This window comes from Rhizobium sp. SG_E_25_P2 (assembly GCF_029892285.1).
Classification (GTDB): domain Bacteria; phylum Pseudomonadota; class Alphaproteobacteria; order Rhizobiales; family Rhizobiaceae; genus Rhizobium_E.
Window position 1 is genome coordinate 627,293 of sequence record NZ_JARXVM010000001.1, and the last position, 56,532, is coordinate 683,824.

A 56,532-nucleotide genomic window follows, 5' to 3' on the forward strand; every position below is an offset into this window, starting at 1 on the left:
GCGGCATCGTTCGTTTCCTGCTCAGGAGCAGAAACCTGCCTGTTTCAGCAATTGATAGGCCTGAATGACCGACCGGAAGCGCTCTTCCGAGCCGCGGTCGCCTCCATTTGCGTCAGGATGATGTTTCTTCACCAATTCCTTATAGCGCGACTTGATGTCGCTCGACGTGGCGTTGGCCGCCAGCCCGAGGGTTTCGAAAGCCTTGCCTTCGAGCGGCTTCAGCTTGCGCTCGCGCGGCTCCGGCTTGCTCTGGCGCCAGGCCGAGAACCCGAAGGGATCGCGCATCCGCGTCGCGCCGGCCCGCGCTTCGTTCATGGCCGGCGCCCATTTGGCGTTCTTGTTGACGCCGATGGTCCAGGTCGGACGATTTCCGGTCACCGCTTCCTTCTGGTAGCGCGCGACCTCGGTGTCGGACAGGCCCGAGAAATAGTTATAGCCCTTGTTGTATTCCTTGACGTGCTCGAAGCAGAACATGAAATATTTTCCCTCGGCATGCCGACCCACGGGCGCGCGATGCGCGCCTGGCGCGTCGCAACCATCCCACTGACAGGTCGGTTTGTCGGGATTTTCCTCGACCCGCGCCCCCTTGGTGCGCTTGGACCGGATCGAGTCGAAATATTTTGAGTCGAGTTTCATCTGCACATTATGGGTCTTCCGGGCGCTTGCTTTCAAGAATTGACAAATCGGAAAGTTCTTGGCTTTGTGGAGCTATTTTTCGCGAGTTGACCATGACCCTCCACGACAAGATCGAAACGGCCCTGAAAGCCGAGTTTTCTCCCTCGCATCTGGAGGTGGTCAACGAGAGCCGGATGCATGCCGGCCACAATCAGGAAGCCGCCGCAACCGGCCAGACCCATTTCCGCATCCGCATTACCGCCGATGCGCTCACTGCGATGAGCCGCGTCAACCAGCACCGGGCGATTAATACGGCGCTGGCCTTCGGTTTCGACGAGGGCCTGCATGCGCTGGCGATCGAAGTGGGCAAGGGGTAGTCGAACCGATTGGATCATGTCCATCGCCTGTGCTATTCTCCTGATTGCACCGGAGGCGGATTATGATGCTTGTGCTCGAAGATGAAGACGTCGTTCAACTCGCAACGCGATTGGCGGAGCGGCGTAATGTCACCCCCACGCAAGTTCTTCGTGACGCACTCACGCGGGAATGGAGCCGGGAGGTCGGAGACGCATCGATGATCGACGCCGTGAGGAAGATCCAGTCTAAGCTACGCGCGCTATCCGATCCGCGAAAGGCTCAGCCTGTCGACAAGGATTTCATCGACAGCCTTTACGAGTAGGCCATGTTTATCGACGTGTCCGCCATTTGCGCGATCATGATCAAGGAAGATGACGCCGAGATATTGATGGACAAAATCATGGCTGCCGCGACCAAACTCACCTCTCCGATGGCGGTCTGGGAAGCGACTCTTGCGGTTAGCCGCGCAACAGGGATCGCGACCGACGAGACGGCACATCTGGTCGATGAATTTTTGGCCGCCATCGTCGCTGAAATCATCCCGATCACCACCGAGATGACCCCGCTCGCCATCGCCGCGCATCGCGATTACGGCAAGGAGCGGCATCCGGCGGCGCTGAATTTCGGGGATTGCTTCGCTTATGCCGCCGCGCGTCATCACCGACTGCCGCTCATGTTCAAGGGCGAGGATTTCATCAGGACGGACATCGAGCCCGCCTGACTAGCTGATCTTGCGGGGACGGCCGCCCTTGGCGCCATTGGCCCGGCTGGCCTCGACCTTGGCCGCCGATCGCGATTGACCGCCGCGGCGTTGTGCCTCCATGAATTTGGCCGTCCCGAAGACGCCGTTCATCGGGCCCGCAATCGTGAAATCCGCATCCAGGCTTTCCCAGTGCAGGCCCGTCTCGCCCAAAAGCTCGACCTCAGCCAATTGCGCGTCCGTTGCCATCTCCAGGCCTTGAAGGGCGCGCGCCGGAGCCATGAAACAGGCGCCATTGGAGAAATCGACGACGATGCGGCCAGACGCCGCATCGAACCGCACCGAGGACGGAATGGGGGCGTTGGCGCGCTGCGCCTCGCCCGCGCGCGTCGCCTGATAATAGTGTTGATCATCCAAAACGGCGTCAGCCATGAATGCGTCTCCATTGCGCGATCAGGTCGGCTTGATGATCCGCCACGAGAGCCAGCGCTCGACTTAGATCCCTCTTCGTCATCCCACGGTTCGTCAGGACGCGAAGGGTCAGAATGTCGATGCGCGCCTCTCCATCTCCATAGACATGCACATGGGCGGGCTCATGGTCATCCGTGTAGATGACAAAGCGCATGCCAGCTTCACGGAGGACAGTGACAATGTCGGAGAATAACCCAACTTGTTAGGTTGTTCAAGGAGGGGGGTTATGGGCGCCTCAAACACCCCTGATCAGGGCGTCACTTCCCAGAAGATCTCGAACATCGGATCGAACACCGTCACCGGTCCCGCCGCGGTCTCGATCTTGGAGGGGAACTCCACCTTCTCCGCGCGCTTGACCAGCGTGATGCGCGTCTCGTTCGGCGCCAATCCGTACCAGGCGGGACCGTTGAGCGAGGCGAAGGCTTCCAGCCTGTCCAGAGCCCCTTCGTCCTCGAACACATGGGCCAGGCAGCTCATCGTGTTGATCGATGTGAAGCAGCCGGCGCAGCCGCAGGCGCATTCCTTGAGCGGATCGACATGCGGAGCGGAATCGGTGCCGAGGAAGAATTTGGCGTTGCCTGAGGTCGCCGCCTTGCGCAACGCCTGGCGATGGCTTTCGCGCTTGGCGACCGGCAGGCAGTAGTAATGCGGCCGGATACCGCCGGCGAGGATGGCGTTGCGGTTGATGATCAGGTGATGGGTGGTGATCGAGCCGGCCAGATTGGCCTTGGAGGCGGCGATATAGTCGACGCCATCCTTGGTGGTGACATGCTCCATCGTGACCTTCAGCTCCGGCAGTCGAGTGCGCAGCGGATCGAGCACGGTTTCGATGAACACGGCTTCGCGGTCGAAAATATCGACATCAGAGGAGGTCACCTCGCCATGCACGCAGAGCGGCAGGCCGATCTTGGCCATGCGTTCGAACACCGGCATGGCCTTGTCCATGTCGCGCACGCCGGAATGGGAATTGGTGGTGGCGCCAGCCGGATAGAGCTTGGCGGCCGTGACGAGGCCGGAGCGATGCGCTTCTTCGAGATCGTCGGGATCAGTTCCCTCGGTGAGATAGAGCGTCATCAGCGGTTCGAAATGGTGATGTTCGGGCTTGGCCGCCAGGATGCGGTCGCGATAGGCGCGGGCGTCAGCCGTGGTGACCACGGGCGGAACCAGATTGGGCATGATGATCGCGCGGGCGAAATGCCTCGATGTATAGGGCAGCACGGCGTTGAGCATCTCGCCGTCGCGCAGGTGCAGATGCCAGTCGTCGGGGCGGCGCAGGGTGATCTCGGTCATCGATCCAGGTTCCGGAGTAAAGAAGGGACGGACACGGCCATAACGCGACACCGCATGGCGCGCAACGTCTGAGACGGAGAGAAGTTCACGCCAAAAAGAAACGCCCGCTGTGGAGGCGGGCGTTCAAAAATTCCTTGGAAGGAAATCAGGCGGCCATCGCGGCTTCAGGCGGCGCTTTCGCGCCGGTCATGAAGGCCACGGCGTCCGACATGGTGTAGTCTTTTGGATTGATCACGCAAAGGCGCTTGCCGAGCCGGTGAACATGGATGCGGTCCGCCACTTCGAAAACATGCGGCATGTTGTGCGAGATCAGCACGATCGGCATGCCACGCGCCTTCACATCCTGTATCAGTTCGAGCACGCGGCGCGATTCCTTGACGCCGAGGGCTGCGGTGGGTTCGTCGAGAATGATCACCTTGGAGCCGAAGGCCGCGGCGCGCGCCACCGCCACGCCTTGGCGCTGGCCGCCCGAGAGCGTTTCGACCGCCTGGTTGATGTTCTGGATGGTCAGCAGGCCAAGCTCGGAGAGCTTGTCGCGGGCCACTTTTTCCATTGCCTTGCGGTCGAGCATACGAAACACCGAGCCCAGCGGCCCCGGTTTGCGCAACTCTCGACCGAGGAACATATTGTCGGCGATCGACAATGCCGGCGAAAGCGCCAGGTTCTGATAGACCGTCTCGATGCCGGCCTTGCGAGCCTCGATCGGCGAGCGGAAGCGAACCGGCTGGCCATCAAGGCGGATCTCGCCTTCGTCCGCCGTCACGGCGCCCGAAAGCGCCTTGATCAGCGACGACTTGCCGGCGCCGTTGTCGCCGATCACGGCGAGGATTTCGCCCGGATAGAGGTCAAAATCGGCGCTATCGAGAGCGGTCACCTTGCCATAGCGTTTGACGAGGCCGCGTGCGGTGAGAATGGGTTCGCGAGACATCAGCCGGCCACCTTTCTGATCCACTGGTCGATCGCAACGGCGGTGATGATCAACACGCCGATGAGGAGATAGGTCCATTGCGGGTCGGTGCCGATCAGCCGCAGTCCCAGCGAGAAGACGCCGACGATCAGGCCGCCGAACAGCATGCCCATGATCGAGCCGCGTCCGCCGAACAACGAAATGCCGCCGATCACAACGGCCGTGATGGATTCGATATTGGCGAACTGCCCTGCGGTCGGAGAAACCGAACCGATGCGGCCGATCAGCGCCCAGCCGGCAAAGGCGCAGATCAGGCCCGACAAGGTATAGACGGTGGTCAGCATGCGCTTGACATTGACGCCGGCGAGTTCAGCCGCGTCGGGATCGTCGCCCACGGCATAAAGATGGCGTCCCCAGGCGGTGCGGTTCAGCACATACCAGAGCACGGCCGTCAGCAGCACCATGGCGATGACGCCATAAGTGAAGACTGCGCCGCCAAGGCGAATGCGTTCGCCGAAGAACTGCAGGATCGGCGCGTTCTGCTCGATATCCTGCCCACGGATGGTTTCATTGGCGGAGTAGAGAAAGTTCGAGGCGAGCACGATCTGCCACATGCCCAGCGTCACGATGAACGGCGGCAGCTTCATACGCGACACAAGCAGGCCATTGATGAAGCCGCAAGCCGCGCCGACCGCGAGCCCGCACAGCACGGCGAAGGTCGGCGGCAGGCCATAGCGGAAGGTGAACTGGCCCATGACCACGGAGGAGAGAACCATGATCGCTCCGACCGATAGGTCGATGCCGGCGGTCAGGATCACCAACGTCTGCGCCGCGCCAACGATGCCGACGATGGCCACCTGCTGAAGAATGAGACTAAGCGAGAAGGCCGAGAAGAATTTACCGCCGAGGATCGCGCCGAAAATGGCGAGCGACAGCACCAGCACGATCATCGGCACCGCAGCCGGACTGGAATGCAGGTAGTGCTGCAATCTCTGCAGCGGCGTCTTGTCATGCGTGTCGAAGCTCGCAAGCTGCGTGGAGCTTTGCGACAGGACTTTCTCGAATTCCTGAGACGGCTGTGAGGCAGCGCGCGGCTCACTCATCTTCCTTCCTCCCATTGTTCTGGTTGCGCAACCTTTCCGACAGCGGCCGGAGTTCGTCGCGATTGACATGCGCCCGAGGGCATTCCGTCCGGCGTCGCTCGCATCCGGTCCGGGAGAGCGGCGCCGCAAAGCGCTGCTCAGATGATGGTCCGCCTCGCATGCGGGCGTCAATGCCCGCAAGGTCCGCCTGATCGAGAGCGAAACAGTCTTGTTCGTACGCCGCCCCGGGCAAGGAGCCCGAGGCGGCAGAGTTCATATCAGCCCCAGCACTTTTCCATGCCGGTCTTGACGTCGATCGACTCGACGCCAGCAGCAGGCTTGTCGGTCACCAGAGCCACGCCGGTGTCGAAGAAGTTCTTGCCTTCGGTCGGCTTCGGCTTTTCACCGGTTTCGGCGAACTTCTTGATGGCCTCGACGCCGAGCGCCGCCATCATCAGCGGGTACTGCTGCGAGGTCGCGCCAATGACGCCGTCCTGCACGTTCTTCACGCCCGGGCAACCGCCGTCGACAGAAACGATCAGCACGTCCTTCTCGCGGCCGACAGCCTTCAGCGCTTCATAAGCGCCGGCGGCAGCCGGTTCGTTGATGGTGTGCACGACGTTGATTTCCGGATCCTTCTGGAGAAGGTTTTCCATGGCGGTGCGACCGCCCTCTTCATTGCCGTTGGTCACGTCATGGCCGACGATGCGCGCATCGTCTTCGTCGCCGATCTTGTTGGCGTCCTTCGGGTCGATGCCGAAGCCGATCATGAAGCCCTGGTCGCGCATGACGTCGACGGAGGGCTGCGACGGCGTAAGATCGAGGAAGGCGACCTTGGCGTCCTTGGCGGCGTCGCCGAGGGTGGCGGCGGCCCACTGGCCGATCAGCTTACCGGCAAGGAGGTTGTCGGTGGCGAAGGTCGAGTCAGCGGCGTCGATCGGCTCAAGCGGCGTGTCGAGCGCGATGACCAGGAGACCAGCGTCGCGCGCCTTCTGGACAGCCGGAACGATGCCCTTGGTGTCAGAGGCGGCGATCAGGATACCCTTCGCGCCATCGGCGATGCAGGTTTCAATGGCGGCGACCTGGCTTTCGGAATCGCCGTCGACCTTGCCGGCGTAAGCCTTGAGCGTCACGCCCAGTTCCTTAGCTTTGGCTTCAGCGCCTTCCTTCATCTTGACGAAGAAAGGATTTGTGTCAGTCTTGGTGATGAGGCACGCAGACACGTCGGCAGCCTGCGCGGAGCCGGAGAAAGCGACGCCAAGCGCGAGCGCGCCAAATGCTGCGGCAAGAATGGATGACTTCATGATTTCCTCCCAAGGAAATTGACCTCCGGCGCCGGACTATCCGACGCCCGTTTCGAGCGCCGCACTTATCGGGTACGACCCAAAGCTCCTCCCGCTTCGTGCGACCGCCGATCCTGAGATAATCACCAATCAAAACGCCTGTCAATAAATAAATCGAGTTGATTTATTAATTAGATGTGGCATGGTCCGGGTCACTTGTTATAGTCACGCCCGGGAGGAGAATGGGCATGGCGGAGATGAATCCGACCGAACAACGCACGGCGGAAACCCTCGTTGTCGACCCGATGGGCGGCGCGAACCAGACGCGCGTGCGCGCTTACAACGAACGCCTCGTATTGTCGCTGGTGCGCCGACACGGCAGCCTGTCGAAAGCTGAAATCGCCCGACGCACCGGCCTGTCCGCGCAGACCGTGTCGGTGATCATGCGCGCGCTCGAAAAAGACGGCTTGTTGAGCCGGGGCCTGCCGCAACGCGGCCGGGTCGGCCAGCCGTCGATCCCGATGAGCCTAAATCCGGACGGGGTGTTCTCGCTCGGGCTCAAAGTGGGCCGCCGCAGTTGCGAGTTGATCCTGATGGATTTCGTCGGCGCCGTGCGCATGCGCCGCACCGAGGCCTATCGTTATCCCACGCCGGAGCTGATTGTCGATTTTGTCGTCATGTCCGTCGCCAGCATGCGCCGCGGTCTGTCTGACAGTCTTTGGCTCAAGGTCTCCGGTCTGGGTGTGGCGCTTCCGTTCGAGTTGTGGAACTGGGTCGAGGCGCTTGGGGCCCCGAAAACGGATATGGACGCCTGGCGCAACACCGATGTTGCGGATTTGTTATCGGAGGCGCTCGCTCTGCCGGTCGTGGTGCAAAATGACGCGACCGCCGCCTGCGCCGCCGAACTCGCCTTCGGCCATGGTCCGCGTTACGCCGACTTCGCTTATTTCTTCATCGGCACCTTCATCGGCGGCGGTGTGGCGATCAATCACGCGCTCTATCCCGGCCGGACCGGCAATGCCGGCGCCTTCGGCTCCATGCCGTTTCGAGCCGACGGGGCACAGGCAGACCAGCTGATCGACCACGCCTCCATCATCCAGCTTGAACGGAAGCTCGACAAAGCCGGGCGAGATCCGTCCTCCATCTGGCTGGAGCCGGACCGCTGGGAAGATTTCGGCGAGATCGAAAGCGAGTGGATCGAGGAAACGGCGGAAGCGCTGGCCTTCGCCACGGCCTCGGTCTGCTCCGTCATCGATTTCGAGGCGGTAATCATCGACGGCGGTTTCAGCCCTTCGGTGAAAGGCAGGATCGTGGCGGCGACCCGCAAGGCGATCGCCCGCGTCAATCTGCAGGGCATCGCCGCCCCGGTGATTGAGGCGGGGCTGGTGGGGGCGTCCGCGCGCGCCATCGGCGCCGCCAGCCTGCCGCTGTTTTCCCGCTATCACATCGATCAAAGCGTATTGTTCAAGGAGTTGGCCTGATGCTCAAAGGCGTCGATCCCGTATTAAGTCCCGATCTTCTCGCGACCCTGCGCGCCATGGGGCATGGCGACGAAATCGCGCTCGTGGACGGCAATTATCCCGGGCTCGAACATGCGCGGCGGCTGGTCAGGGCCGATGGCCACGGCGTCATCCGCATTCTGGACGCCATTCTTTCGCTGATGCCCGTGGATGATTTCGTCGATTGCGGCATTTTCCGCGCCACAGTGCGCGGCGATCTCGACGCCATTGATCCTGTCCATGCCGACATGATCGAGATCTGCGCCCAAAGGGAGCCTGAACGAACGGTTTTACCGCTGGCCCCGCAGGAGTTTTATGAGCGCGTTCGTCGCGCCCATACGATCGTGCAGACATCCGAACCCCGGCTGTATGGCAATATCATCCTGCGCAAGGGCGTGATCTACCCCTGATCGCGCGCGCCGGTGGAACAGCGTTCCTGTCAACGAGGTTACCAATTTGTAATCGTCGTTTTCCTTGAAAAGCCGCATTTCAAACCACAAATCAGTCTCGTGGCGATCATGAAGAACGCCCGTAACCTGGTCAAATGGCTCGTCCCCCGCCTTGCCAGGTTTGACGGACAAAGGCTCCTTCCCCCCTCTCCGAGCCTTTGTCCGCCCCCTTTTTCCGTTAGACTGTCTATCCCGCATTTCGGCCCGTCATAGGATTGCTGAGAGCGGAACCGAAAGCAGGCGGCCCGTTTGGATCAGGCAATACTTGCGCATGCTCAATGCGCCTGCGCTGCGTGGCTCTCATGCGCAAAGCCGTGTTCGCCACCGCAACTCCCGGTAGGCGCCGTCAATCCCGCCACCCACTTCGTCTCGATGTTTCAGGCCGCCGCGTTATCCTCCGGTACTTTCCGGCGGATCTTCGATTCTCCTTCTGCAACCGGGAGACGTCGCATATTAGATATCCATGGCTTTTGGTGGTGGCGGGCGGACCTCTCGTCCTGGCGCTTGTGATCGCCGATGCTCTCATTCGCCAGCGTCGGTTGAACACTTCAGAAGAGCGCAGCGCACCGAAAGCGTGGACCGACTATATGAACGGCGATGAATGAAGGATACCGAAACAAAACCCCCAATTGTCGGGCGCAAGCTCCAGGCAAGCCACGAAGGTTAATAACGGTTAACGATTTATGGTGGGCCGGGACAATGGAAATCAACACGAATGCTGGCGGATATGGCCGAACGCCACGCGCTTACGATTTGGCTCCGAAACAGGACGCATCGGCAGAGACGCTGACGAAAAAAATCGACCGTCGCGACAACGCCCTGACCGGAAGCAACGCCGTGCTGAGCGCCAGCCTGGCCAACGCGCTGTGGGCGGCGCAGGAAAACCGTCAATCCGATGACGCCTCGCAGAACGCTGCTTCGCGGAACGCCATCGAAAGCAGCTATTTTGAATTCATGAACTAAAGCGTGTCGCGATCTTTCAGATTCGCACTTTGCGCTTTCTCTCTGTTTTATCGCATTTCGTCGACCCAAAACTGGCCCCAGTTTCGGGCGACATGCTTTGGTGCTTTAGGCCCGACTGCGGCGTTAAACCGCAAAGCGGATCGTCGGTCCCGACCGACGTTTTCCGAGCGCAATACGCCAGCGGCGCGAATGCTGACTCGTTAGGTTCTAGAGCGTGTCTCAGCAGTACGCCAAACGTCGGGAAAATCCGTTACTTTTCATGAAATGCCTGTGAAAAACTCTTGGCGATCGGCTGTATAAGATACGCCAGCGCGGTTCTCTCGCCATTGACGATGTTCACACTGGCGGTCATGCCGGGGTAGAGGAACAGTTGTGGACGCTTCTTTAACTCCGAAGCGTCTATACGGGCGCGGAACGTATAGGTCGCTTCGCCGGTGGCTTCATTGACGATCGAATCCGGCGCGACATAGATCACCTTGCCTTCCAGCGGCAAATCGTCGGCGGCGCTGAAGGCAGCCAGGCGAATTTCCACCTTTTCGCCCACCCGCAGCGTGTCGATGTCGATAGCGCGCGCCTGTCCTTCCAGGATGAGCGCCTGATTGGCCGGCACGATGTCGAGCAAAGCTTGACCCGCCAAGAGCGCAGAACCCGGGGCGCGCACGCGAATATTGGCAATCACCCCATCCTGGGGCGACAGAATGGTGGATTGCTTCACCGCGTGTTCCGCCGCGACGAGATCCTGCTCGGCACGGGCCCGCTCGGCCTGCACTGTCTGCAATTGCTCCGAAATCGCTCGGAAATATTCATTCCGGGTGTTGATGACGGCCAGTTCGGCCTGGACGACCTTCTGTTTGTTGGACACGATACCGGCATCGGATTCGGTGATGCGGGTCATCATATCGATATATTGCAGCTTGACCTCATTCAGCCGCGCCTTTGTGGTCAAGCCTTTGGTGCGCAATTTCAATTGCGTGTCATAGTCAGACTTCAACACCGCAGCCTGCTCGATCCATGACTGCCTGCGCGCGTCCAGCGCCGTTCTTTCGCTCTTGAGCTGATCGATCATCAACTGGCTGGAGGCGATCGCTGTAGAAAACTGCCTCTTTCGTTCAGTGAACAGCTTTTGCTCCGTCGCCATCCATTCAGCGGCGACCGTTTCATCGACGCCCGGCGGGGGCTTCAGATCGAACGCGAAGCTCTGCTTTTCGTCCCGCTCTGCGGTCAGCCGCGCCAAGCGGATCTCGGAAGCGTATAGCTGTTGCTTCAGCTGCAGCATCTCCGAGCGCACTCTCGTTGCGTCAAGCGTTGCAAGCGTATCGCCGGCGCGGACCGCCTGGCCCTCCTGCACCATCAACGTATTCAACGTGCCGCCTTCGGCATGCGTGACCGTTTTGGTATTGCTCTCCACGATCACCTTGGCGGCGGCGGTGGACGCCTGCACCAGATTGGTGAACATCGCCCATACAATGAATCCGCCGATGCCAAAAACGAGCACTGAACAGGCAAGCAGCGTGGGTCGCAGCAGGCTCGCATGGAAGCTCGCCTCTTCCCGCACCACCGCGTTCCAATCACTGAGAAGCGCGCCGCGTTGACCGACGACCCGGTAATCAGCCAATTCGATATCAATAGACTTAGCCATCACTTGCCTTCGCACTGCGCAGTAATTTCACCACGCCATTCTGAGGAATGGGAACTGCCTTTATTTCCGGCGGACCGCCGATAACCTCACTGCGCGGGCCGAATTTGGAGACGGACCCATGCTCTATGACCAGAATCTTGTCCGCGATCGCCATGACCGATGGACGATGCGCGATCATCACCACGATAGCGCCGCGCTTCTTCGCTGCATCGATAGCCTCGATAAGGGCTTCCTCGCCCAGATTATCGAGGTTCGAATTTGGTTCATCCAAAATCAGCAATTTGGGATCGTTATACAATGCGCGCGCCAGCGCGACGCGTTGCATCTGCCCTCCGGACAAAAGATGCAAGCCTTCGCGGACCGGCGTATCATACCCCTGTGGCAGTCTGCCCACCAGATCGTGAATGCCAGCCGCCCGCGCCGCCCGAATGACGTCCCGCGGGTCGCTCTCCTGCATTCGCGCGATTGTCTGGCGAATAGTGCCGTCGATGAGCGAAAGGCCTTGCGGGAGATATCCCACCGCCTTGCCGAACGATCCCCGTTCCCAAAGATAGGTCGAGTGGCCATCAAGATAAACGCCGCCCACCGTGGGCTTCAGAATGCCCGTCAGGCAACGCGCCAACGTAGTCTTGCCAGCGCCCGAGGGGCCGATCACGCCGAGCACCTCGCCCGGATTGACCGAGAACGTGATATTCCGCAAAACAGGCAGATCCCTGCCCCCGGGCAGATAAGTCAGATTTTCAACGCTCAGAAATCCGTCTCCGACCGGCGCAGGCATCGTGTCGCGAAGTGAACCTTCGGTGTTGACCAACTCTATGATGTTCTTCCAAGCCGCCGCCGCATTGATCCATTTGCGCCAGTTTTCCACCATGCTCGAAAATGGCTGCACGGCCTGGCTGGACATGATCATGGCGGCGAACAAAACGCTGGCGTGGATCGAGCCATCCAAAACCAGCACGGCGCCTGTCGTCACGACGACCATCTGCAGGCTTTTCGTGAGGGACTTCAGGATCGCGAGCACGGCGCGACTGCGCATCTCGGCGACTTCGGAATATTTCAGCATCTCCTGCTGCGAGCGCCGCCACATCCGCACCAATGCCGGCAACATGCCCATCGCCTCGATCGTTTCCGCATGCCGCATCGAACCGGCGACTTCTTCGACATGCCGCTGTTGCGCCTTGTTTGCGTCATCGATCACCGATCGCGTCAGCCGGTCCGTCACAAAATTCAACAAAATCGTAATCGCGATGAAGCCGAGAGTGACGTAAAGATAGACAGGATGAATGAAATACAGCGCGGCGAGGAACACGACCGACCACACGGCCTCCAACGGCATGGAAATCGCGCTGCCGGTAATGAACCGCCTGATCTCGACGATATTGCGAATGGCGTGGCCGCCCTCGGCGACACCGCCTTCGATAGACCTGAGAACACTCGCCTGCAGGGCGGGAAGGTTCAGCCTCTGGGCGATGATCAACGCGGTCGAGCCATATATCCAACTGCGCGCAAATTCGAGCAGGCCATAAATCACCACGGCAAAAGCGGCGATGACAATGAGCCCATACAGCGTATCGAAGCTATGGCCGGGCAGGACACGCCCGTAGACCTGGATCATAAAAATCGATCCGGTCAATGTGGCGACGTTCAAGAAAAAACTCAGCACTCCAGCGATGATAAATCCGCGCACAAAGGCTTGTTGGGCCGGAAGCAGCAAATTTGCCGCAGTCGTGTTTTTCATGAAGCACCCGATCGCAAACGCCGCGTCTAGTTCAATTGCACTGTTTTACATGCGAGGGAATTATATCCGCACAAGTCAGCTTTTCCAAGCGACAAAGCAATAAAGGGTTAAGGCTGTTAGGGAGCCTTCCAACCGTCAACAATTTTTGAGGGAACGCGAAAAAACCTTGGGAGCTAACCTTGCGTATTTTCTATACAATTTTTTTCAGATCCACGATTGACGTCGTCCGACGACCCCATCCATTAAGGTTAAAATCTGGTAAACGTTGATGTTTAGACCTCCCCGGTTTAAACAGATGGCTCATCAATTTCTCACAGCCGATGAAGAAATCGGCCCACTGCGAGGAATTTGAATTCAATGACTGCCCGAAGCCGAAAAAGGCTGAAGCAACAGAGTCACACTGAGCGAGTTAATCCATGAAAATATTCGGTGATGAATCCGACGAATTTATTTTTGGAACAAGTAAGGGTGATTTTATTGTTCCAAGAGCGGGCCGCGACGTGGTCTACGGCCGCAAAGGCAATGATTATATAATGGACACCGCAAACGAAGTTAACGGGTCTCGCCGTTCGCAAGACGATGTTTTCTTTGGCGGCTACGGCAACGATGTGCTGATAACGACTGGCGGACATGATGTCCTAGCTGGCGGCCGCGGCAACGACCACATCTATGCGCAAAGCCTCGACTCTTTCGTTGCGCAAGGCGGGGGCGGCTATGATGTCCTGCATTTGATTGAATCGTCGAACTACACTCAGAAACGTGTTGACGGAATCCTCGAACTTCATCTTGTCAGCGACGAAGTATCCCAAACGATCTTCGTTCGCGGAATTGAAGAAATTCGATATGACGCTCCGTTTGCTCTGTGAAAGCTGGCAAAACGCGTTCTTCCAGCCGACATCAAACCATGAAATTCGACAGATGAAGCTCGTGAATGGAAACATTTTCGAGCGTCACTGTCGATGAATCCGCCAGGGTGATGACCACATCGTCGCCACGGTTCTTGGCGGCTTCGAGAACGTCGGCTTTTTGGTCAAAAGACGCGTTTCGGAACAAAAGGATGTCGGCTTCGGGGTCGAAATCCACCACGATGTCTTTGCCATCGCCGCGTTCGAACACAAAACGGTCTTCGCCGCGGCCCCCCGTCATGCGGTCGTTTCCACCGCCACCGATCAGAATGTCATTTCCGCGACCGCCTTTGAGTTCGTCATTTCCGGCTCCACCCACCAAGCGATCATTGTCGCCCAATCCAAACAATACATCATTGTCTGCGCCCCCCACCAGAACATCGCCGCCAGCGCCGCCCTTCATTCGGTCATCGCCATTGCCGCCGAACAGCCGATCATCACCCTGGTTTCCAAACAAGAAGTCATCGCCGTTTAAACCGAAAACAACATCATCGCCGTCGCGGCCGCTAATCCTGTTTTTTGCGATATTGCCGGAAATGTCATCGTCGCCGGAACCGCCAATCGCGTTTTCGATCAAGGAGCGGGCGTCGTTTTCATAAAGCAACGCATTGTAGATGCTGCCTTCAGCCATATGCTTGCGGCCGAGTTCCGCCAACTGGGACTTGCTGAATTCGGAGGCTCCGCCTGGAGCCAAAGTCAGCGTCAGATCCGAGGAGTAGGCGCTCAGATCATAGGTGTCGACGCCGCCTCCGTCCCAGATCGTGGCAAATATCTTGTTGCCGCCCGCGTCAATTCCGATCTTTCCATTCACGACTGTGTCGCCGGATTTTGGCGACCATGAATAGGTGGTTTTACCGCTGTTTGTCGTGAAATCGGCCCCATACATGTACTGCAGAGTGGCGATGTCCGCGATCATAAAGGTTTGTGGGGCGCTCCAATCTGTATAGCTGTAATTGTCGGTCTTGCCCCCCTCATATGTCCTGTAGGTCATCAATGTATATTCGACGGAGTCATATTTTTTGGGGAGAGCGGCAAAATCGCCATAGGCCGCATGGCCATGCTTCAAACCAAGCGAATGACCGAGTTCATGAAGAATTGTGTGCCAGGCGTAGTTGCCAGCCTTGGCGTTCTCATAATTCTGATAGCGACCAAGCCAGACGTCGCCCGCTTCAGCGGTGTCGCCGGGCATATATGTGTAGGCAGTGACAGGCACACCGGACCTCGCAACACGAATGTTTGCGCTGTCCGCCTCTCCAGAGGACAGATCTGCATTCGTAAAGCCCTCGACAGAAAAACCATTGTTTGCTGCGTTGCCGAAGGACTTTTCCAGGGCGAACAGGCTGGCTGTTTTCTGCGTTTCCGCCAGTTCAGCGAACATATAACCAGCTTCTTCTTGGTAGCTGTAATTGGACGCGGATGTGGGGAACGCATATTTTATCTTCCCGCTCCAGCCTATTCCATAGATGAGTCCATCGACTACCTCGGCGTCACTGGCATGTATCTGATTATATTCCTTGCATAGACCGCACATTTATTTTGCCCTGTTTTGTATTTTGTATTTTTCTTTGGGGCAATTAGAGCGAACCGGTCTTGAAATCACATTAAGCGGTAAAGTAAATAAAATTGGATGGTTTTCATTTGATGAATAAATACATCAAATCATATGAGTTTTGTTTAGGATCTATTATACTTACGGAGAGGTAAACTTCAGCGCCCTGAGGGTGGATAATCCCCCCTCGACGCCCGTCTTTAAATGGTCCGCGACGGCCTGAATGACGCCCGATGCGCCACACACCGCTGGACGCCTCAAGAGATGTCCGCCTCCGGGCAATTTGCCGGTGCAGGTCGACCTCACCTTGCATGGCTTTCGGGGTTTGAAATCCGATAACGATGAAACGATAGGTCAAGCGATGGCTTTGCGGTGGGACGGCGTCTTGAGCGCGCATCGTTGATGGCAGCGGTTCGCGCCCCTACGGCCGGGTGGCAATGCAATTCAGATCGCATGTGGCTGTGTGGCGGGATCCAGATAAGCGCGGTCATCGCGGTCCAGGTGTAATGCTGAACGGCGGAAACACTGAGAAAGCTGAAAAACCCGAACGGCGATCTGCGGGACAGATCACCGGGCGAAACGTGTAGTTCGTCTAAATATGATCGAGGAGAAACAATCGCTTTCAGGGCCGGTTATCGACGCGGAGATTGGCGCAGGACGACAACACTGCGGCAGAGCCAGCTGCGCGCGCCGTCTGCCTGCCGACCCCCGAATTGTCCGTGTATCCGGTCACGGTGCGACTTACCGGAGTTAATTGGCGAAACCGAACTGCGACTTCTTTTGCGTGTTGGGATGATGAAAAGCCGGCGTCGAACATGTTCCGGATCAGTCCACCAAAATTCGGTCGCCTGGTTATTCAGCCGACGAAAGTGGATATCAATGCAGCCGAGCTAGCCATTCGGGGCGACGAAATGCCGACGCCAACCGTGTATTTGATAGAAAAACTCAATCGAAACAACATAATTTATGGTGGAGCCAGGGAGGATCGAACTCCCGACCTCTACATTGCGAACGTAGCGCTCTCCCAGCTGAGCTATGACCCCACAATGCCAGTTTGCGTTGGCATGGCTGGTCATAGCAATGCAAGGCGGGAACTTCAATGGGGCCTCTTCGGGATTTTATGCCAAGACGCTCAATTCTCCGCGTCGGCCCGCGGCAAATTGACTAGGCGTGGATTTGCGCTAATCAGGATGCAAAGGTTTTGCAAGAGGAGCGCATCGTGACGGCGGCATTTGGAACATCGGGGCTGAGAGGCCCGGCGGTCGATTTTACCCCTGAACTCTGCACCGCCTATATCTCGGCTTTCCTGGAGCGCGTCGCCCCGGAGACGCCGGAGAAGACGGCCTATGTGGCCGCCGATCTGCGCGAATCGAGCCCGCGGATTGCCGGCCAATGCCTGGCCGCGATCAAGGCCATGGGCTGGACCGCCGTCTGGGCCGGCAATGTGCCGACGCCTGCGGTCGCGGCCTATGCCATGGCGCGGAAGGCGCCGGCGATCATGATCACCGGCAGCCATATCCCCGAAGCCTATAACGGCATCAAATTCTATCGTCCCGACGGAGAATTCCTCAAGGAAGACGAGGCGCCGGTGCGCATGCGCGCCGAAGCGATCATGACCGAGGGACGCCCGGTCGAGCCTGTGACGCCTGGCGAGGCGCTCGCGGCCGTGGCGGAGGATTACATCGCCCGCTATGCAGCATCCTTCGGCGCTGGAGCGCTCACAGGCCTCAAGATCGGCGTGGACTTGCATTCCGCAGTCGGTCGCGATCTGACTGTGGCGATCTTGGAAAAGTTGGGGGCTGAGGTCCATGCCTTCCGGCGCATGGATCGCTTCGTCGCCGTCGATACCGAGGCGCTCGATCCCGAGGATGTGGCGCGGGCGCGAATGGTGATCGCAGAGAACGGTCTTAGCGGCGTGATTTCGACCGACGGCGACGGCGACCGGCCGTTGGTGATCGACGACCAGGGACGGCAGATCAATGGCGATGTGCTGGGCGTGCTGACAGCGAAACTCATCAAGGCGAAGACGGTGGTGACGCCGCTCTCCTCGACCAGCGCCGTCGAGCAGTCGAACTGGTTCGAGACGGTCGACCGCACCCGCATCGGCTCGCCCTTTGTAGTGGCCGGCATGGCCAAGGCGACCAGCCATCCAGTCGTGGGCTTTGAGGCCAATGGCGGCTTCCTGCTCGGCGATGACGTGACGCTCGCAGGCGGCGTGCTCGGCAAGCTGCCGACGCGCGACGCGATCCTGCCGGCAGTCGCAGCGCTGGTGCTCGCCAAGAGCGAGGGCCGAAGCCTGTCTGCCTTGGCGGCGACGCTGCCGCCGCGCTTCATGAAGGCGGATCGCGTCAAGGAGGTCGCGCCCGACAAGGGCAAGGCATTCCTTACGTCGATCGAAACCTCGGCGGACTTCCGCGCCGGCTTCGACGCTCGCATCGCGACCCCGACAGAGATCTCGACGCTCGACGGCGTGCGCATGGCATTTGCGAATGGCGACACGGTGCATTTCCGCCAGTCGGGCAATGCGCCGGAGATGCGGATTTATGTCGAGACCGGTTCAGTCGAGGCAACCGACCGGCTTCTCTCCGAACTCCTCGCCAGACTGAAGGAGCAGTTCTGACATGACGCTTGAGATCCGCAACGCGACGGCAAGTGACTTTGAGGCCTGGTCTCCGCTCTGGCAGGGCTATCTGACCTTCTACAAGACCAGCCTGACGGACGAGGTGACCCAGGCGACCTGGGCCCGGATCCTCGATCCGATGAACCTGCTGACCGCCCGGCTGGCGGTGAAGGATGGCGTCGTGCTCGGTTTTGCCCATCACCATACGCATCTGACCACCTGGGATGTCAGGCCGACCTGCTATCTCGAAGACCTGTTCGTGAGCCCGGAGGCGCGGGGCCTGGGCGTCGGCAAGGCGCTGCTCGACGATCTCGTGGCGCTCGGCAAGGAGAAGGACTGGGTGTCGGTCTACTGGATCACGGCTGAGGACAATGTCACGGCCCAGAAGCTCTATGACAGCTACAACAAGCGCGACGCCTTCTACCGCTATTCCGTCACGTTGTGATCTCGGCTCTCTCCGGCAGTCGCCAGTCGATCGCGCCGAGACCCTTTTCTTCGAGAAAAGCGTTGGCGCGGGAGAAATGCTTGCTGCCGAAAAAGCCGTTATGGGCCGAGAGCGGCGAGGGATGCGGCGCCTTCAGCACCAGATGCCGGGACTGATCGACAAAGGCCGCCTTGCGCTGGGCGTAGGCGCCCCAGAGCATAAAGACGACAGGCGTGTCCTGCTCGTTGACCCGGGCGATGACGGCGTCGGTGAATTTTTCCCAGCCCTTGCCCTGATGCGAGGCGGCGAGCGAGCGCTCTACCGTCAACACTGAATTCAGCAATAGCACCCCTTGACGCGCCCAATGCTCCAGATAGCCGTGGCGGGCGGGCGGAATGCCGAGATCGCTCTGCATCTCCTTGTAGATGTTCACAAGCGACGGCGGAATGCGGATATCGGGGCGCACGGAAAAGCACAGGCCATGCGCCTGGCCATCGCCGTGATAGGGGTCTTGGCCCAGGATCACCACCTTCACCCGGCCGAGCGGCGTCAGATCCAGCGCGCGGAAATACTCGGCGCCTTTGGGGAAGATGGTCTTGCCCGCGCTCTTCTCCTCCTGCAGGAAGGTCTTGAGGCTGGCCATATAGGGGCTGGAAAACTCTCCCGCCAAGGCGGCGCGCCAGCTGTCGTCGAGCTTGATGCCGGTGTCGCTCATCATCATCTCCCTTTGCCCGTGATGGAAGCCGCAAGCGGCGCTTCGGTTCAAGCCTCTGACGGTCTTATGCACAGACCGGTTCCATTTCCGCCTCGATCCTGACGCGCCTGCGCAGGCCCGTGACGCAAAACTGGTCTACAAAGGCGCAAACCAGTCGTGAGGGAACGCCATGAAAATCACCGACGTCAAGACCTGGGTCGTAGGCAATCCGCCGCCGGGCGCGGGCGGACGCTATTTCATCTTCGTCAAGCTCGTCACCGACGGCAATGTCGTCGGTTATGGCGAGGCCTATAACGCCAATTTCGATCCGCATCTGACGGCGAAGCTGATCGAGGACGTCGCCGCGCGCTATCTCGTCGGCCGCGATCCGCACGATATCGAGACCTTCTTCCGCAACGCCTATTCCTCCGGCTTTTCGCAACGGCCCGATCTCAGCATGATGGGCTGCGTCTCGGCGCTCGAAATGGCCTGCTGGGACATTATCGGCAAGGAAGCCGGCAAGCCGGTGCACAAGCTTCTCGGCGGCCGGGTGCATGAACGCATCCGCACCTATACCTATCTCTACCCGAAATCCGGCTCGGTCGTGCCGGCCGAGATCGAGGGCAAGAATGTCTATAACGATCCGGATATCGCCGCCGCGACCGCGCTGGAATATGTGAAGGAAGGCTTCACGGCGCTGAAATTCGATCCCGCCGGCCCCTATACGATCTATGACGGCCACCAGCCTCGGCTTGTCGACATCGACCTCTCCGAACGCATGGTGAAAGCCGTGCGCGAGGCGGTGGGCACGAAGGCCGACATCCTGTTTGGCACGCATGGCCAGTTCACCGCCTCGGGCGCGCTGCGCATGGCCCGGGCGCTCGAAAAATACGACCCGCTGTGGTTCGAAGAGCCGGTGCCGCCTGACATGCCCGAAGTCATGGCGCAGGTGGCGCGCGGCACCTCCATTCCGGTGGCGACCGGCGAGCGGCTGACGACCAAATGGGAGTTTGCCCGGGTTATCGAGCATCGCGCCGCCTCCATACTGCAGCCGAATCTCGGCCGATCCGGCGGCATTCTCGAAACCAAGAAGATCGCGGCCATGGCCGAGGCCTACCACATTCAGGTTGCGCCGCATTGCTATTGCGGCCCGATCGTCGCGGCCGCCAATATCCAGCTCGCGCTGACGCTGCCGAATTTCCTGATCCTCGAAGCGATCAAGACCTTCGACGGCTTCCACGAGACGCTGCTCAAGAAGAAGATCGTGGTCGAAGAGGGCTATGTCATCCCCTCCAGCGAACCAGGTCTCGGCGTAGAGCTCGATGAAGCGGTCTGCGACGCCCATCCCTGGAACGGCGCTCTGCTGCATCTCGGCATGGTCGGAACCTCGATCGATCTTTGCTGATCGGGCGCTTGCGGATCGTTTGCGTGGGGATTAGACCGGTCCCAAAAGGGACACGATATGACCGAGCCGACGATCCGCACCGCCACAGCCACAGACGAAGCCGCCTGGAGACAGCTCTGGGCGGGCTATCTCGCTTTCTATAACGTCGATCTCGCGCCTGAGGTCACCGACAGCACCTGGCGGCGCATTCTCGATCCGGGCTCGCCTGTGTCGATGCGTCTGGCCTTTGTCGATGGCGAGGCGGCCGGTTTCGCCATCCACCTGCATCACCCCTCCACCTGGGTGGCGAACGAGGACTGCTATCTCGAAGATCTCTATCTCGACGCCCGTTTTCGGGGCCGCGGCGTCGGCCGGGCGCTGATCGACGACCTGATCGGCATCTGCAAGGACAAGGGCTGGGCGCGGCTCTACTGGCATACGGATGAAGGCAACGCCACCGCCCGCAAGCTCTATGACTCCTATGTCAAGACCGATGGCCATGTGCGCTACCGCATGCGGATCAGCGCATGAGCCGGCTGCTATTCGTCGATACGGAAACCACGGGTCTCACCTATGACGACCGGGTGATCACGCTCGGCATGGTCGCGCTTGACCTGGACGCGCTCAATGACGGGCGCGACGCGGTTCAACTCAGCCATCTGATCTTTAACCCCGGCCGGCCCAGCAATCCCTTTGCCGCCGCCGTGCATGGCTATCAGGACTGGGTGCTGACGAGCCAGCCGCGTTTCGTCGTCCATGCCGAAGAGATTCTTCCCGCCTTCACCGAAGCGGATGCAGTGCTCGCCCACAATGCAGCCTTCGACGAGCGCTTCCTCAGAACGGAATTTCGGATGGCAGGGTTTGAGCTGCCGTCGTCACGCTTCGACTGCACGCTCAAGGCCTATAAGCGCAAACATCAGCGGCCGGGCGGGCTCGACAAGGTTCTGGAGCATATGGGCCTCTCCGCCCGCGGCAAGCAGCACGGCGCGCTCGAGGACGCCTGGTTCTGCATGCTGGCCTGGCTGTGGCTCAACGATCTCGAAGCCCCAGCCGCGCCAGCAGCACTGGCGCATCCGCCAAGCAATTGGGTGGAGCCGGGCCTGCCGCCGATCCGCGGCGCCCGCAAACCGCTCGTCGCTCGCTACTGAAACTTGAAAAAATCGACGAAGGCCCGGAGCGCCGGGCGCATCTGCCGGCGGCTGGGATAATAGATGTAGAAGCCATCAAAGGGCGGGCACCAGTCTTCCAGCACCCGGATGAGGCGGCCATTGGCGACGTAGTCGTCGACGCGGGCGTCGAAAAGCTGGGCGAGGCCCGCGCCGGCAAGGCATGCGACAAGAATGAGCCGATCCTCGGGCAGGATCAGCGGACCCGATATATCGGCAGCCAGCGTCTTGCCGTCCTTTTCGAACTCCCAGCGATAGATCGAGCCGCTCGAAAAGCGGCGGCGGATGCAGCGGTGGTCGAGCAAATCGCGGGGATGCCTGGGCAGCGGCCGATCCTGAAAATAAGAGGGCGCAGCGACCACCGAAGCACGCCAGAGCGGGCTTGCCCTGACAGCAATCATATCGGCTTCGAGATGTTCTCCCAATCTGAGACCCGCGTCGAACCCCTGAGCGACGATGTCTTCGAACTGGTCGCGCGCGACAATCTCCAGCTCAATCTCGGGGTAAAGCGCGATGAAGTCTCCAAGGCGCGGGGCGACCAGATGCTCGCAGGCCAGTCTAGGCATGGTGATGCGCAAGGGGCCGGCCGGACGATCGCGGTTTTCGACGAGCGCATCAAGCGCCGCGCCGATCTCGCCCAGCGCCGGCTTGAGCGATTCCAGCAGCCGCCGCCCCTCTTCAGTGGGCGCGACGCTCCGGGTCGTGCGGGCGAGAAGCCGGATGCCGAGGCTCTCCTCCAGCGCCAATACCGCATGGCTGACGGCAGAGGGGGCCACACCGAGTTCACGGGCGGCGCGGCGAAAGCCGCCGCCTTCGGCGACGGCGGCTAGAACAGCGAGTTGTGAGAGCTGGATCCGGTTCATTGATCTAAATGATAGAACAAGGCGAGAGGAATTGCACGGCTTATCGCCGCCATGTTGGCGGGATAGTATCGTGGTGTCAGTTTCATTTCATTCTGGAGACATCCATGAAAACTCGTTCGCTCGGCTCCGGCCTCCGTGTTTCCGCTCTCGGCCTCGGCTGCATGGGCATGAGCCATGCCTATGGCTCCAATGTCGATGACAAGGCCGCCCAGGCTCTGTTCGACCGCGCCGTCGAGCTCGGCGTAACCTTCTTCGACACGGCCGAAGTCTATGGCCCGTTCACCAATGAGGTCCTGGTCGGACAGGGTCTGCGCAGGCACCGCGACAAGGTGGCGATCGCCACGAAATTCGGCTTCACCATCGGCGACGAGGCCAAGGCGGCGAGGCCTTCCGGGCTCGACAGCAGGCCCGAGCATCTGCGCGCCGTGGCGGAGGCGTCGCTCAAGCGGCTCGGCGTCGAGGTTATCGACCTTTTCTACCAGCATCGCGTCGATCCCGATGTTCCGATCGAAGAGACTGTCGGCGCCATGGCGGGTCTCGTGAAAGAGGGCAAGGTGCGGACTCTCGGTCTTTCGGAAGCCAGCGCGGCGACGCTGCGGCGCGCCCATGCCGTCCATCCCATCGCCGCTATCCAGAGCGAATATTCTCTCTGGACGCGAGACCCGGAGACCAATGGCGTGTTCGACGCCTGCCGCGAGCTCGGCATCGGCTTCGTGCCCTTCTCGCCGCTCGGCCGAGGCATGCTGACCGGCGCCTTGAAAGATCTCTCCAAGCTCGGCGAGACGGATTTCCGTCGTGGATTGCCGCGCTTCGACCAGGCGAATTTCGACGCCAATCTCGCGCTTGTGGAGGCGCTGGAAAAAATGGCGGCGGAGAAAGGTGTGACGGCAGGCCAATTGGCGCTCGCCTGGGTTCTGGCGCAGGGCGATTTCATCGTTCCGATCCCCGGCACCACCCAGATCGCCAATCTCGAAAGCAATATCGCCGCCGCCGCGATCACACTGACGCCGGAAGATCTCGCGGCGCTCAGTTCGATCGTCTCGCCCGACAAGGTCGCCGGCGCGCGCTACAGCGAGGCGATGGCGAAGATGGCCGGTCGCTGAGCGCAGCGCTTTACCGAGAGGCCGTGAGCGCCCGGCGCCATGCCATCGGCGTGGCGCCGGTGATGGTCTTGAACATTCGGTTGAGATGGCTCTGGCTGCTGAAGCCGCAAGCGGGCGCGATCTGGGCGATCGGATCTGAGCCGGCCAACATCCGCTTCGCCCTGGCAATGCGCCGATTGAGGATGAAAACGTGGGGCGAAACTCCGCATGTCATCCGAAACATGCGTTGCAGATGGAACTCGCTGAGACCCGCGACGCAGCCGAGATCGCGAAGGGTGATGGAATCGGCGAGCGAAGCTTCGATGTAGTCGAGCAGCCTCCGCCTGATATTGGGCGACAGGCCGCCCTTCAAGGTGACAGATGATTGGCCGCCATAATGCGGATTGGCGAACAGTTGGCCGACAGCCTCGGCGATCGCTGCATCTGCTCGCAACAGGTCGCCCGAAATCGTGGCGCGGGCCACCTCGACAAGGGCTTCGGACAGGCAGGGAACGCTGGCGAATGTCGCCTCCGGCAGCTGCATCAACCGGGCGTCGCGATCGAAGGTCTCGGCAAACAGCCGGCGCAGCTCCACATCCGACACATAGAGATGCACGAATTCGAACTGATCCGTGATCTCCCATTCCGACGACGCCCCCTGCGGCATGAGGCATAACGCCCCCGGCCAACCGGCGATAGAGCCAGCGTCGAGCCGGCGGGTGCCGGCGCCGCCCTGCAGATAGCAACTGAATGTATGACCATCCGGGCGTTCGTAGCGCATCCGGTCATGACTGTTTCGCCAGATCGCGCTTGCCCTGCCCCCGCCAAGGTCGAGAACCTCAAGGCGCTCGGCGCGCGTCGAGGCGGACAGTGTGTCAAAAACGGATATAGTCTGCAGCATGGCCCAGCTCTGGAAACAATGCCGCTATTCTAGCGCAATGACCGCGAACCGCCATGGACAAACTGGTCCCAAATCAGCGCGCAGCCGATTTCACCGCAAGATCCTGCAAGAAGCGGCAGACCACGGCCGGCATTGTCTCTCGCATAAACGCAAAGATCCGGAGTGACCGTGACCAATTTCCTGCTGTTTTCATCCACCGTGCTGATCTGGGGCACCACCTGGATCGCCATATCGCTGCAGATCGGACCCGTACCGGTGTTAGTGTCGGTGTTTTATCGGTTTGCGCTCGCGGCGCTGATCCTGGTCGGCTTTCTCCTGATCACCGGGAAGATGAAAGCGCCGCCTCTGAGGCAGCAACCCTACATCCTGATCCAGGCGCTGTCGCTGTTTTGCTGCAATTTCCTGTGCTTCTATCACGCGGCGGCCTATGTGCCGTCAGGACTGATCTCCGTCGTCTTCTCGCTTGCCACGATCTACAATGCGGTCAATGCGAGGATCTTCTTTGGCGACAGCATCCACCCGCGCACGCTTCTCGCTGCCGCCCTTGGGGCCGTTGGGCTGTGCCTGCTGTTCGGTCCGGACATCGTCGTCGCGGTGAAACCGGAGAGCTGGAAAGGCATCGGCCTCTCTGCTCTGGGCACGCTGTTCTTTTCGTTCGGCAACATGGCCTCTCGCCGCAACAGCGCCGCCGGCATCAAACCCGTCATCGCCAATGCCTGGGGCATGACCTATGGCTCGATTGCGCTGCTTCTGCTGATCGCCGTCACGGGCGCGCCGATGGTTGCGCCGACCGACATGACCTATCTCGCGGCGCTTTTCTATCTCGCCGCTATTGGCTCCGTGGTCGCCTTCACCACATATCTGACCCTGGTGTCGCGGATCGGTTCACAGAAAGCCGCCTACGCCACCGTGCTGTTTCCGGTCGTGGCGCTCAGCCTGTCGAGCATTTACGAAGACTATCACTGGACGCCCATGGGGGTAGCAGGCCTGCTGCTGACGCTTGCCGGAAATGTCGTGATGTTCGCGCGTCTTCCGGAGCGGTTGAGGCCAACGGCCAAGGCCTTGTCATAAACGAAGAAAGGGGCGGAAAACCGCCCCTTTGCCATGTCTGCACTTATGAGCCGCTCAGCCGCGCAGGCTGCCGCCGGTGTTCTTTTCGACATTGGCGACGATGCGCTGCGACAGCGCCTCGAAATCCTCGTCGGTCAGCGTCTTGTCGACCGGCTGGATCGACACTTCGATGGCGATCGACTTCTTAGCGTCGCCGAGGGACGCGCCTTCGAAGACGTCGAACACCGAGACGCCGGTGATCAACTTGCGATCGGCGCTCTGGGCGGCCTTCAAAATGGAGGCAGCGTCCACCGTCTTGTCGACGACGAAGGCATAGTCGCGCTTGACCGCCTGGAAGGGCGAGAGGCCGAGCACCGGCTTGGTGCGGGTGGCCTTTTTCTTGGGGTCCGGCAGCTTGTCGAGCGACAGTTCGAAGCCGCAAAGGGCGCCTGACACATCCATCGCTTCCAGCGTCTTGGGATGGAATTCGCCGAAATGGCCGATGACCAGTTTCGGACCCATCTTGATCGTGCCGGAGCGACCGGGATGGAACCAGGCGGGACCACCCTGTTCGATCTGCAGATTGGCGGTCGGGAAGCCACAGGCTTCGAGCACCGCCAGCGCATCGGCCTTGGCGTCGAACACATCGACACCCTTGCCGCCGCCCTTGTCCTTGTTGGACCACAGGCGACCGGCGCCATTCAGCGTGGCCGTGCCGCGACGAATGCCGGCGGCCATACGGCGCTGGCCCGAGGGCGTATCGTCCTCATAGGCGCCGGAGACTTCGAACACGGCCACATCGCCATAGCCCTTGTCGGCATTGCGCTGGGCTGCGGTCAGGAGGCCGGGCAGCAGCGACGGACGCATGTCCGACATATCCGCCGCGATGGGGTTCTCAAGCTTCAGCGCAGGCGAACCGCCGCCGAACAGGGCAGCCTGCTCAGCCGGGATGAAGGACCAGGTGACGGCTTCCAGCATGCCGCGGGTCGCGAGCGCCCGCTTGGCGAGGCGGGTGCGGATCTGCAGCGTGGTGAGGATGCGGGTGTTGACCTCGCTGAGCCGCGGCAATGGCTGCGGCTTGACCTCGTTGATGCCATGCATGCGCATGACCTCTTCAACGAGATCCGCCTTGCCGTCGACGTCAGGACGCCAGGAAGGCACGGACACGTTCACGGCTTCGCCCTCGCCTTCGACGCCGAAACCGAGACGGTCGAGAATGGCGAGGCTCTCCGTACGGCTCACCTCGATGCCGGTCAGGCGCTTGACCTCGCTGAGCGGGAAGGAGACCTGACGCGGCTGATAGCCCTCGTAGCCGACGATGCGGGCTTCCGCGGCTTCGCCGCCGCAAAGCTCCAGCACCAGTTGGGTGGCGCGATCAAGACCCGGAACCATATATTCAGGATCGACGCCGCGCTCGAAACGGTAGCGCGCATCGGTGATGATGCCGAGCGAGCGGCCGGTGCGGGCGATGTTGAGCGGGCTCCACAGCGCCGATTCGATCAGCACGTCGGTGGTGTTCTCGTCGCAGCCCGAAAGCTCGCCGCCCATCACGCCGGCGATCGATTCCACGCCGTTGTCGTCGGAGATGACGACATTGGCCGGCGTGAGCGTATATTCCTTGCCGTCGAGCGCCAGCACCTTTTCACCTTCCACGGCGCGGCGCACGGTCAGGCCGCCCTTGACCTTGGCGGCGTCGAAGACATGCAGCGGCCGGCCCTGATCGAAGGTCAGATAGTTGGTGACGTCGACCAGCGCATTGATGGGGCGCAGGCCGATGGCGCGCAGACGCTTCTGCATCCAGGCCGGGCTCGGGCCATTCTTGACGCCGCGCACAAGGCGCAGCGCGAAGCCGGGGCAGAGCGTCTTGTCTTCGCCATCGAAAGCCAGCGTGACGTTGACAGGCGTGTCGCCCGAAATCGGCAGCTCAGGCGTCTTCGGAGCCTTGAGCGTTCCGAGACCCGAAGCGGCGAGATCGCGGGCAATGCCGTAAATGCTCGTGCAATCGGGACGGTTCGGCGTCAGATTGATCTCGATGACCGGATCGTCAATGCCGAAATAACTCGCGAAAGAAGCGCCGACAGGGGCATCCTCGGGCAGATCGATGATGCCGTTATGGTCGTCGGAAATCTCCAACTCCTTTTCCGAGCACATCATGCCGTGGCTTTCGACCCCACGGATATTGCCGACCGACAGCGTCACGTCGATGCCAGGCACATAGGTCCCCGGGGCGGCGAAAGCCCCGATCAGGCCGGCGCGGGCGTTGGGTGCGCCGCAGACCACCTGCACGGGCTTGCCCGCGCCGGTGTCGACGGAGAGAACCTTGAGCTTGTCGGCCTGCGGATGCTTGTCCGCCGTGAGGATTTTGGCGATCACGAAGGGCTTGAAAGAGGCCTTGTCGTCGACGCTTTCGACTTCGAGGCCGATCAGTGTCAGCCGCTCGCAGATGGCGTCGAGCGAGGCGTCGGTTTCAAGGTGATCCTTGAGCCAGGAGAGTGTGAATTTCATGGTCTTTTCTCAGTTTCCTATGCCATGCCCCGCAACGAGCCAGCCATTCAAATCTTTTAGTGTTCAGCCCGCTCAGGCAGCCTTTTCGGGCGCAGTGGCGCTCGGATATTTCCAGCCCGCCAGCATGCCGCGAACAGATAGATCTTCATCGAGGTCCGGCCAGTGAACGCCGTCCAACATCAACTCGACATTGTTTCGCTGAGACGGCGTCGCGCCATGAAGACTTGGATACCACCATAAGGGCGTGACGACTTCGCGTCCGTCCGCCAGTCGCACATGGAGGTTATGCAGATCGCACCAGGCTTCGACGGGGCGTTGATTGTCAGGATACGGATCTGAAGAATTCATTCCAGGCCTCCATCATCTCTCGCCTGTGTTCATGGATTGCGTCGAGTATACGACGCTTCTCCGCGTTGTTTAAGCCCGACGCCTCCGCGAACTCGGCCGTAGCGAGCCAGACTTTCGCCTTGCCGCCATGACCGGTCACATGGATATGCGGCGGCTCATGCATATCCGAGCCGTAGAAGTGAAACCGATATCCATATTTGCGGAGAACGGTCGGCATTTCATCACACGCTCAAACCGCCGAAAAGGGTCGGCAGGTCGAGCGGGCGGAAGCCGTAATGGTTCATCCACCTGACATCGGCGTTGAAGAAATCGCGCAGGTCCGGCATGCCGTATTTCAGCATGGCGATGCGGTCGAGCCCCATGCCCCAGGCAAAACCCTGATATTCGTCGGGATCGAGGCCGCCGGCGCGCAGCACATTGGGATGCACCATGCCGCAGCCGAGGATTTCCATCCAGTCATTGCCTTCGCCGAACTTCACCACGTCGCCCGAGCGATCGCACTGGATATCGACTTCGACCGACGGTTCGGTGAAGGGGAAGAAGGACGGGCGGAAGCGCATATTGACCGAGGGCACTTCGAAGAAGGCCTTGCAGAACTCTTCCAGCACCCAGCGCATATTGGCGACATTGGCCGTCTTGTCGATCACCAGGCCTTCGACCTGATGGAACATCGGCGAATGGGTGGCGTCGGAATCCTGGCGATAGGTCTTGCCGGGAATGATAATGCGGATCGGCGGCTTCTGCGTTTCCATCGTCCTGATCTGCACCGGCGACGTGTGGGTGCGCAGCACCTTGCGCTCGCCATTCGCGTCAGGCGGCAGGAAGAAGGTGTCGTGCATTTCGCGGGCGGGGTGGCCGACGGGGAAATTCAGCGCCGTGAAATTGTAGTGGTCGGTTTCAATATCCGGACCTTCGGCGATCGAGAAACCCATATCGCCGAAGATCGCGGTGATCTCGTCGATGATCTGGGTGATCGGATGGATGCGGCCGCGTTCGGCCGGAGACGAGCGAACCGGCAGCGTCACGTCGACCGTTTCGCGGGCGAGGCGCTCATTGATCGCCTGGTCGCGCAGCAAGGTCTTGCGCTCGGTGATCGCGTTGGTCACCTCGGCCTTGATGACGTTGATCGCCGCGCCGCGCGTCTGGCGTTCTTCCGGGCTCATGGCGCCCAGCGTCTTCAGGAGTTCCGAGATCGAACCCTTCTTGCCAAGCGCATTGACGCGAACGGCCTCGATCGCCGCTTCGTCCGCCGCGCCGGCGATTTCCTCGAGAATGGTGTGCTTCAACTGATCGAGATCGGACATGTGTCGCTCGTAAGATTTGCGGATGATATCAGGCGGACAAGAAAAAACCCGCGCCAGCCGTGCCAGCGCGGGTTTCCCATAATTCCATAGTCTTGGGAAGCGCTGACCTTAACGGACGACGCTTTCAAACTCGTTGGTGGTGCCCTTGTCCTTCAGGTAGCCGAGAGCCTTCTTGGAGGCTTCGACGAGCGCGCCGAAGGCTTCAGCCTGGGTGATCGCCATGTTGGACAGGACCTTGCGGTCGACTTCGATGCCAGCCTTGGACAGGCCGTCGATGAAGCGGCCATAGGTCAGGCCGTGCTCGCGGACAGCGGCGTTGATGCGCTGGATCCAGAGAGCGCGGAAATTGCGCTTCTTGACCTTACGGTCGCGCGTCGCATACTGCATCGAGCGATCGACGGCAGCCTTGGCGGCGCGGATGGTGTTCTTGCGACGGCCGTAAAAGCCCTTGGCGGCCTTCAGAACCTTCTTGTGCTTGGCGTGGGCGGTAACGCCTCTCTTTACACGTGCCATGTCATGATCTCCTTAGTGTTCTTTTTCGCGGCTTCTTAGTCTCAGAGACCATTCGGCAGGTAGTTCTTGATCACCTTGCGGCCATCGGGTTCAGCCAGAACCATGGTGCCGCGGGCGTCGCGAATGAACTTGTTGGAACGCTTGATCATGCCGTGGCGCTTGCCGGCGGCGGCTGCCTTGACCTTGCCGGTAGCAGTGATCTTGAACCGCTTTTTAGCGGCAGACTTCGTCTTCATCTTGGGCATTTTGCTACTCCATTGTTCTGGTTTTTGTGAAACCGGCTGATGAGGCCCATTTCAAGCATAAAGAACGGCCACGGCATGCCCTGCCGGACCGTTCGGACGGGCGGCTTATACAGTCAGTCCGACAAAAGCGCAACTGGCTGGAAACGGAATCTTTTTCAGCGCTCAGCGGACTTTTTGCGAGAGGAAAGCGGCAAGGCCAAAGCGGTCGCCGCCAGCGCCGAGACCACGATCAGGAGATGGCCGTTGACCGAGGCCTGCAGGAGCTCCGAAAAACCCGAACCCGATCTGGCGGCGCCGAAAGCCATGGCCCCGGCGGCAATACCAGCCGGATAGGTGCCGACGCCGGCGGGCGCGTGCAGTGGCAGCACCGAAGAGAGTTCGCCGCCGACCGCGCCGCCGAAGGCAGCCGCGAGCGGCGAAACGCCCATCATCGACAGCGACAGGCCCAGCGCCGCAACCTTGATCAGCCAATTGAGCACCGTCAGCGCCCAGGCGAGCAGGAAGGCGGGCAGATGCGGCGGCAGACCATCGGCCATCTGGTCGAGCTTGTCCGCCAATCTCTTGGGAGCGCGGCACTGCAGCCAGCCGACCAGGCGCCGGCTGACCGGGAAAAACAAAAGCGGCAGAAGCAGAAACACCGTCCAGAAGGCCCAGGCGAGGAGGGAAAACCCGGCCCTGGCCACCAGAGCCAGCCCTGCGGCCAGCGTCAGCGCATGCAGGTCGAGCAGCCGGAGAACAACGAGCGCCGAAGCGCCGCGCATGACCGGCAGGCCGAATTCCGCGCGCATCAACACTGGAAAAGAGACTTCACCGCTGCGGAAAGGCAGCATGATATTGAGGAGATTGTGGATCTGCGTCAGGCGATAGAGTTGGAGAAAAGAGCCCTGGGGCAAATCGGGAAAATAGCTCGCCATCCGATTCGTGCGGATGAACTGCGTGGCGATCAATGCCAGGATCGAGGCGAGGATGGTCGGAGCGCCGATCGAGGCCCAGTTGGCGAGCACGACGCTCCAGCCGAAATAGACCTGAATGAAAACTGCATAAGCCAGCACGCAAACGCCAGCGAGCAGCGCCAATCGGTGCCGGGACCATCCGGCCTCTCGTCTGGGTATGTTGGCCATGCGCGATCCATCGACTTCGGGCGGTTGCGCCCTCCCGGCCGCTGATATAACAGAGGCGCCAGCAAAGCCAGACCCAAACGGAGCGTTCCGCCGTGCTCAATACCGCAGCCACCCAAACCGCGATCGGGGCCTCGTCCGAGATCGAGCTGTCGGTCGTCATTCCCGTTTATAATGAGGAAGACAATATCGCGCCGATGATCGACCGCGTCCTGTTCGGTCTCAAGGACTTCGCCGAAGCCTGGGAACTGATCCTGGTCGACGACGGCAGCACCGACGGCACGCTCGCCAACGCCCGCAAGGCGCTCAGTCGCGAAGGTCTTACGCTCAGGATTGTCGAATTGCAGCGCAATTTCGGACAGGCCTCGGCCCTGCAGGCCGGCATCGACGCCTCGCGCGGGCGGCTGATCGCCACGCTGGACGGCGACCTGCAGAACGATCCCGTCGACATTCCCATGATGATCGACATGCTTGAGGCGCGCGACCTCGACCTGCTGTCCGGCTGGCGCAAGAGCCGCCAGGACGGGTTAGTGCTGCGCAAGATCCCATCCTGGTGCGCCAATTATCTGATCGGCAGGATCACCGGGGTGAAGATCCATGATTATGGCTGTTCGCTGAAGATCTATCGCTCCAAAATCCTCAAGCAGGTGCGCATCATCGGCGGCATGCACCGCTTCATTCCGGCCTGGGTCGCGAGTGTGGCGCCGCATTCGCGCATCGGCGAAGTGGTGGTCAATCATCACGCCCGCCAGTTCGGCCAGTCCAAATATGGCATTTCCCGCACATTCCGGGTGATCCTCGATCTGCTCGCCGTGCTGTTCTTCATGCGCTTCCGCGCCCGGCCCGGTCACTTCTTCGGCTCGATCGGGCTCGCCTTCGGCGGATTGAGTTTTCTGATCTTCGCCTATCTCGCCTTCGTGAAATTCGCGCTCGGCGAGGATATCGGCACGCGGCCGCTTCTGCTGATCGCCGTGATGCTGTTCATGGGCTCGGTTCAGGCGATCACCACCGGCATCCTGGCGGAATTCATGGCGCGCTCCAACACCGGGACGCAGCATTACGCCGTCCGCGAGATTTTCGACGCGGACAAAGCCTGATGCTCGACTGGCTGGAGCGCCGTTTCAGCCATCTTGTCCTGCTGCTTGCGGGCTATTTTCTCGTCAACGCAACTGTGCGGTTGATGCTTCCAGCTTCGCTGGAACTCGACGAGGCGCAGCAAATGTTCTTCAGCCAATGGCTGGCGGCGGGCTATGACAGCCAGCCGCCGCTCTATAACTGGCTGCAATATGGCGTCTTCGCTCTGATCGGGCCTTCGGTTCTGGCGCTGACGCTGACCAAGAACACGTTGTTGTTCCTCACTTATCTCTTCTACGCCCTGACCGCCCGGCGCTTGCTGGCGAACCCGCTTCTCGTCGTCGTCGCCACGCTTGGTCTCCTGACCATTCCCCAGATCGGTTTTGAGGCGCAACGCGACCTGACCCATACAGTGGCGGTGCTGTTTTCCTCGAGCTTGTTTATCTATGCGCTCATACGGACGGTCGAGAAGCCCGACTGGATCGGCTATGCGCTGACCGGCGTCGCAATCGGCTGCGGGGCGCTGTCGAAGTATAATTTCGCCCTGATGCCCGTGGCGGCGCTCCTGGTCATGCTGATTGACCGGAACATGCGGCGGCGGGTGCTGGATATGAGGCTGATGATCACCATCGCGATCGCTGTGGTGATCGTGACGCCGCATGCGCTCTGGCTCAAGGACAATCTTGGCCTGGCGACCGAGCGCACCATGGGCAAGATGATGGCCGAGGCCGGAGAACCCTGGCTGGCTCAGGTGGCCGAGGGCCTGGTGTCGCTGATCGGCGCGGTGATCGGCTTCAGCGCAGTCACGCTACTTCTCTTCGTTGCGGCCTTCAGGAAGACCCTGTGGCGGGCGATGCCCGCGTCATCTGCTTGGGCGCGGTTCATGGAAAAGCTGTTCGCAGCCTTCCTGCTGCTAATCGCGACGCTGGTTCTGTTTGCCGGCGCGGAGAACATCAAGGATCGCTGGCTGACGCCCCTGCTCTTCCTGCTGCCGCTCTATCTTGCGCTCAAGCTGGACAAGAGCGCCCTCCTGGATAGGGCCGGCGCGCGCCGGATGGTGCTGATCGGGCTCGCCATCATGGCGCTGATACCGACTGCGCTTGGGCTGCGCATCCCGATCCTCGGCGCTCTCGGCGCCTATGAGAAACTCAACGTTCCCTATCAGGCAGCGAGCGCAGAGATCCTGAGGAATTCGCCGGCGCAACCGGCGCTGATCATCACCAATGACCAGCAACTCGCCGGCAATATGCGCCATGACATCAAGAGCGTTCCCGTTATCATGCCCGGCTTTTCCGCCTTTGCCGCCCAAGAGGTCGCCGCGCCGAAGGGGCCGGTGTTGATGGTCTGGCGCAACAGAGGCAGGGCCGATCCGGCCCTCCCGGAGGAATTGGCGACGTGGCGCGCAAGCCAGCCACTGCTGGCGCCCCTGCCCTTCTCGCCCCGGCAGACCGCGACGCCGTTCCTCTACGGCCGCGCTGAAGACCGCTATCACATCGGCTACGCCTGGTTCATGCCCGCCTCCCGCTGAACGCCGCCAAGACGCAGGACTCTGCCGCAAAAGCGCCTTTTTCTCGCTTCCTTATTGCGAATAAGTTGCAATAGCAGAAAACTGTGTCATCCTCTGACGACGGAATAAGGCTGGAGGTTCTTCGTGACGATCAAGCGCATGCTGTTTTCCGCGGCCGTTTTCTCCATGGCGATGTTATTCGCCGCCGCACCCGCGAACGCCAAATTCAAGGCGGTGACCAGTTTCACCGTCATCGCCGACATGGCGAGAAACGTGGCCGGCGATGCTGCGGACGTCGAATCCATCACCAAGCCCGGCGCCGAAATCCACAATTACCAGCCGACCCCAGGCGATATCGTCAAGGCTCAGGGCGCCAATCTGATTTTGTGGAACGGGCTCAATCTCGAACGCTGGTTCGAGAAATTCTTCCAGACGCTGAACGGCGTGCCGAGCGTCGTCGTCTCCGATGGCGTCGCGCCGATGGGCATCACGGACGGCCCCTATCAGGGCAAACCCAATCCGCACGCCTGGATGTCGCCGGACGCCGCCCTGGTTTATGTCGACAATATCCGCGACGCCTTCGTCAAATACGATCCCGCCAATGCCGAGACCTATAAGCGCAACGCGGAGGCCTATAAGGCGCGCATCAAGGCCGAGATCCAGCCGATCCGCGACGAGATCGCCAAAATCCCGGAGGACAAGCGCTGGCTCGTCACCAGCGAAGGCGCCTTTTCCTATCTCGCCCGAGATTTCGGGCTGAAGACGCTTTATCTCTGGCCGATCAACGCCGATCAGCAGGGCACGCCGCGTCAGGTCAGAACCGTGATCGACGCGATGCGCGCCAATAAGATTGGCGTAATCTTCTCGGAAAGCACCATATCCGACAAACCGGCCAAGCAGGTCGCCCGCGAAACCGACGCGCGCTATGGCGGCGTGCTTTATGTGGATTCGCTCAGCGATCCCGATGGTCCCGTGCCGACCTATATCGACCTCATCAAGACGACCGCGTCGACCATCGCCAAGGGATTGTCCGAATGAATATGCAGGCGCGACCGGAGATCAAGGCGTCAGACGCCGCCTCTTCCCTCGGCATCGACGTAACCAATGTCACCGTCGCCTATCGCAATGGCCATACCGCGCTTAGGGATGCGAGCTTCTCGATCGGAACCGGCACGATCACGGCGCTGGTGGGCGTGAACGGCAGCGGCAAGTCGACGCTGTTCAAGGCGATCATGGGTTTCGTGCGGGCCAGCGCCGGTTCGATCCGCATTCTCGGCCTGCCAGTGGCCGACGCGTTGAAACGTAATCTCGTGGCCTATGTGCCTCAGGCCGAAGAGGTTGACTGGAACTTCCCAGTGCTGGTCGAAGATGTGGTGATGATGGGCCGCTACGGCCATATGAATTTTCTGCGCATGGAGACAAAGCGTGATCGCGAGGCGGTGGATGCGGCGCTGGCCCGGGTCGGCATGAGCGATTACCGCAAGCGACAGATCGGCGAATTGTCGGGCGGGCAGAAGAAACGCGTCTTCCTGGCCCGTGCGCTTGCCCAGGACGGCCGGGTGATCCTGCTCGATGAACCCTTCACAGGGGTCGACGTCACCACCGAGGACGCTATCGTGACGCTCCTCAAGGAATTGCGCGCCGAGGGTCGGGTGATGCTGGTCTCCACCCACAATCTCGGCTCGGTGCCGGATTTCTGCGACCAGACAGTGCTGCTCAAGCGCACCGTGCTCGCCTATGGGCCGACAGAGACGGTCTTCACCCGGGAGAATCTGGAGAAAACCTTCGGCGGCGTGCTCCGACACATGGCGCTCGGCCTGGAGACGGCCGAGCAGGGCCATGCGGTCGGCGTTCTGACCGATGACGAACGGCCGCTGGTGCTCTACAATCCCCGCAAGCCGGAGGCGCCCCAGGAGGGCGGCGGCATATGACTGATCTTCTGCTCGAACCATTCAGCTATCGTTACATGATCGACGCGATGTGGGTCAGCGCCATGGTTGGAGCCCTGTGCGCCTTTCTCTCCGCCTATCTCATGCTCAAAGGCTGGTCGCTGATCGGCGACGCGCTGTCCCATTCCATCGTTCCCGGCGTCGCCGGCGCCTATATGCTGGGCCTGCCTTTTTCGATCGGCGCCTTCTTCGCCGGGGGGCTTGCGGCGGGCGCGATGCTGTTTCTCAACCAGCGCACAAGGCTGAAAGAGGACACGGTGATCGGGCTGATCTTCACCGGCTTCTTTGGGCTGGGCCTGTTCATGGTGTCGCTGTCGCCGACAGCTGTCGATATCCAGACCATCGTGCTGGGCAACATCCTTGCCATCACACCGGAAGACACGCTGCAGCTCGCCATCATCGGCTTCATTTCGCTCGCGGTTCTCTTGCTGAAGTGGAAGGACCTGATGGTGGTGTTTTTCGATGAAAATCACGCCCGCTCGATCGGCCTGAACCCCAATCGCCTGAAACTGATCTTCTTCACGCTCCTGTCGGCCTCGACGGTGGCGGCGCTGCAGACGGTGGGCGCGTTTCTGGTGATCGCGCTGGTGGTGACGCCTGGTGCCACCGCTTATCTGCTTACCGACCGCTTTCCCCGGCTGATCGGCATCAGCGTGGCGATCGGATCAACGACCAGCCTGGTCGGCGCCTATATTTCCTATTTCCTCGATGGCGCCACCGGCGGGGTGATCGTCGTGCTGCAAACACTGATCTTCCTGATCGCCTTCGTCTTCGCGCCCAAGCATGGATTGCTGGCGGCGCGCATCCGGGCGCGATCGGCGCTTGCGGAGGACGCGGCATGAACGAGGTCCTCGTCTACGCCCTTTGGCCGCTGCAGTTCGAATTTCTGCGTCTCGGGCTAATCATCGGCGTGTTGGTCGCCATTCCCTGCGCCATGCTCTCCTGCTTTCTGGTGCTGAAGGGCTGGTCGCTGATGGGCGACGCGGTCTCTCATTCCGTGCTGCCGGGCGTGGTGCTCGCCTATATTCTCAAGATTCCGCTCTCAATCGGCGCATTCGTGGCCGGCATGGGAGCGGCGTTGCTAACCGGCTACCTCAAGGATAACAGCCGCATCAAGCAGGACACGGTGATGGGCGTGGTCTTTTCCGGCATGTTCGCAAGCGGCATCGTGCTCTACACCAAGATTCAGTCCGACGTGCATCTCGACCATATCCTGTTCGGCGACATGCTTGGCGTCGGCTGGCCCGACATCTTGGAAACCGGCGTCATCGCGCTGATCGTGACGCTCATTCTCGGACTCAAATGGAAGGATCTCCTGCTGCACGCCTTTGATCCAGCCCAGGCCAAAGCGAGCGGATTGCCTGTCGGCCTGTTGCATTACGGCCTGCTGGCCATACTTTCGCTGACGATCGTCGGCGCGCTGAAGGCGGTCGGCATCATTCTCGCCATCGCCATGCTGATCGCTCCGGGCGCGATCGCCTATCTTCTCGCGCGACGTTTCTCGACGATGCTGCTCGTCTCGGTCGCAACAGCAATCGTCTCCACGATCACCGGCGTCTACCTGTCATTCATGATCGACAGCGCCCCGGCGCCCACCATCGTGCTGATCATGAGCGGGATTTTCATTTTGGCCTTCGTCAAGACAAGTTTTTCGCAGCGCCACGCCGATCGTCTTGCGCAACAATCAACAGAGATCTGACATCAAAACAAATAAGCCGCCCGACACCATCGAGCGGCTCTTTAACGATATCGAGGGCGGCGTCCTTACTTTGGCGCCAGCACCATCATCATCTGACGTCCTTCGAGCTTCGGCTCGGCTTCCACCTTGGCGATGGTCTGGGTGTCGTCGCGGACCTGATGCAGAAGCTTCATGCCGAGCTCCATATGGGCCATTTCGCGGCCACGGAACTTCAGCGTCACCTTGACCTTATCGCCCTCTTCGAAGAAGCGCTGGATCGCGCGCATCTTCACCTCATAGTCATGGGTGTCGATGTTCGGACGCATCTTGATCTCTTTGATCTCGATGATCTTCTGCTTCTTGCGCGCTTCGGCGGCCTTTTTCTGGGTCGCGTATTTGAGCTTGCCGAGGTCGAGAATCTTGCAGACCGGCGGCTCGTTGTTGGGAGAGATCTCAACCAGGTCCAGTCCAGCCTCTTCCGCAAGCGCGAGCGCCTGGTCGGTCGGCACCACGCCGAGGTTCTGCCCTTCGGCGTCGATCAGCTGCACACGGGGGACCCGGATTTCACGGTTGGCGCGCGGGCCGTCTCTGGTGGGGCCTTCCGCCTTAAAAGGTCTGCGAATGGTCGTATTCTCCTGAGTGATTTACAAGTGGGGCACTATCTGCCATCAGCGGTCACCGAAAGCAATCGCCAATTCGGCTGAGGGGTTGCTCCATAGCATGATTTTTCTGAAAAATCACCCCCTCCGCCCCTGCTGACGACATGCGATCACGGCATCAGCGGAGGAAGGGCAATGAACGAGCAACGCCAGAGACAGAACCATGAAATCGCGGCGGGACCAGCGGGAGCGCATCGCCGCCTTGCAGCGATCCTCACCCCTGGGCGTGCTGGCGAAGATCTGACCGTGGTCTGGCTCGGCGGCTATCGCTCGGACATGACAGGGACAAAAGCCGTGGCGCTGGAAGGCCATGTCGACACGCTCGGCTTCTCGTTCCTACGCTTCGACTATTCGGGCCATGGCACCTCCAGCGGCCATTACAGCGACGGGACCATCTCCATATGGCTCGAAGACTCGCTGGCGGTCATCGATGCTCTGGCGGGCCAAGGTCGCCTGTTGCTGGTCGGCAGCTCCATGGGCGGCTGGATCGCGTTTCGTCTCGCCGAGACGCTGCGCAAGCGCGGAGATGCGGAGCGACTGGCCGGCATGGTGCTGATTGCGCCAGCGCCCGATTTCACCAGCGAACTCATCGAGCCCAACCTCACCGAGGCGGAGCGAACCGCCCTCGCCGAGAACGGGTATTTCGAGGAAGCGTCGGATTATTCCGTCGAGCCCAACCGTTTCACGGCGGCGCTGATCGATGATGGCCGCAACAATCGCGTCATGGCCGGACTGATCGAGCCAGGTTGCCCGGTGCATATCCTGCAGGGCATGAAGGATCCGGATGTGCCCTATACGCATGCGCTCAAGATCATGGAGCGCATCGTCGCCGACGACGCTATCCTGACCCTGATCCGGGACGGCGATCACAGGCTTTCGCGCGCCGAAGACATCACGCTCATCGTCGACGCTGTGTCACGCATGTCACAAAAGGGTTAAAATCAGACCAGCGCATTAACCATGTTGAACAAACGACATGGTTAATGGTTCCTTAAGAATTGACTTCAGCGACAGAATTCCCGTTTACTCCTTGTTAACGAAGACAGGGGCGCATGATGGCGGGACTTCTGACAAAGCTGGCGATGGCTGCCTTGGCGATCGCGGTCGCGAGCGGCGCGGCGAATGCGGCCTCGCGGTTCATGCAGGTCGGCGCTGTGACGTCCCAGCCGATCGGTCACTACGAATTCTGCCAGTCCCATCGTGGCGAATGCGCCGTCAAGACCTCAAGCACCGTAGCCCCGAAGGTCACCGATTACGGCTGGAAGGTGATCCGCGAAGTCAACGCGGAGATCAACGCGTCGATCGAACCGGTGACGGATATCGAACTTTATGGCCGTGATGAAGTCTGGGCCTATCCGGACACGGCCGGAGATTGCGAAGATTTTGCGCTGCTTAAGCGTAAGGTTTTGATGCAAAAAGGATTTTCAGCCGCTGATCTTCTGATGACAGTGGTGCGCAAGCCCGATGGAGAGGGTCACGCCGTCCTGACGCTCAGGACATCGAATGGCGACTACGTGCTCGACAATCTGGAGGCGGAGGTCAAGCTCTGGTCCGATACGCATTACCGCTTCCTGAAGCGGCAGGCTTCCTTTGACACCGGTCGTTGGGTCACGATCGAGAATTCCGACGAAGTGCTGGTTGGCGCCGTCGAACAATAATCACGAATTCTGCTCGCGCAGATTTGGCGCCGCCTGAAAGGGCGGCGCCTTTTTCATGGCCGGCGATCTATCGCCTGCAGTGTTTTGCGATGTGGTCAGTCGAGCTTTTCATGCGCATCGGCCTGGCCGAGCAGCCAATAGCCCGAGGCCTTGATCCAGGCGAGCGGATATCCGGCTTTCTCGACGATATGGGTTCGAATGGCGCGGGCGACGGAGGCTTCGGCGGCGACCCACACATAGGTTCCCGGCGCCACATTGAGGTCATCAAGCGCCCCGAGCAGTCTTTGGGCGCTGGCCGCGTCTTCGGCCGGGCGATAGACCCAATTGAGCGACACATTGGCGGCGCTTGCGAAACTCTGCTGTTCCTCCGGTCCCGTCACCGCGGCATAGACGGTGATGTCAACGCCAGGGCCTGCCTCCTCGATCCGCCGTCCGATGGCCGGCAGCGCCGTTTCGTCGCCGATCAGCAGGAAGCGCTTGATCTCCTTCGACAGCACCAGCGAACCGCGCGGGCCGCCCACGATCAGTGGATCCCCCTGCTTGGCCGCAAGCGCCCAGGCGGTCGCAGGCCCGGCTTCATGGAGCGCGAAATCCAGAACGAGTTCGCAAGATGCGCGATCAAAGCGACGCGGCGTGTAATCTCGCATCTGCGCCTGCCCATCCGGGCCTTCGATGAAAACCTTGACGTGATCATCAGGCGATGCGCTCGGAAAATCGGCGAGATCGGAACCCGTGAGTGTGATGCGGAGCATGTTCGGCGTGATACGTTCGACAGCGGACACGGTGAGCGCGCGGCGCTTCAACTCGTGGCGCACGCGCTCGGCGGCGGGAGTGTCTGGGAAAATGGGTGAAGATGTCATGTCTGTCCTTTCGTAATCGCAAGGACCTGGAGCGCGCCATTGCACAAATCCGCCGGGCGTGTCGCACGGTCCTTTGCGCGTTGCGTGACGTTAACGCTTACGTGGCGGCGACGCCGCCAGATGATAAAGTCGACTTAAAGCATCCACTTTGTATCGGCAAGATACTTCGTCAGGCGTTTCCGATCAAAATACCAGCTGCGAGCACAAGTCCGCCCCCGAGCACCACCTGCAGCACCGCACGGAAGAAAGGCGTTTCCATATAACGGTTCTGGATAAAGGCGATGGCCCAGAGTTCGACGAACACCACGGCGATCGCAATCGCCGTGGCCATGGCGAAATGCGGGATGAGATAGGGGAGCGCGTGCCCGAGGCCGCCAAGCGCCGTCATGACGCCGGAGGCAAGCCCGCGTTTCCACGGCGCTCCGCGTCCCGAAATCACGCCGTCGTCATGGGCGGCCTCGGTGAAGCCCATGGAAATGCCGGCGCCGACCGAGGCGGACAGGCCGACAAGAAAGGTCTGCGTGGTGTCGCCGGTGGCGAAAGCGGCGGCGAAGATCGGGGCGAGCGTCGAGACCGAGCCGTCCATCAGGCCCGCAAGGCCTGGCTGAACCCAGGTGAGCACGAACTGCCGATGCGCGGTCTCGTCCTCCTCCATCTTGGCGTCCTCAGCAAGATGGGTTTCGCCCAGCCGCCGGGCCAGGCTTTCATGCGCTTTCTCGGCGAGCGCCAGATCACCCAGGAGCTTGCGGGTATCCGCATCCGTGGTGCGCGAGGCGGCTTCGAGATAAAAACGGTGGGCGGAGACTTCCATGGCCTCGGCCTGGCTCCGCGCCTGCGAGATCGGCATCTGCGCAATCAGCCAATCCGGCTTGCGCTCGGGAAATTCGCGCACATGTTCGCGGCGCACCAGCGGAATGCGCGGACCGAACCGCGCCACATGCCGATCGATGAGCAATTGACGATGGTGACTTTCTTCTTCCGCCATATCCTCGAACACCTTGGCCGATTGTGGATAGGCCTGACGCAACGCATCGGCGTAAGCGAGATAAATGCGTCCATCATCTTCCTCATTGGAGATGGCAAGCGCCAGCACCTCTTGCTCCGAAAGCGAGGCGAGAGGGCGTTTTCTGGACCGGAAGAATGCGTTGAACATGGCAACCTCTTTAGAATTATTCTAATCTATAACCGCATTAAGGGTTGGTCAATCCTTGGCGCGGGCCATTGAATGCGGCTATAGATCGCGGATGGCGAAGGAGGACGACATGAAGGATGAGGAATTCAGACGCTGGTCGCGCAAGGCCGCCGAATGGGGCGCTGACTACCGGGCCACTTTGCGCGAACGCCCCGTGCGCGCTCAGACTGCGCCGGGCGACATCGCGGCTGAGATAGCCTTCTCCCCGCCGGAAACCGGCGAAGCCATGGAGACAATTTTCGCCGATTTCGAGCGGATCATTCCCAAAGGCATGACGCATTGGCAGCATCCGCGTTTCTTCGCCTATTTCCCGGCCAATGCCGCCCCGGTCTCAGTGGTGGCGGAATATCTCGTGTCGGCGATGGCCGCGCAATGCATGCTGTGGCAGACATCGCCGGCAGCAACGGAACTCGAGACGCGCGTCATCGATTGGATGCGTCAGGCGTTGGGACTGCCCGAGGGTTTTTCCGGCGTGATCCAGGATTCGGCGTCGTCCGCCACGCTAGCCGCCGTGCTGACCATGCGCGAGCGCGCGCTCGGCTGGACGGGCAATACCCAGGGCCTCGCGGGCCAGAAGGCTGTCAGAATCTACGCCTCAAGCCAGGTTCACACCTCCATCGACCGGGCGATCTGGATCTCCGGCGTCGGCGAGGAAAATCTTGTTCGCATTCCCGTGACAGGCCCGCTCCATGGTATGGATCCGGCGGCGCTTGAGGCGCGAATCCTCGAAGACAGGGCGGCCGGCCTGCTTCCCGCTGGCGTCATCGCCTGCACCGGCGGCACCTCGATTGGCGCCTGCGATCCTATCGCGGAGGTGGCGGAGATCTCCCGCAGCCATGGTCTTTATCTGCATGTCGACGCCGCCTGGGCCGGTTCGGCGATGATCTGCCCGGACTATCGCACACTATGGACCGGGATCGAGGCCGCGGATTCGATCGTCTTCAACCCGCATAAATGGCTCGGCGCGCAGTTCGACTGCTCGATCCAGTTTCTGCGCCGGCCGGAAGAGCAGGTGCGGACGCTAGCCATCCAGCCGGAATATCTCAAAACCCATGGCGCCGACGGCATCGTCAATTATTCCGAATGGACCGTGCCGCTCGGAAGACGGTTCAGGGCGCTGAAACTGTGGTTCCTGCTACGCCATTACGGCCTGTCGGGCCTGCGGGCGATCATCGTCAATCACGTGACCTGGGCGGAAAAGCTCGCGCGTCGGCTCGCGGCTGAGGAGGATTTCGAACTGGTGACGGAACCGATCCTGTCGCTGTTCTCCTTCCGGCACACAGGCGGCGCGGACTCTGACGCGCATAATATCGCGCTGGTCAACGCCATCAACGCCGATGGCCGGATCTATCTCACCCAAACGCGGGTCGCAGGCCGGATCGCCATCCGCTTTCAAGCTGGCAGTTTCGATACGACCGAAGCCGATGTCGATATGGCGTTCGACGTGATCACCGAGATCGCCCGCGCGCTTTGATCCTCAGCTCGCCAGTTGCAACTGGTCCGCCCCAGGCGGTTCTGGCGTGCGGAACGCGATCATGTTCCGACCGCCGCGCTTTGCGTCATAGAGCGCCGCATCCGCAGCGCGGACCAGATCTTCGAGACTGGATGCGCCTCTGGACGCGACCGACACGCCGAGGCTTGCGGTGACGACGCCGCCTTCGGCAAGACCGGAATGGGGAATGGCGGAAGCCTCGATCGCCAGCCGGAGCTGCTCGGCCGTCTCTTGCGCGGTAACCGCGTCGCTTCCGGGCAGGAGGACCAGGATTTCCTCGCCGCCGAAGCGGAAGGCGGCGCCCAATTCGCTCACCTGCTCTGCCACGCAGGCGCAGACCCGGCGAATGCAGGCGTCGCCTTCGACATGGCCATGAACATCATTGTAGAGCTTGAAATGGTCGATATCGAGCATAATCACTGCGACCGGGGCGCGCGCCGGCCCTGCCCAGACGGATTTCGAGATCCGGTTCAGCGACCGCCGGTTATAGAGGCCAGTCAATTCATCCCGTTCGGATTGCTGCCGCAGTTCGGCCTGAAGCCACTCGCCGCGCATGCGGTTGAGAAAATTGAGCCTGTCCTTACGTTCCAAGAAATAGGCGCTCAACGCCAGAAATATCGCCAGCGTCACAAAAAAAGTGACCACGCCGGAAAAGGTCACGGCGTCGAGCGATCCATTCATCTGGATCAGGGTGAAATGCACTGCGCAGAGAGCTGCGAGACCGAGGACGATGGCCGGAAACCGCGGCTGCAGCGCGATCACGAAAAACAGCAGCGTGGCGATATTGCCGTTCTGATAGACGAAGAAATAGGGACTTTGGCTCTCAACGCTGGCCGCCATCGGCAAGAAACCGCCGAGAACACACACCGAAATCGCGAGAAGGTCGTAGTTGAGCGCGGTTGGCCGTCGCCGCACCAACCAAACGGCGATAAACGCGTAGGGCGTAAAGATACAGAACCTTACAAAGGCCAATTGCGGAAAGACGTCATGCATCATCGTGACGTCGCCGAAAAAAACGAGATCGTAGATGAAGGTGCCGACGAAGGCCCAGAACAACGACAAACGGATGCGGGCCCGGGCGAATTCCCGCCCATAGGTTTTTTCCAGCACATCCGCAAAGCGCAACCAGCGAAAGCCGCTGGCCAGTTCATGATCAATCTGATCCAGTGTCGCGACGGTCATCGTCGAGTCCCCAAGTTGTGGAGCATATTCGACGCAACGTAATGTCAAAAGTTAAAGAGAACCTAAATTTGTTCGCATTCTCATCATGTTAAATCATCAAATTTCGCGCCGCTGGAAGCTACCCGGCGGATGCTTTCAGCGGCGCAAAACGTGATTACTCGTCACTCATCCGGAGCGCAGCGATGAAGGCTTCCTGCGGAATGTCGACCTTGCCGAACTGCCGCATGCGCTTCTTGCCTTCCTTCTGCTTGTCGAGCAGCTTGCGCTTGCGGGTGGCGTCGCCGCCATAGCACTTGGCCGTCACGTCCTTGCGCATGGCCGAAATGGTTTCGCGCGCGATGACATTGCCGCCGATCGCGGCCTGGATCGGGATCTTGAACATGTGGCGCGGAATCAGGTCCTTGAGCTTTTCGCACATGTCGCGACCGCGCTTCTCGGCGGCGGAGCGGTGCACCAGCATGGACAGCGCGTCAACCGGCTCACCATTGACCATGATCGACATCTTGACGAGATTGCCGGGCTGGTAATCGGTCAAGTGATAGTCGAAGGAGGCGTAGCCCTTGGAGATCGACTTCAGACGGTCATAGAAATCGAACACGACTTCATTGAGCGGCAGGTCATAGGTGACCATGGCGCGGGCGCCGGCATAAGTGAGCTCGACCTGGATGCCGCGGCGATCCTGGCAAAGCTTCAACACCGAGCCGAGATAGTCGTCCGGCGTCATGATGGTGGCGCGGATCCACGGCTCGCGGATTTCCTTGATCTTGACGACATCAGGCATATCGGCGGGATTGTGCAGTTCGATCTCAGCGCCGTCGGTCATCGACATCTGATAGACCACCGACGGCGCGGTGGCGATCAGGTCGAGATTGAATTCACGCTCGAGACGCTCCTGGATGATTTCAAGATGCAGCAGGCCGAGAAAGCCGCAGCGGAAACCGAAACCAAGCGCGGCCGAGCTTTCCATTTCGAAGGAGAAGGAGGCGTCGTTGAGACGCAACTTGCCCATGGCGGCGCGCAGATCCTCGAAATCGGCGGCGTCGACCGGAAACAGGCCGCAGAACACCACCGGCTGGGCGGGCTTGAAGCCCGGCAGAGCGTGCGCGGTCGGCTTCTTGTCGTCGGTGATGGTGTCGCCGACGCGGGTGTCGGCAACTTCCTTGATCGAGGCGGTAATAAAGCCGACTTCGCCGGGACCAAGCTCCTCGACGCCGAGCATTTTCGGCGTCAGCACGCCGATGCGCTCGATGGCGTATTTGGCGTCGGTGCCCATCATGCGGATCACCTGACCCTTTTTCATCACGCCGTCGATGACGCGCACGAGAACCATGACGCCGAGATAGGTGTCGTACCAGCTGTCGACCAGCATGGCCTTGAGCGGCGCGTTCTCGTCGCCCGTCTTGGGCGGCGGCAGCCGGTTGACGATGGCTTCCAGCACGTCAGGAATGCCGAGGCCCGTCTTGGCCGAGATCATCACGGCGTCGGAGGCGTCGAGACCGATCACGTCTTCGATCTGCTGCTTGATGCGATCGGGTTCGGCCGCGGGCAAATCGACCTTGTTGAGCACAGGCACGATGTCGTGATTGGCGTCGAGCGCCTGATAGACATTGGCGAGCGTCTGGGCTTCGACGCCCTGAGAGGCGTCGACCACCAGCAGCGAGCCTTCGCAGGCGGCGAGCGACCGGCTGACTTCATAGGCGAAGTCGACATGGCCTGGCGTGTCCATGAGGTTCAGCACATAGGTTTCGCCATTGTTGGCCTTGTAGTGCAGGCGCACCGTCTGGGCCTTGATGGTGATGCCGCGTTCCTTTTCGATGTCCATATTGTCGAGCACCTGCTCGGACATCTCGCGCGCCGCAAGGCCGCCGCAGGTCTGGATCAGGCGGTCGGCCAGCGTCGATTTGCCGTGGTCGATATGGGCCACGATCGAGAAGTTGCGGATATGGGAAAGGGGCGTGCGATTTTCTGTGCTCATGGGCGAGCGCATACAATGGATCGGCTAAAAATGTAAAGGTTCTTGCCGCCAAAAGGCTGCAATTCCGGCGCTTGCGCTTGAGGAAATGACAAAGCCCCCGCTCTTTCGAACGGAGGCTTCGTCAGAGTCGAACCCTGACTTATTCGCCGTAGGGTATCCAGACATTCTTGATGTCGGTCGCCTTGCGCAGGAAAAGCGGGCCTTCCGCCTGCGCGGGATCCATCCAGTCGATCGCCTTGCCATAGTCGGTGAAGACGCGCTTGAGATTGCCGGCCGAGGCCTTCTCAGTCATGGCGGCGAGCGCGGGCGAACCGAAGGCCCAGAGCGCATCGACATCGTTATGGGTCGCCAGCGCCTTGCCCAACTCCATGGCGGAGCCGGTGACGATATTGACGACGCCGGCGGGCACATCCGAGGTTTCGAGCACGGAGTAGAAATCCGTCGCGGACAGCGGATGAACTTCGCTGGGGACGGCCACCACGCGGTTGCCGACCGCAATCAGCGGCGCAATGAGCGAGATGAAGCCGAGAAGCGGAGCTTCCGGCGGGCAGATGACGCCTGCGACGCCCTGCGGCTCCGGCATGGCCAGCGCCACGCCGCGCAGCGGCGGCGTATGGATGAGGCCCTCGTATTTGTCGGCCCAGGCGCCATAGGTGAAGAGACGCGAGATCGACGCCTCGACTTCGGCCTTGGCGGAGGCCGCGCTGCGGCCCGTCTGGGCGGCGATGCGGGCGGCGAATTCGTCCTCGCGGGCCGAGAGGTTTTCGGCGATGTAGTAGAGGATCTGCGCGCGGTTATGCGCCGTAGCCGAGGCCCAGCCGGAGGCGGCCTGCGCAGCGGCGACCGCATTGCGGATATCCTTGCGATTGCCCTCGCCGACTTCGCCGACCACCTTGCCCTTGGGCGAGAGGATGGGACGATTGTAGTTGCCGTCAGGCCGCGCCTGCTTGCCGCCGATGAACAATTTGGCGGTGCGGTCGATCACGGGTGCTGCGAAATCGCCCTGCGTCGTCTTGAGCGCCGGCGTCGCGGCGTCGGCGCGAAGCTTGGCGTTGGCCCAGGCCTTGGGCTTCAGATATTCATAGGCGCCTTCGCGACCGCCCTCGCGGCCAAAGCCCGATTCCTTTTTGCCGCCGAAGCCGGCGGAGGCGTCGAACATATTCGTGGCGTTGACCCAGACCACGCCGGCCGAGAGTTTCGCTGCGACATTGAGCGCGAGCCCGATCGTTTCGCTCCAGACGCTGGCGGCGAGACCGTAGCGGGAATGGTTGGCGAGCTGCAGGGCCTCATCCGGGGTGCGGAAGGTCATGGACACTGCGACCGGCCCGAAAATCTCTTCGGTGGCGACGATCGAGGTCGGCTGCACATTGGCGATCAGCGTCGGGCGGAAGAAGCTGCCGCCAACGGGAAGTTCGCAATTGGACTGGTAGAGCGTGCCGCCCTCCTCGACGCCCTGCTTGACGAGCTTTTCGATGCGCGCCAACTGAACGGGAGCGACGATGGCGGCCATGTCGATGCATTTGTCGAGCGGCTGGCCGACACGCAGCGTCTGCAGGCGGCGATTGAGCTTGGCGTGGAACCGATCCGCTACGCCTTCCTGCACGAGAATACGCGAGCCGGCGCAGCAGACCTGGCCCTGGTTGAACCAGATGGCGTCGACAACGCCTTCCACCGCGCCGTCGAGATCGGCGTCGTCGAAGACGATGAAGGGCGACTTGCCGCCGAGTTCCAGTGTCAGCGACTTGCCGGAGCCGGCGGTGCGTTCGCGGATGACGCGGCCCACGTCGGTCGAGCCGGTAAAGGCGATCTTGTCGACGCCCTGATGTTCGACGATCAGCGCGCCAGTGTCGCCCTCGCCGGTCACCACATTGAGCACGCCAGCGGGAAGGCCCGCGGCAGCGGCGAGTTCGGCAAACAACAGCGCGGTCAGCGAGGTGAATTCAGCCGGCTTCAGCACCACGGTGTTGCCGAGCGCCAGCGCCGGCGCCACCTTCCAGGCCAGCATCAGGAAGGGGAAATTCCAAGGAATGATCTGGCCGATGACGCCGATGGGCTGCTGATCGGCGAATTCGCTCTCCTGCAGCTGCGCCCAGCCGGCGTGATGATAAAAATGACGGGCGGCGAGCGGCACATCGATGTCGCGGGTTTCGCGCACCGGCTTGCCATTGTCGATCGCCTCGACCACAGCGATCAGGCGGGCATGACGCTGGATCATCCGCGCCAGTGCATAGAGATGGCGGGCGCGCTGATGACCCGGCAGTTTGGCCCAGGGGCCTTGCGCCTTCCGGGCGGCGGCGACTGCGGCGTCGACATCGGCAGCCTCGCCATGGGCGAGCGTCGCGAGCTTGGCGCCGGTGGCGGGCTCGAAGGTGTCGAATGTGCGGCCCGAGCCCGAGGCGCGGAATTCGCCATTGATGAAATGACCGAACGTTGCGTCATGGCGCTTCAGCCAGGCGCGAGCTTCGGTGTCAGCTTCGGGGGCGGGACCGTAGGACATGTCGTCAAAATAATCTGAAACGGATTTGCTCATGGAAGTCGGCTCCTCGATCAACCGATCGGATGTCTGACGAAGGCGGAATAGGCGCCGGTGACGTGATGTTCGAGCTGGCGCTCGATATCGGCGAGCAGGCTGGAGGCGCCGATGCGGAACAGATCCGGCTCCAGCCATTCCCGGCCCAGCTCCTCCTTCATCAGGAACTGGTAGTTCAGCACATCCTTGGCGGCGGAAATGCCGCCGGCGGGCTTGTAGCCGACCTTGTAGCCGGTGCGCTCATAATAGTCGCGGATGGTGCGGATCATGGTCAGCGTCACCAGAAGCGTGGCGTTGACGCCTTCCTTGCCGGTGGAGGTCTTGATGAAATCCGCGCCGGCCATCATGCAGACGATCGAGGCGCGGGCGACATTGCGCAACGTCTTGAGATCGCCGGTGGCCAGGATCGCCTTGACATGGGCGTCGCCGCAAACACGGCGATAATCCTGCATCTCCTCGTAGAGCGCCTGCCAATTGCCGGTCAGCACATGTTCGCGGGTGATGACGATGTCGATTTCCTTGGCGCCATCGGCGACCGAGGCTTCGATTTCGCGCAGCTTGGTGTCATGCGGCGAAAGACCAGCGGGGAAGCCCGTTGACACAGCCGCGACCGGAATGCCCGTGCCTTCCAGCGCCTCGACGGCGGTCGCCACGAAGCGGTGGTAGACGCAGATGGCGCCGGTGGTGATGCGACGATCGCCCATGCCGATGGCATCAAGGAGATCCTGACGCACCGGATTGGCGGCCTTGGCGCAGAGACGGCGCACGCGGCCGGCGGTGTCGTCGCCGTTCAGCGTCGTCAGGTCGATGCAGGTTAGCGCCTTCAGAAGCCAGGCGGCCTGCGCCTCCTTCTTGACCGTGCGGCGGCCCGGCAGGCTCGCCACCCGCCGTTCGCCGGCCGACAGATTGACCCGCTGGTCCATGACCCAGCCGAGATCGAGCTCCATGCCCGGATTTCGCGGCCAGCCATGATTGGCGGCATGGGCCTGAGCGGCCTTGTCCATTGTTGCAGTCTCCACCAGAGCCTCCCGGCAAGATGTTATCTTTTTTACATTGTGTGTTACTTTCACACCAAAATGCGATTTGGTCAAGCGCCATTCTCTTCCGGCGCGTAGAGACCGCTTTCGGTATAGATGGCGTCGAAAGCGTCGGACGGCGCGAAAAAGGCCGGACGGATGCGGCCGAGTTTGCTGTCGTCAAGAATGAGGATGCTGCGGGCGGCGACGGCCATCGCCTTCTTCTTGATCTCGGCTTCGTGGAAATGCTCGCAGGTCGCGCCCCGGCCCTCCTCGAGGCCTGCGGCCGAGAGAAAGGCGACGTTGAGACCAAGCTCATCCAGCGTCTGCAGCGCCGCCGGACCGGAGAAGGACGCGGAGGCGGGATGGTAGACGCCGCCCAGCATGATCAGCCTGACATTGGTCTTGCGCGCCAGCCGTTCGGCGATGTTGAGCGCGTAGCAGCAGACGGTTAGCGGCCTATCTTCCGGCAGGAGATCGGCGAGATGCATCATGGTGCTGCCGCAATCGATGAACAGCGTGTCCTCGGCGCGGATATGCGGCAGCGCCTGGGCGGAAGCGCGCTCCTTGGCCGAGGCGTGGCGGTCACTGGCGGACGCCAGTTCATAAGGCTGTTCCGGCTCAACCGCCTGGGCCGGCATGATGTGACCGCCGATAAAGGCGAAACGCCCGGTTTCGGCGGCGATATCGCGGCGGATGGTCATTTCAGACACATCCAGGGCGCGGGCGGCATCCTTGAGATGCACGATCCCCCGCTCCGAAATCATCGCCGTCAACCGGTCGAGCCTGTCCTGTTTTTTCATGCCGCACCTCTTTGAGAGGAAAATGGCGCATGTCTCACAGGATGGTCAATAGAAATGTGAACAATGTCACATTTGTTGACGCTTATTCGTAGAGCGCCTTGAGATCGCGCAGCGCCTTGATCAGTACGGCGGCGTCGGCGCCGACCGCGATGAAGTTGACGCCCATGTCGCGATAGCGTTTGGCGTGGACGGGATCGGGCATATAGATGCCCGTGGCCTTGCCATGGCTCTGGATGCGGCGGATGGCGTCCTCGATCGCGGCCTCGACTTCCGGCGCATGATAATTGCCGGGATGGCCCATATCGGCGGCGAGATCGGACGGGCCGATGAAGACGCAGTCGACGCCATCGGTCGCGGCAATATCATCCAGCGCCGCAAGCCCGGCCCGGCTTTCGACCTGCAGCATCAGGCAGATCTGGTCCGCTGCCGTCGGCATATAGTTGGGTATGGAATTGAACATCGAGGCGCGGGCGATGCTGGCTCCGACGCCGCGAATGCCCTCGGGCGCATAGCGCACCGCCTTCACCATCAATTCGGCCTGGGCGCCGCTCTCGATCATCGGCAACAGCAGCGATTGCACGCCGATATCGAGATATTGCTTGATGAGATGGACATCGGCGCTGGGCGGCCGGGCGACGACCGAGGACGCCGAGCCCTTGAGCGCCTGCAACTGCGTCATGATCGAGCGCAGATCGTTGGGCGCATGCTCGCCGTCGATCAGCACCCAGTCGAAACCGATCGTGCCGGCGAGTTCCGACGTGTAGCTGTTGGCGAGCGCCAGCCAGATGCCGGTGGTCTTGTCGCCGGCGGCAAGCCGTTGCTTGAGGCGGTTTTCAGGCGCGGACATGAATTTGCTCCGATGCGTCAGAGAAGAGATTTGAGGGCGAAGCCGGCGTCGGCGACCTGTTCGGGCGTCAGCACCTTGCCGCCTTCGAGAATGCGCCGGGCGACCATATAGGTCGCGCCGTCATTGAGGCAGTCGGCGGCAAGGAAGCGGCCTTCCCGGAAATAGAAATGCGATTTCGCGCCGTCGCGCGCGCCGGGCCGGGTGACGACCTGATCATAGCCAGTGTTGAGACCGGCGATCTGCAGCTTGAGTTCAAACTGATCGGACCAGAACCACGGCGTCGGATTGTAGTCGACGCTGTCGCCCAGCATGTTGCGCGCGGCGATCAGCCCCATGTCATTCGCGTTTTGCACCGATTCGAGCCGGATATGGTGGCCGCCATAAGGGAAACTCGCGCAATCGCCGATCGCGAAGATCTCGGGGTCGCTGCTGCGCAGCTCCCGGTCCACCACGACGCCATTCGCGATCGTAAGGCCCGCCTGATCGGCGAGCGCCACATCCGGCGTCACGCCGATGCCGGTGACGATGAAATCCGCCGCGATCACCGATCCGTCCGAAAGCTCGACGCCTGTCGCGCGGCCGCCGTCCTCGACGATCTGCTTGAGCTCGGCGTTCTCGAAGATCCTGACGCCATGGGCATGGTGGAGCGCGCGGACATCATCGGCGGTTTCCGCACAGGCGACGCGCTTGAGGATGCGGTCGGCAGCCTCGATGACGGTGACGGTCGCGCCCTTCTTGGAGGCTTCTGAGGCGGCCTCGAGGCCGATATAGCCGCCGCCGATCACCACCAGCCGCGCGCCATCCTTCATCTGGTCCATCAGCGCATGCGCATCGTCGAGATCGCGCATCACATGCACATTCGGCAGATGGCCGCCAATATCCTCCGGCAGCCGGCGCGGACGCGCGCCGGTGGCGACCAGCAGCCGGTTATAGGCCAACGCCTCGCCATCGGCGAGATGCACGATCTTCTGGCCGCGATCGATGTGGTCGGCGAAGACGCCGAGCTTCAGGCCAATGCGGTTCGTTGCGTACCAGTCTTCAGGCCGCAGCAGGATCTGCTCGAACGTCGATTTGCCGGACATATAGGCCTTGGAGAGCGGCGGGCGTTGATAGGGCAATTCCCGATCGCTGGAGATGATGACGATCTCCGCCTCGGCGGACAGTTTTCGAAGCTCGGCCGCAGCCGAAAGCGCGGCATGGCTGCCGCCGATAATCACCGTCTTCATTGTCCCGTCCTCCATCACCGATCGCGACGCATTGCGGATGGTTCAACATGATTTCGGGTTCCGGGGCAAGCCGCGCTCCCGCCAGCGACGGCTTGCCGTCCGTTTTGGCCACGACCCTCAGTAATGCGCGTCCTCCAGCCCGCAAAAAGCGTCGACCGGGCTGGTGCGGTTGAAGGCCGCACGCCCCATCATGCAATTGACCACGGCGCGCTGCACCGGATCCATGCTGGAATAGGCGTTGATCAGGGCCGGAACGCGCGGCGCGTCATAAAGATAGTAGGGATGACCGAAGGAGATGATGGCGGTCGGCAGATGCGTCCAGGTCCGATGCATGGCGCGGTAGAGATTGCCGCCAGCGAGCTTTCTCCAGTCGAGGAAGATATGGCCCCGGATCAACAGCGACTCCTCCGCCAGCGCATAGAGCACGAGATCGTAGTCACCGCCGGTGGGTTTGATGTCGGGCCGATCGATCGTCACCTCGAACCCCTCCTGCCGGAGAAGTTCGGGCAGGATCAAAGGCGGCGTTTCCGGCATCAAGGGATGAACGATGCCGCCATCGACGAGCAGGATGCGCTTGTGCGTCTCCACTGATAGCGGAAAGAGCGACTGGACGTCCTTCACCAGGGTCGGAGACCGGGCGATGTAGGTCTGTGCGACCTCGACATTGTCCGGCTTGGCGAAGGCGGCCTTCGCCGTCTCGACCGGCGGGAAGACGTCGGACTTTTCGAACAGGCCGAGCTTGGCCTTGAGCCCCAGCATGCGGCAAACGGCGTCCTGCAATCGCGTTTGGCTGATCTGTCCCGAGATCACCGCCTCCTTCACCGCCGCCATGTCGCGCTCGGGGTCGTCGGAAAACAGAATCACGTCGCAGCCCGAGGCGATGATCTCCGGCTTGGTGATGCGATCCTGGCCCCAGGCGCTCAAGCCGCCCATGCTGGTGGCGTCGGACACGATCAGTCCATTGAAGCCGAGTTCGTCGCGCAGCAGGGTCTGATTGAGAAGCGGCGAAACGGAAGCGGGACGGAAAGCCTCGAGGCCGGCGTCCGGCATTTTCGAGCGAACATAGGCCGGAAAGGCGATATGGGCGCTCATGACCGACAAGACGCCTTCGTCGAACATGCGGCGATAGAGACGGCCGAAGCTTGCCTGCCATTCATCGAGGCTGAGCGGATTGATGGTGGTGACGAGATGCTGGTCGCGATCATCGAAACCCTCGCCCGGCCAATGCTTGACCGTGGCGGCGACGCCGTTTGCCTGCAATCCCTGGATATGGGCAAGCGCGTGGCGTTCGATCCGGTCGACATCCGACCCATAAGATCGCGTGCCGACGATCGCCGAACGGAACGCGGCGTTGATGTCGATCACCGGCGTGAACGACCAGGTTACGCCGAGCGCCCGCGCCTCCGTCGCCAGGATCTCGGCCGATTTGCGGGTCGCCTCGACATCGTCGACGGCGGCGAGACCCAACTGGCCCAGCACCGGCGTGCCGAAGGAAAACGAGTATCGGCTGCCTTCGAGATCGGCGGTGATGATCAGAGGCGCGGCGACCGCCTCGTTCATTTCGGTCAGCACCCTCCGCTCATAGTCGAAATCCGGCGTGAAGAAGCGCGTGACGCCTCCGGGCTTGAGGGCGCGAATGCGGGCGAACTCCTCCTCGTTGCGCCCCATCATGATCAGCACGAAAATTTGACCCACACGCTCTTCCAGCGTCAGGCCGTCATAAGTTTTTCGCACCCAATCGACCGCCCGGTCATCGAGGCTGAACGGCGGCTTTCGCAAATTTTCGTAGATGGACATTGGACCTCCCTAAACCAAGCATCTGCTTGGCTTAACTTGATCCGATATCGGCCGGCTAGGCAAGACGGGTGATGTGATTGTCCCAGGCGAGGTCGGTCTTTTGCGCCTCGAACCAACCGGTTTCGGTCGAGCGGATGAACGTCGCCTGCTCGGCCGCCAGGCCACAGACGCCGCCGATCTTTTCCTCGCGGACAAGGCCATGCGATTTTACGTCGAACGCCGCCCATTGCCCGCCTTTCGGCGAGGAGACGGCCACCAGTCCGGCGTCGCGATTGACCATCACCGAGCCGATGTAATTGTCGAAGCCACGCAGGACATCCTCCGGCATGTCGAGAAAACGCAGGTCCTCGCCGCGCTTGAAGCTGCCGAGAAGCTGCGGAGTGTCCGTCTTGGGACCCTCATATTGGCATCCGAACCAGACGCGGCCGGAGGCGTCGATATCCATATGCCGTGTCGACAATTGGCGGATCTCGGCAGGGAGGTCATGTTTCTCCACAAGTCGGCCGTCGCTGAGGTCGATGATGACCAGAGACGGCTGCATGTGATCGAGATTGAGCTTGGCGCGGCCCATCGACGGATGCTGCTTGATGCCGCCATTGGCGATAGCGAGATAGCGTCCGCCCTCGAGGATCTGGATATCGTGGGTGTCCATGCCATGGGCGGAAAATTCGCCGATCTTCGTCCAGCCGGCGCTGATGTCATAAACGCCGATCTTGCCGGCGTAATTGTCGAAGTCGTTTTCGGCGACATAGAGCCTTTTGCCATCCGGCGAGAAGGCGCCATGCCCGAAGAAATGCCTGTCCTCGGCAGCCTGGATGAGTTTCAGCGGCGCGCCCGTTGCGGTGTCGATCACCAGCGCAAACGTCCCCGGACGCCGGGCGAAGGCCACAGCGCGGCCGTTGAGCGGATCGAAGCTGACATCATGACCGCGATCGGGCAACGCCACACGGGCGATTTCGCCGCCGTCTTCCGCCAGCAACGCCACGCCATAGGCGCCGCCCGCATCCATGAAGGCGCTGGCGAAGACCGCCGGGCTGGCGGCGAGAACGTCATGACCGCGCGCCGACAAGCCGCTGACGAACAAAATGCCGGCCGCCTTGAGAAAGGTCCGCCGCTCGATCAGCAGGCTCCGCATCGCTCAGTCTCCGTCGCCGAAGGAAAAGCCGGCGCTCAAGCCCACGGCGGCGCCGACATCGCGATCGATGCGTGTGCTGGCGTCGCGCAGATTGAACAGGATGAAATCGATCTTGCGCTGATATTTGCCATCCGCCAGCTTTTCGGCGGTAGGCTGCTCCATTTTGCCAACAGCGCCGGCGGCCGCCTTGAAGTCGAACTCCACGGCGTCGGCCAGGGCTTCGGCGTCACCGGTCAATAGACTGCGCATGTCCGAGGTCTTCCAGAGATCGGCGAGACCAGAGACATT

56 protein-coding genes and 1 tRNA gene (1 of these 57 running past the window's edge) are annotated in these 56,532 nt (G+C 61.1%); 23 read left to right on the plus strand and 34 right to left on the minus strand.

Annotation, left to right across the window (positions count from 1 at the left end):
- Positions 1-21: 21 nt before the first annotated feature.
- Positions 22-636, minus strand: a complete 615-nt coding sequence (locus M2360_RS02955; protein ID WP_280772871.1) for a J domain-containing protein — start codon at positions 634-636, stop codon at positions 22-24.
- A gap of 92 nt (positions 637-728) precedes the next feature.
- Between M2360_RS02955 and M2360_RS02960 the strand changes: the two genes are divergently transcribed.
- The 3 genes from M2360_RS02960 (at position 729) to M2360_RS02970 (ending at position 1,693) form a co-directional block, all read left to right on the plus strand.
- Positions 729-992: a BolA family protein gene (locus M2360_RS02960; protein WP_280772872.1), complete on the plus strand. Its 264-nt coding sequence runs from the start codon at positions 729-731 to the stop codon at positions 990-992.
- Positions 993-1,054: 62 nt separating this feature from the next.
- Positions 1,055-1,294, plus strand: a complete 240-nt coding sequence (locus tag M2360_RS02965; RefSeq protein WP_280772873.1) for a type II toxin-antitoxin system VapB family antitoxin — start codon at positions 1,055-1,057, stop codon at positions 1,292-1,294.
- Between the two features lie 3 nt (positions 1,295-1,297).
- A complete protein-coding gene (locus M2360_RS02970; RefSeq protein ID WP_280772874.1) occupies positions 1,298-1,693 on the plus strand; it encodes a type II toxin-antitoxin system VapC family toxin in 396 nt (131 codons plus the stop codon).
- Here M2360_RS02970 and M2360_RS02975 read toward each other — a convergent pair whose 3' ends face one another.
- The 6 genes from M2360_RS02975 to M2360_RS03000 form a co-directional block, all read right to left on the minus strand.
- Entirely contained in the window at positions 1,694-2,104 is a 411-nt protein-coding gene (locus tag M2360_RS02975) for a DUF2442 domain-containing protein (RefSeq protein WP_280772875.1), read from the minus strand. It lies immediately after the preceding gene.
- On the minus strand, positions 2,097-2,297 hold the full coding sequence (locus M2360_RS02980) for a DUF4160 domain-containing protein (protein ID WP_280772876.1): 201 nt from the start codon (positions 2,295-2,297) through the stop codon (positions 2,097-2,099). The genes M2360_RS02975 and M2360_RS02980 overlap by 8 nt, the downstream gene beginning before the upstream one ends.
- 95 nt (positions 2,298-2,392) lie before the next feature.
- On the minus strand, positions 2,393-3,433 hold the full coding sequence (gene pyrC, locus M2360_RS02985; RefSeq protein WP_280772877.1) for a dihydroorotase: 1,041 nt from the start codon (positions 3,431-3,433) through the stop codon (positions 2,393-2,395).
- A gap of 145 nt (positions 3,434-3,578) precedes the next feature.
- Complete coding sequence (locus M2360_RS02990; RefSeq protein ID WP_280772878.1) at positions 3,579-4,361, minus strand: ATP-binding cassette domain-containing protein; 783 nt, start codon at positions 4,359-4,361, stop codon at positions 3,579-3,581.
- The gene (locus tag M2360_RS02995; RefSeq protein WP_280772879.1) at positions 4,361-5,443 is read right to left on the minus strand and encodes an ABC transporter permease; all 1,083 of its coding nucleotides are present in this window, start codon (positions 5,441-5,443) and stop codon (positions 4,361-4,363) included. The genes M2360_RS02990 and M2360_RS02995 overlap by 1 nt, the downstream gene beginning before the upstream one ends.
- A 257-nt stretch (positions 5,444-5,700) precedes the next feature.
- Positions 5,701-6,726, minus strand: a complete 1,026-nt coding sequence (locus M2360_RS03000) for a sugar ABC transporter substrate-binding protein (RefSeq protein WP_280772880.1) — start codon at positions 6,724-6,726, stop codon at positions 5,701-5,703.
- 227 nt (positions 6,727-6,953) lie between these two features.
- Between M2360_RS03000 and M2360_RS03005 the strand changes: the two genes are divergently transcribed.
- From M2360_RS03005 to M2360_RS03015, 3 genes are all read left to right on the plus strand, one after another.
- Entirely contained in the window at positions 6,954-8,186 is a 1,233-nt protein-coding gene (locus tag M2360_RS03005; protein ID WP_280772881.1) for an ROK family transcriptional regulator, read from the plus strand.
- Positions 8,186-8,614, plus strand: coding sequence for an RbsD/FucU domain-containing protein (locus M2360_RS03010; protein WP_280772882.1), 429 nt, complete (start codon positions 8,186-8,188; stop codon positions 8,612-8,614). Before M2360_RS03005 ends, M2360_RS03010 begins: the two co-directional genes overlap by 1 nt.
- A 636-nt stretch (positions 8,615-9,250) precedes the next feature.
- Positions 9,251-9,616 (plus strand): hypothetical protein, encoded by a 366-nt coding sequence (locus M2360_RS03015; RefSeq protein ID WP_280772883.1) that lies wholly within the window; start codon positions 9,251-9,253, stop codon positions 9,614-9,616.
- A 250-nt stretch (positions 9,617-9,866) separates the two neighbouring features.
- Here M2360_RS03015 and M2360_RS03020 read toward each other — a convergent pair whose 3' ends face one another.
- Together M2360_RS03020 and M2360_RS03025 are read right to left on the minus strand one after the other, a co-directional pair.
- Positions 9,867-11,255 (minus strand): HlyD family type I secretion periplasmic adaptor subunit, encoded by a 1,389-nt coding sequence (locus M2360_RS03020; protein ID WP_280772884.1) that lies wholly within the window; start codon positions 11,253-11,255, stop codon positions 9,867-9,869.
- On the minus strand, positions 11,248-12,993 hold the full coding sequence (locus M2360_RS03025) for a type I secretion system permease/ATPase (RefSeq protein WP_280772885.1): 1,746 nt from the start codon (positions 12,991-12,993) through the stop codon (positions 11,248-11,250). Before M2360_RS03025 ends, M2360_RS03020 begins: the two co-directional genes overlap by 8 nt.
- Before the next feature lie 416 nt (positions 12,994-13,409).
- Between M2360_RS03025 and M2360_RS03030 the strand changes: the two genes are divergently transcribed.
- Entirely contained in the window at positions 13,410-13,859 is a 450-nt protein-coding gene (locus M2360_RS03030) for a hypothetical protein (RefSeq protein ID WP_280772886.1), read from the plus strand.
- A gap of 31 nt (positions 13,860-13,890) precedes the next feature.
- Here the strand turns inward: M2360_RS03030 and M2360_RS03035 are convergent, their stop codons facing one another.
- Both M2360_RS03035 and M2360_RS03040 read right to left on the minus strand, forming a co-directional pair.
- Positions 13,891-15,276 (minus strand): M10 family metallopeptidase, encoded by a 1,386-nt coding sequence (locus tag M2360_RS03035; protein WP_280772887.1) that lies wholly within the window; start codon positions 15,274-15,276, stop codon positions 13,891-13,893.
- A gap of 1,138 nt (positions 15,277-16,414) precedes the next feature.
- A tRNA-Ala gene (locus M2360_RS03040) sits at positions 16,415-16,490 on the minus strand.
- A gap of 176 nt (positions 16,491-16,666) precedes the next feature.
- On the opposite strand from M2360_RS03040, the gene M2360_RS03045 reads away from it, so the two are divergent.
- Together M2360_RS03045 and M2360_RS03050 are read left to right on the plus strand one after the other, a co-directional pair.
- Positions 16,667-18,067 carry a phosphomannomutase gene (locus M2360_RS03045; protein WP_280772888.1) on the plus strand — a complete coding sequence of 467 codons (1,401 nt, stop codon included), beginning with the start codon at positions 16,667-16,669 and terminating at the stop codon, positions 18,065-18,067.
- Position 18,068: 1 nt separating this feature from the next.
- Positions 18,069-18,512 carry a GNAT family N-acetyltransferase gene (locus tag M2360_RS03050; RefSeq protein WP_280772889.1) on the plus strand — a complete coding sequence of 148 codons (444 nt, stop codon included), beginning with the start codon at positions 18,069-18,071 and terminating at the stop codon, positions 18,510-18,512.
- Here M2360_RS03050 and ung read toward each other — a convergent pair.
- Positions 18,502-19,206 (minus strand): uracil-DNA glycosylase, encoded by a 705-nt coding sequence (ung, locus tag M2360_RS03055; RefSeq protein WP_280772890.1) that lies wholly within the window; start codon positions 19,204-19,206, stop codon positions 18,502-18,504. The genes M2360_RS03050 and ung overlap by 11 nt on opposite strands.
- A 169-nt stretch (positions 19,207-19,375) precedes the next feature.
- Here ung and M2360_RS03060 point away from each other — a divergent pair, with 169 nt between their 5' ends.
- The 3 genes from M2360_RS03060 to M2360_RS03070 are packed head-to-tail and all read left to right on the plus strand — an operon-like array spanning position 19,376 to position 21,717.
- Positions 19,376-20,590, plus strand: a complete 1,215-nt coding sequence (locus M2360_RS03060; RefSeq protein WP_280772891.1) for a mandelate racemase/muconate lactonizing enzyme family protein — start codon at positions 19,376-19,378, stop codon at positions 20,588-20,590.
- Positions 20,591-20,647: 57 nt separating this feature from the next.
- A complete protein-coding gene (locus tag M2360_RS03065; protein ID WP_280772892.1) occupies positions 20,648-21,100 on the plus strand; it encodes a GNAT family N-acetyltransferase in 453 nt (150 codons plus the stop codon).
- Positions 21,097-21,717 (plus strand): 3'-5' exonuclease, encoded by a 621-nt coding sequence (locus tag M2360_RS03070; protein WP_280772893.1) that lies wholly within the window; start codon positions 21,097-21,099, stop codon positions 21,715-21,717. Before M2360_RS03065 ends, M2360_RS03070 begins: the two co-directional genes overlap by 4 nt.
- Here the strand turns inward: M2360_RS03070 and M2360_RS03075 are convergent.
- Positions 21,711-22,598 (minus strand): LysR family transcriptional regulator, encoded by an 888-nt coding sequence (locus M2360_RS03075; RefSeq protein WP_280772894.1) that lies wholly within the window; start codon positions 22,596-22,598, stop codon positions 21,711-21,713. The genes M2360_RS03070 and M2360_RS03075 overlap by 7 nt on opposite strands.
- A 104-nt stretch (positions 22,599-22,702) precedes the next feature.
- Here M2360_RS03075 and M2360_RS03080 point away from each other — a divergent pair, with 104 nt between their 5' ends.
- On the plus strand, positions 22,703-23,701 hold the full coding sequence (locus M2360_RS03080) for an aldo/keto reductase (protein ID WP_280772895.1): 999 nt from the start codon (positions 22,703-22,705) through the stop codon (positions 23,699-23,701).
- A 10-nt stretch (positions 23,702-23,711) separates the two neighbouring features.
- Here the strand turns inward: M2360_RS03080 and M2360_RS03085 are convergent, their stop codons facing one another.
- Positions 23,712-24,461: an AraC family transcriptional regulator gene (locus M2360_RS03085; protein ID WP_280773076.1), complete on the minus strand. Its 750-nt coding sequence runs from the start codon at positions 24,459-24,461 to the stop codon at positions 23,712-23,714.
- Between the two features lie 288 nt (positions 24,462-24,749).
- Between M2360_RS03085 and M2360_RS03090 the strand changes: the two genes are divergently transcribed.
- Positions 24,750-25,652: an EamA family transporter gene (locus M2360_RS03090; RefSeq protein WP_280772896.1), complete on the plus strand. Its 903-nt coding sequence runs from the start codon at positions 24,750-24,752 to the stop codon at positions 25,650-25,652.
- Between the two features lie 54 nt (positions 25,653-25,706).
- Here M2360_RS03090 and pheT read toward each other — a convergent pair whose 3' ends face one another.
- The 7 genes from pheT to M2360_RS03125 all read right to left on the minus strand — a co-directional run bounded on the left by pheT (position 25,707) and on the right by M2360_RS03125 (position 31,667).
- Positions 25,707-28,136: a phenylalanine--tRNA ligase subunit beta gene (gene pheT, locus M2360_RS03095; protein ID WP_280772897.1), complete on the minus strand. Its 2,430-nt coding sequence runs from the start codon at positions 28,134-28,136 to the stop codon at positions 25,707-25,709.
- 72 nt (positions 28,137-28,208) lie between these two features.
- Complete coding sequence (locus M2360_RS03100; RefSeq protein ID WP_280772898.1) at positions 28,209-28,484, minus strand: DUF2442 domain-containing protein; 276 nt, start codon at positions 28,482-28,484, stop codon at positions 28,209-28,211.
- Positions 28,459-28,701, minus strand: coding sequence for a DUF4160 domain-containing protein (locus M2360_RS03105; protein WP_280772899.1), 243 nt, complete (start codon positions 28,699-28,701; stop codon positions 28,459-28,461). Before M2360_RS03105 ends, M2360_RS03100 begins: the two co-directional genes overlap by 26 nt.
- Positions 28,702-28,705: 4 nt before the next feature.
- A complete protein-coding gene (gene pheS / locus M2360_RS03110) occupies positions 28,706-29,788 on the minus strand; it encodes a phenylalanine--tRNA ligase subunit alpha (protein ID WP_280772900.1) in 1,083 nt (360 codons plus the stop codon).
- A gap of 108 nt (positions 29,789-29,896) precedes the next feature.
- Complete coding sequence (gene rplT, locus M2360_RS03115) at positions 29,897-30,301, minus strand: 50S ribosomal protein L20 (RefSeq protein WP_280772901.1); 405 nt, start codon at positions 30,299-30,301, stop codon at positions 29,897-29,899.
- A 41-nt stretch (positions 30,302-30,342) separates the two neighbouring features.
- Positions 30,343-30,546, minus strand: coding sequence for a 50S ribosomal protein L35 (gene rpmI, locus M2360_RS03120; RefSeq protein ID WP_137155306.1), 204 nt, complete (start codon positions 30,544-30,546; stop codon positions 30,343-30,345).
- A gap of 155 nt (positions 30,547-30,701) precedes the next feature.
- The gene (locus M2360_RS03125) at positions 30,702-31,667 is read right to left on the minus strand and encodes a lysylphosphatidylglycerol synthase domain-containing protein (protein WP_280772902.1); all 966 of its coding nucleotides are present in this window, start codon (positions 31,665-31,667) and stop codon (positions 30,702-30,704) included.
- Between the two features lie 92 nt (positions 31,668-31,759).
- Here M2360_RS03125 and M2360_RS03130 point away from each other — a divergent pair, with 92 nt between their 5' ends.
- From M2360_RS03130 to M2360_RS03155, 6 genes are all read left to right on the plus strand, one after another.
- Positions 31,760-32,761, plus strand: coding sequence for a glycosyltransferase family 2 protein (locus M2360_RS03130; RefSeq protein WP_280772903.1), 1,002 nt, complete (start codon positions 31,760-31,762; stop codon positions 32,759-32,761).
- A complete protein-coding gene (locus M2360_RS03135) occupies positions 32,761-34,266 on the plus strand; it encodes a glycosyltransferase family 39 protein (protein WP_280772904.1) in 1,506 nt (501 codons plus the stop codon). The genes M2360_RS03130 and M2360_RS03135 overlap by 1 nt, the downstream gene beginning before the upstream one ends.
- Before the next feature lie 165 nt (positions 34,267-34,431).
- Positions 34,432-35,283, plus strand: coding sequence for a metal ABC transporter substrate-binding protein (locus M2360_RS03140; protein WP_280773077.1), 852 nt, complete (start codon positions 34,432-34,434; stop codon positions 35,281-35,283).
- Complete coding sequence (locus M2360_RS03145) at positions 35,280-36,176, plus strand: manganese/iron ABC transporter ATP-binding protein (RefSeq protein ID WP_280772905.1); 897 nt, start codon at positions 35,280-35,282, stop codon at positions 36,174-36,176. Before M2360_RS03140 ends, M2360_RS03145 begins: the two co-directional genes overlap by 4 nt.
- A complete protein-coding gene (locus M2360_RS03150; protein ID WP_280772906.1) occupies positions 36,173-37,036 on the plus strand; it encodes a metal ABC transporter permease in 864 nt (287 codons plus the stop codon). The genes M2360_RS03145 and M2360_RS03150 overlap by 4 nt, the downstream gene beginning before the upstream one ends.
- Complete coding sequence (locus tag M2360_RS03155) at positions 37,033-37,893, plus strand: metal ABC transporter permease (RefSeq protein ID WP_280772907.1); 861 nt, start codon at positions 37,033-37,035, stop codon at positions 37,891-37,893. The genes M2360_RS03150 and M2360_RS03155 overlap by 4 nt, the downstream gene beginning before the upstream one ends.
- Before the next feature lie 65 nt (positions 37,894-37,958).
- Here the strand turns inward: M2360_RS03155 and infC are convergent, their stop codons facing one another.
- Positions 37,959-38,495: a translation initiation factor IF-3 gene (gene infC, locus M2360_RS03160; protein ID WP_280773078.1), complete on the minus strand. Its 537-nt coding sequence runs from the start codon at positions 38,493-38,495 to the stop codon at positions 37,959-37,961.
- Positions 38,496-38,666: 171 nt separating this feature from the next.
- Here infC and M2360_RS03165 point away from each other — a divergent pair, with 171 nt between their 5' ends.
- Together M2360_RS03165 and M2360_RS03170 are read left to right on the plus strand one after the other, a co-directional pair.
- On the plus strand, positions 38,667-39,470 hold the full coding sequence (locus tag M2360_RS03165; RefSeq protein ID WP_280772908.1) for an alpha/beta hydrolase: 804 nt from the start codon (positions 38,667-38,669) through the stop codon (positions 39,468-39,470).
- Between the two features lie 116 nt (positions 39,471-39,586).
- Positions 39,587-40,189, plus strand: coding sequence for a transglutaminase-like cysteine peptidase (locus tag M2360_RS03170; RefSeq protein WP_280772909.1), 603 nt, complete (start codon positions 39,587-39,589; stop codon positions 40,187-40,189).
- 95 nt (positions 40,190-40,284) lie between these two features.
- Here M2360_RS03170 and M2360_RS03175 read toward each other — a convergent pair whose 3' ends face one another.
- Both M2360_RS03175 and mbfA read right to left on the minus strand, forming a co-directional pair.
- Positions 40,285-41,049, minus strand: coding sequence for a siderophore-interacting protein (locus tag M2360_RS03175; protein ID WP_280772910.1), 765 nt, complete (start codon positions 41,047-41,049; stop codon positions 40,285-40,287).
- Between the two features lie 169 nt (positions 41,050-41,218).
- Complete coding sequence (gene mbfA, locus M2360_RS03180; protein WP_280772911.1) at positions 41,219-42,202, minus strand: iron exporter MbfA; 984 nt, start codon at positions 42,200-42,202, stop codon at positions 41,219-41,221.
- A gap of 109 nt (positions 42,203-42,311) precedes the next feature.
- Between mbfA and M2360_RS03185 the strand changes: the two genes are divergently transcribed.
- On the plus strand, positions 42,312-43,715 hold the full coding sequence (locus M2360_RS03185; protein WP_280772912.1) for a pyridoxal-dependent decarboxylase: 1,404 nt from the start codon (positions 42,312-42,314) through the stop codon (positions 43,713-43,715).
- A gap of 3 nt (positions 43,716-43,718) precedes the next feature.
- Here the strand turns inward: M2360_RS03185 and M2360_RS03190 are convergent, their stop codons facing one another.
- The 10 genes from M2360_RS03190 to M2360_RS03235 form a co-directional block, all read right to left on the minus strand.
- On the minus strand, positions 43,719-44,915 hold the full coding sequence (locus tag M2360_RS03190) for a GGDEF domain-containing protein (protein WP_280772913.1): 1,197 nt from the start codon (positions 44,913-44,915) through the stop codon (positions 43,719-43,721).
- A 154-nt stretch (positions 44,916-45,069) separates the two neighbouring features.
- Positions 45,070-46,890 carry a translation elongation factor 4 gene (lepA, locus tag M2360_RS03195; protein ID WP_280772914.1) on the minus strand — a complete coding sequence of 607 codons (1,821 nt, stop codon included), beginning with the start codon at positions 46,888-46,890 and terminating at the stop codon, positions 45,070-45,072.
- Positions 46,891-47,029: 139 nt separating this feature from the next.
- Complete coding sequence (locus tag M2360_RS03200; RefSeq protein WP_280772915.1) at positions 47,030-49,420, minus strand: aldehyde dehydrogenase family protein; 2,391 nt, start codon at positions 49,418-49,420, stop codon at positions 47,030-47,032.
- 17 nt (positions 49,421-49,437) lie between these two features.
- Positions 49,438-50,424 (minus strand): deoxyribose-phosphate aldolase, encoded by a 987-nt coding sequence (gene deoC, locus M2360_RS03205; RefSeq protein WP_280773079.1) that lies wholly within the window; start codon positions 50,422-50,424, stop codon positions 49,438-49,440.
- A gap of 83 nt (positions 50,425-50,507) precedes the next feature.
- Complete coding sequence (locus M2360_RS03210) at positions 50,508-51,239, minus strand: DeoR/GlpR family DNA-binding transcription regulator (protein ID WP_280772916.1); 732 nt, start codon at positions 51,237-51,239, stop codon at positions 50,508-50,510.
- An 82-nt stretch (positions 51,240-51,321) separates the two neighbouring features.
- Positions 51,322-52,086 (minus strand): aldolase/citrate lyase family protein, encoded by a 765-nt coding sequence (locus M2360_RS03215; RefSeq protein ID WP_280772917.1) that lies wholly within the window; start codon positions 52,084-52,086, stop codon positions 51,322-51,324.
- Positions 52,087-52,103: 17 nt separating this feature from the next.
- A complete protein-coding gene (locus M2360_RS03220) occupies positions 52,104-53,312 on the minus strand; it encodes an FAD-dependent oxidoreductase (RefSeq protein WP_280772918.1) in 1,209 nt (402 codons plus the stop codon).
- Between the two features lie 117 nt (positions 53,313-53,429).
- Positions 53,430-55,109 carry a glycoside hydrolase family 3 N-terminal domain-containing protein gene (locus M2360_RS03225; protein ID WP_280772919.1) on the minus strand — a complete coding sequence of 560 codons (1,680 nt, stop codon included), beginning with the start codon at positions 55,107-55,109 and terminating at the stop codon, positions 53,430-53,432.
- Positions 55,110-55,164: 55 nt separating this feature from the next.
- Positions 55,165-56,244, minus strand: coding sequence for a DUF1513 domain-containing protein (locus M2360_RS03230; protein WP_280772920.1), 1,080 nt, complete (start codon positions 56,242-56,244; stop codon positions 55,165-55,167).
- A 3-nt stretch (positions 56,245-56,247) separates the two neighbouring features.
- A protein-coding gene (locus M2360_RS03235) for an imelysin family protein (RefSeq protein ID WP_280772921.1) crosses the window boundary here: on the minus strand, positions 56,248-56,532 show its final stretch. It continues 798 nt past the right edge of the window; only the last 285 of its 1,083 coding nucleotides appear in the window; its start codon lies off the right edge, out of view; the stop codon is at positions 56,248-56,250.

Coding starts and splice junctions, on each gene's coding strand:
- M2360_RS03215 (WP_280772917.1), bottom strand. CDS start 52,086: ATGTCCGCGCCTGAAAACCGCCTCAAGCAACGGCTTGCCGCCGGCGAC.
- M2360_RS03025 (WP_280772885.1), bottom strand. CDS start 12,993: ATGAAAAACACGACTGCGGCAAATTTGCTGCTTCCGGCCCAACAAGCC.
- pyrC (WP_280772877.1), bottom strand. CDS start 3,433: ATGACCGAGATCACCCTGCGCCGCCCCGACGACTGGCATCTGCACCTG.
- M2360_RS02980 (WP_280772876.1), bottom strand. CDS start 2,297: ATGCGCTTTGTCATCTACACGGATGACCATGAGCCCGCCCATGTGCAT.
- M2360_RS03225 (WP_280772919.1), bottom strand. CDS start 55,109: ATGTCCATCTACGAAAATTTGCGAAAGCCGCCGTTCAGCCTCGATGAC.
- M2360_RS02975 (WP_280772875.1), bottom strand. CDS start 2,104: ATGGCTGACGCCGTTTTGGATGATCAACACTATTATCAGGCGACGCGC.
- M2360_RS03065 (WP_280772892.1), top strand. CDS start 20,648: ATGACCGAGCCGACGATCCGCACCGCCACAGCCACAGACGAAGCCGCC.
- M2360_RS03230 (WP_280772920.1), bottom strand. CDS start 56,244: ATGCGGAGCCTGCTGATCGAGCGGCGGACCTTTCTCAAGGCGGCCGGC.
- M2360_RS02970 (WP_280772874.1), top strand. CDS start 1,298: ATGTTTATCGACGTGTCCGCCATTTGCGCGATCATGATCAAGGAAGAT.
- M2360_RS02965 (WP_280772873.1), top strand. CDS start 1,055: ATGATGCTTGTGCTCGAAGATGAAGACGTCGTTCAACTCGCAACGCGA.
- M2360_RS02995 (WP_280772879.1), bottom strand. CDS start 5,443: ATGAGTGAGCCGCGCGCTGCCTCACAGCCGTCTCAGGAATTCGAGAAA.
- mbfA (WP_280772911.1), bottom strand. CDS start 42,202: ATGTTCAACGCATTCTTCCGGTCCAGAAAACGCCCTCTCGCCTCGCTT.
- rpmI (WP_137155306.1), bottom strand. CDS start 30,546: ATGCCCAAGATGAAGACGAAGTCTGCCGCTAAAAAGCGGTTCAAGATC.
- M2360_RS03190 (WP_280772913.1), bottom strand. CDS start 44,915: ATGACCGTCGCGACACTGGATCAGATTGATCATGAACTGGCCAGCGGC.
- M2360_RS03085 (WP_280773076.1), bottom strand. CDS start 24,461: ATGCGCTACGAACGCCCGGATGGTCATACATTCAGTTGCTATCTGCAG.
- M2360_RS03165 (WP_280772908.1), top strand. CDS start 38,667: ATGAACGAGCAACGCCAGAGACAGAACCATGAAATCGCGGCGGGACCA.
- M2360_RS03070 (WP_280772893.1), top strand. CDS start 21,097: ATGAGCCGGCTGCTATTCGTCGATACGGAAACCACGGGTCTCACCTAT.
- M2360_RS03210 (WP_280772916.1), bottom strand. CDS start 51,239: ATGAAAAAACAGGACAGGCTCGACCGGTTGACGGCGATGATTTCGGAG.
- M2360_RS02955 (WP_280772871.1), bottom strand. CDS start 636: ATGAAACTCGACTCAAAATATTTCGACTCGATCCGGTCCAAGCGCACC.
- M2360_RS03185 (WP_280772912.1), top strand. CDS start 42,312: ATGAAGGATGAGGAATTCAGACGCTGGTCGCGCAAGGCCGCCGAATGG.
- M2360_RS03005 (WP_280772881.1), top strand. CDS start 6,954: ATGGCGGAGATGAATCCGACCGAACAACGCACGGCGGAAACCCTCGTT.
- M2360_RS03050 (WP_280772889.1), top strand. CDS start 18,069: ATGACGCTTGAGATCCGCAACGCGACGGCAAGTGACTTTGAGGCCTGG.
- M2360_RS03170 (WP_280772909.1), top strand. CDS start 39,587: ATGGCGGGACTTCTGACAAAGCTGGCGATGGCTGCCTTGGCGATCGCG.
- M2360_RS03035 (WP_280772887.1), bottom strand. CDS start 15,276: ATGTTCGCTGAACTGGCGGAAACGCAGAAAACAGCCAGCCTGTTCGCC.
- lepA (WP_280772914.1), bottom strand. CDS start 46,890: ATGAGCACAGAAAATCGCACGCCCCTTTCCCATATCCGCAACTTCTCG.
- ung (WP_280772890.1), bottom strand. CDS start 19,206: ATGAGCGACACCGGCATCAAGCTCGACGACAGCTGGCGCGCCGCCTTG.
- pheT (WP_280772897.1), bottom strand. CDS start 28,136: ATGAAATTCACACTCTCCTGGCTCAAGGATCACCTTGAAACCGACGCC.
- M2360_RS03155 (WP_280772907.1), top strand. CDS start 37,033: ATGAACGAGGTCCTCGTCTACGCCCTTTGGCCGCTGCAGTTCGAATTT.
- M2360_RS03060 (WP_280772891.1), top strand. CDS start 19,376: ATGAAAATCACCGACGTCAAGACCTGGGTCGTAGGCAATCCGCCGCCG.
- deoC (WP_280773079.1), bottom strand. CDS start 50,424: ATGGACAAGGCCGCTCAGGCCCATGCCGCCAATCATGGCTGGCCGCGA.
- M2360_RS02990 (WP_280772878.1), bottom strand. CDS start 4,361: ATGTCTCGCGAACCCATTCTCACCGCACGCGGCCTCGTCAAACGCTAT.
- M2360_RS02960 (WP_280772872.1), top strand. CDS start 729: ATGACCCTCCACGACAAGATCGAAACGGCCCTGAAAGCCGAGTTTTCT.
- M2360_RS03125 (WP_280772902.1), bottom strand. CDS start 31,667: ATGGCCAACATACCCAGACGAGAGGCCGGATGGTCCCGGCACCGATTG.
- M2360_RS03010 (WP_280772882.1), top strand. CDS start 8,186: ATGCTCAAAGGCGTCGATCCCGTATTAAGTCCCGATCTTCTCGCGACC.
- M2360_RS03015 (WP_280772883.1), top strand. CDS start 9,251: ATGAATGAAGGATACCGAAACAAAACCCCCAATTGTCGGGCGCAAGCT.
- M2360_RS03030 (WP_280772886.1), top strand. CDS start 13,410: ATGAAAATATTCGGTGATGAATCCGACGAATTTATTTTTGGAACAAGT.
- M2360_RS03140 (WP_280773077.1), top strand. CDS start 34,432: ATGGCGATGTTATTCGCCGCCGCACCCGCGAACGCCAAATTCAAGGCG.
- M2360_RS03075 (WP_280772894.1), bottom strand. CDS start 22,598: ATGAACCGGATCCAGCTCTCACAACTCGCTGTTCTAGCCGCCGTCGCC.
- rplT (WP_280772901.1), bottom strand. CDS start 30,301: ATGGCACGTGTAAAGAGAGGCGTTACCGCCCACGCCAAGCACAAGAAG.
- M2360_RS03145 (WP_280772905.1), top strand. CDS start 35,280: ATGAATATGCAGGCGCGACCGGAGATCAAGGCGTCAGACGCCGCCTCT.
- M2360_RS03200 (WP_280772915.1), bottom strand. CDS start 49,420: ATGAGCAAATCCGTTTCAGATTATTTTGACGACATGTCCTACGGTCCC.
- M2360_RS03000 (WP_280772880.1), bottom strand. CDS start 6,726: ATGAAGTCATCCATTCTTGCCGCAGCATTTGGCGCGCTCGCGCTTGGC.
- pheS (WP_280772900.1), bottom strand. CDS start 29,788: ATGTCCGATCTCGATCAGTTGAAGCACACCATTCTCGAGGAAATCGCC.
- M2360_RS03080 (WP_280772895.1), top strand. CDS start 22,703: ATGAAAACTCGTTCGCTCGGCTCCGGCCTCCGTGTTTCCGCTCTCGGC.
- M2360_RS03220 (WP_280772918.1), bottom strand. CDS start 53,312: ATGAAGACGGTGATTATCGGCGGCAGCCATGCCGCGCTTTCGGCTGCG.
- M2360_RS03105 (WP_280772899.1), bottom strand. CDS start 28,701: ATGCCGACCGTTCTCCGCAAATATGGATATCGGTTTCACTTCTACGGC.
- M2360_RS03175 (WP_280772910.1), bottom strand. CDS start 41,049: ATGACATCTTCACCCATTTTCCCAGACACTCCCGCCGCCGAGCGCGTG.
- M2360_RS03150 (WP_280772906.1), top strand. CDS start 36,173: ATGACTGATCTTCTGCTCGAACCATTCAGCTATCGTTACATGATCGAC.
- M2360_RS03100 (WP_280772898.1), bottom strand. CDS start 28,484: ATGAATTCTTCAGATCCGTATCCTGACAATCAACGCCCCGTCGAAGCC.
- M2360_RS03135 (WP_280772904.1), top strand. CDS start 32,761: ATGCTCGACTGGCTGGAGCGCCGTTTCAGCCATCTTGTCCTGCTGCTT.
- M2360_RS03020 (WP_280772884.1), bottom strand. CDS start 11,255: ATGGCTAAGTCTATTGATATCGAATTGGCTGATTACCGGGTCGTCGGT.